Source organism: Streptomyces sp. CB01373, from assembly GCF_002803075.1.
Taxonomy (GTDB): domain Bacteria; phylum Actinomycetota; class Actinomycetes; order Streptomycetales; family Streptomycetaceae; genus Streptomyces.
In genome coordinates this window covers 1-57,671 of sequence record NZ_NNBK01000021.1, presented here as the reverse complement: position 1 = coordinate 57,671, position 57,671 = coordinate 1, and the positions used below count along the sequence as shown (strand labels likewise).

Below are 57,671 nucleotides of genomic sequence, written 5' to 3'. Positions count from 1 at the left end.
CCGGCCGCCCCGTGGCCTGTGCCCCCGCCGCCAGCAGCGACGATCCCCCGGCGAGGCCGCCGAGGTAGAGGTAGCCGGCGATGTCGACGGACTTCCAGGTCGGCCTCTTCAGGACCGGTTTGCCGTAGTAGGAGGAGAACCGGGCCTCCGGGACCATCGACTGCTCGCCGCGTCCGCGGCGACGCCGGTGCCGTCCGTGCCCGGCCGCGTCGTCGGCCGGGGCGTCCCGGCCGGGCCGCGCCCCCTTCACACCCTCACGGGTGACGTCGGACTCGCTCATCGCGGCCTCCTGACGAAAGCGGCGACGCCCAGAGCCGCGAGCGACACGGCCGCCGTCGCCGCGTGCTTCCACATCGAGGGCAGATCCCGGGTGGTGACCACCGGGTCGGGCGGCAGGCCGTACACCTCGGGCTCGTCGAGCAGCAGGAAGAACGCGCCGTCGCCGCCCACCCCGTCGTCCGGGCTCTCCCCGTACAGCCGGGCGTCGGTGACACCGGCCGAGTGGAGCTGCACCACCCGCGTGGCCGCCCGTTCACGCAGCTCGTCCAGCGGGCCGAACTGGATGGAGTCGGTGGGGCACGACTTGGCGCAGGCCGGTTCCATGCCGACGCCGAGCCGGTCGTAGCACAGGGTGCACTTCCAGACCCGGCCGTCCTCCTTGCGCTGGTCGATGACCCCGTACGGGCATGCGGGCACGCAGTAGCCGCAGCCGTTGCACACGTCCTCCTGGACCACGACGGTCCCGAACTCGGTGCGGAACAGCGCACCGGTGGGACACACGTCGAGGCAGGCCGCGTGGGTGCAGTGCTTGCACACGTCGGACGACATCAGCCAGCGCAGCTCGTGTCGCCCGTCGGGCGACACCGGGGAGATCGCGTCGGCCGGCGCGCCCGCCGGGGCCGGGTCCGGCGCGGTGGAGGGCGTGGAACCGAGCTGCCGGGCCGCCTCGAACGCGTCGAAACCGCCGCCGCCCGCCTCCGGTTCCCGACCGCCGCCCAGCGGCCTGCGCTGCTCGATGAAGGCAACGTGCCGCCAGGTGCTGGCTCCGAGCCCCTGGGTGTTGTCGTAGGACATGCCGGTCAGTTCGAGGCCGTCCTCCGGCACGGCGTTCCACTCCTTGCACGCCACCTCGCAGGCCTTGCAGCCGATGCACACGGAGGTGTCGGTGAAGAAGCCCATCCGGGGCGGGGCGTCGGCGTATCCGGACGCCTGCGCCACGTTCGGCAGCGGCCCGAACAACAGGTTTCGTGCTTCCGACGGGTCGCCGCCCGCCGCGTTCAGCGCCGTCGTGTTGCCGTCGGTCATGTCCGGACCTCCTCGCTCAGCTCAGCGGGCAGGGCGATCGCTCGTCGACCGCGCGGACCATCCGCCCGGCGCGCGCGGGCGGCCGGGTCGATGCGTGCCCGTCAGCCACCGCCACGCCGTGCCCGCCTTTCTGCCGCGTGAAGCCCGCACTACAGTGCTCATTTCGAGCCTGGCACGGGTGCCCGGACCGCGCGCGCCCAAAACCGTGCCCTCAGGACACCGCCGACCGGAGCACCGGCCCGCAGCGCGACGTACGACGTTCGATTCGACGTGACCACGGTGGCCGTACCTGAAGTCCCTGCCGTCACGCGCTCAGGGCGGCGTCCGCCGGCGCCGGTGTGCGTTGTGCCACGCGACTGCACTGCGGATCTCCGGCTCGTGCAGCCCGTACGGCGGCCGAGCTCCTCCAGCGTGGTGACCTGGGTGCCGGCGCCGAAAGCACGGACGATCTTGGCGGCCCACAGTTCCTCCGGCACGAAGTCACGGCGCCGGTACTCGTCCTGGACTGCCGCGAAGTGCGCGGCACCGCACGCGGTGACGCGGCGCAGGCCGTCGAACCAGTCGTTGGTGGGATGGACGCAGGAGGAGTCGGGAACCCAACCGCGTACGGCATCGTCCTGAGGGAAGGTCGCGCCGCACAGGTCGCACAGCTCCAGCGGCAGGGGTTCGCCGGGCCGCCGTACGCGCCTACCGCGCTTCCACATCGCATCTCACTCCCCGCTACCGTGACTCAAGGCCCCGGGGAAGAGGGGTTGCCGCGGTCACCGTACGCCGAAACGTCCCGGTTCAACCGGACAGGTGACGCTGGATCCAGTCGGCGGCGGTCCTGCGGAAGGCGCGGCGGTTGTCCGCACGCCGGAAGTCGTGGCCGTCGTCGCGCAGGACGAGCAGTTCCGCCTCCACCCCGCGTTCCCGGGCCGCTCGTACGAACTGCTCGGACTCGCCCGGCGGCACGTTGGTGTCGTGTTCGCCGTGCACCGCCAGGACCGGCACGCGCAGCGCGTCGACGCGGCTCATCGGGGACAGCGCGCGCAGCAGCTCACGGTCGCGTTCCGGATGCCCGTACTTGTGCGCGGCCGACTGGGCCAGCCACGGCTCGGTGCCCGCGAAGAACGTCGTGAGGTCCGACATCCCGCAGACCGGGACGCCGGTGCGGAACAGCTCCGGATGCCACACGAGGGACGCCATCGTCAGATAGCCGCCGTAGGAGTGGCCCATCACGGCCAGCCGGAGCGGGTCGGCCAATCCCTCCAGGAGGATGTGCGCCGCGCAGTCGGCGACGTCCTCGATCGCGGCGAACCTGCCTCTGCCCAGATCCGCGTCGACGAAGGAACGGCCGTAACCGGACGAGCCGCGCACATCGGGGGCGAACACGTCCAGTCCCCGGCCCAGCAGCTCGTGGTAGAGCGGGTCGAACACCGGGCGCTCCTGCTCCTCCGGGCCGCCGTGCAGATGCAGGACGCAGGGCGCGGGCTCCTGCGGCGCGCGGCCCGGCGCGCGGTAGTACCAGCCGCCGAGGCCCAGTCCGTCCCGGGCGACGGGACGCACCGGCACCGGCCGTACGGGACGGTGGACGCCGGGGGCGACGACGTCCTCGTCGCGCGAGGACCACGGGGTGCGCAGCGCGGCGCCCTGCGGGAGCCACCAGACCCCCGGCCGGCGCAGTGATCCCGACAGCGCCACGACGGGCGCGTCCGGGTCCGCGGTGACGGCCACACGGGTGACGACCTCGTGCGGGAGCGGTACGGCGCGGGACGGTCCGAGGGCCGTCCCGGGCACCGAGATCAGTGGGACCACCTCCAGCTCGCTGACCCCGCGCACGTTCCAGGCCAGCACGGCGCCGCGGCCGTCGCGGTCCACGGCCAGCAACTCGAGGCCGCTCCCGTCGCGTTGGGCGGCCACCGTCAGGCCGAGGCGCCGTCCCCGCCGGTCGAGGGCGACCGCGTACAGGGCGGCGTGCTCACGGTCGTGGTCGCTGCGCAGCCACACCGTACGGGCGTCCGGCGCGAACGCGCCGATCCACGGGTCACCGTCGGCCACGGGCAGCGCGCAGGTCACCCGCAGATCCCGGGTGCGCACCACCAGGGCCTCCCGCCGGGCCCGCGGTCCCCGGCGCACCAGCGCCAGCCGCCCGTCCCTGCTGATGTCGCACACGCGCAGGGTGGCGGCGTCCGGCTCGCTCGCGACCAGTGCGGGGGCGGCCGTGCCGTCCGGGTCGACCAGGTACGCCGACAGGGTCCGGGGCGTGGGTTCGGCCGGGGCCGTGCTGCCGTCGGCGGCGGAGACCGAGTCGACTCCGGTGACGCGAGTCGTCGGCGGCCCCGGCCGGGCCGGGGCGCCCAGGAGGGTGGCGCGGCCGTCGCGCGCGGTCCAGCCTTCCGGGTGGACCGTCGTGGCGGCGCCCGAGACGAGTGCGCCGGAGGAGACGGCGCCCGCGCCGGCCTCCGCCCCGGCCGGGGCCGGAAAGTACGTGGGGGCCTCGGCGACCGTCACGGCGAGCGCCGAACCGTCGCGCGTCCAGCAGCCGAGGTACGCCGAACTCCCCGGCTCGCCGCCCGCCAGGACCCGCCGCCCGGTGCCGTCGGGGCGTACGCACAACACGCGCGTGTGCTCGCTGCCGCCCGGAGCGGTGGTGTACGCGATCCACCGGCCGTCGGGCGACCAGGCGACCTCGGTCACCGGATCCGGCTCGGTGTCCAGCAGGTGCACGTCATCGCTGTCGACCGGGCCCGCCCACAACTGGGGCACCCCGCCCCGGTCGCAGATGAACGCGACGTTCCGCCCGCCGGGGTCGACGGAGGGGTACCAGCATCCGTGCGAGACGAGCACCCGCGGCACCGCGTCGAGCGGCACCGCCGCGTCCGGCACCAGCACGACCTCGGGCGCGGCCTGCGCCCCGCCGCGCGCCACCTGTCCGGGAACGGCCGGCGCCGTCGACGACGGCCCGGCGAGGCCTTCGCGCGCGTGTGGCGCCCACCCCGGCGACGGCGTGCCCACGTGACCCGCCCCGTACTCCGCGCCCGCGGTGCTTCCCTCCCCGGCGGTGCGGGGTGGGTCCACTCCGTGTTCCACCGGTTTCGTACGTGACCGCTGCGCCGCGTTCTCCGCCGCCACGGCCCGGCTGCTCCACGGGGCCGGCTCGCCGGCCCGGTCACCCCGCTCCTGGCCCGCCGAGCTCCCGGCCGGGCCGGACCCGGGGAGGTCCGGCCCGGTCCGCGTGCGGTCCGCGTCCCCGGGCGGGATCGCCCCGGGGGGCTCGCCGGTCAGTGGATTCCGTGGGTCTGCAGCCATATCTCCAGCAAAGCAACCTGCCACAGCGCGTTCGCCCCGCGCTTGGTGCGGTGGGCGTCGGGCGCGGCGAGCAACTCGTCGACGTAACTCTGGCGGAACAGGCCGCGGGCCCGCGCCTCGGGGGCGGAGAGGGCCTCGCGGACGCGGAGCAGCACCGGTGCGGCCATGTGCTTGATCGCCGGGACGGGGAAGTAGCCCTTGGGCCGGTCGACGACCTCCCGCGGCAGGACCCTGCGGCCCGCCGCCTTCAGGACGCCCTTGCCGCCGTCCGCGAGCTTGAGTCCGGGCGGGCAGGCGGCGGCCAGTTCGACCAGTTCGTGGTCGAGGAACGGCACGCGGGCCTCCAGACCCCAGTCCATGGTCATGTTGTCGACCCGCTTGACCGGGTCGTCGACCATCATCACGTGGGTGTCCAGCCGCAGATCTGCGTCCAGCGCGGTCTCGGCGCCCGGCACGGCCATGTGCGCGCGCACGAAGTCGCCGCAGACGTCGTGGCCGGGCAGCACCGAGGGGTCCAGCATGCGCGCGAGGCCTGCGTGCGGCCGGTCGAAGTACGTCTCGGCGTACGCGTCGGCCGCGCGGTGCCGGGGCACGTCCGCCATCGCCGGGTACCAGTGGTAGCCGGCGAAGACCTCGTCGGCTCCCTGGCCGCTCTGCACGACCTTGACCTCCTTGGCCACCTGCTCGGACAGCAGGTGGTAGGCGACCACGTCGTGGCTGGTCATGGGCTCGCTCATGGCCAGGACCGCACCTTCGAGGGCCTGCGAGACCCGGTCGGAGGGGACCATCAGCTGGTGGTGGTCGGTGCCGAAGTGCCGTGCCACCAGGTCGGAGTAGTGGAACTCGTCGCCCTCCTCGCCTGCCTCGGACTCGAAGCCGACGCTGAACGTGGCCAGGTCGCACTGCCCCTCGTCGGCCAGCAGCGCCACGATGAGGCTGGAGTCCAGACCGCCCGACAGGAGCACGCCCACCGGAACGTCGGCGACCATCCGGCGCCGTACGGCCGTGCGCAGCGCCTGAAGGACCGCTTCCGTCCAGTCCTCGTCGCTCAGACCGGCGTACTCGGGGCGGCGCGTGTAGTCCGGCTGCCAGTAGCGGTGGTCGCGGTACGTGCCGTCCGGCTCGACCACCCGGACGGTGGCAGGCGGCAGCTTGCGCACGCCGTTGAGGACGGTGCGGGGCGCGGGCACGGTCGCGTGCCAGCTCAGGTACTGGTGCAGTGCGGAGGGGTCGATGGACGTGTCCACGCCGCCGGCCGCCAGCAGCGCGGGCAGCGAGGAGGCGAACCGGAGCCGTCCGGGAGACTCCGCGAGGTACAGCGGCTTGATGCCCAGCCGGTCGCGGGCCAGGACCACCCGTCCGCTGTCCTGCTCGACGATCACGAAGGCGAACATGCCGGTGAAGTGCTCGACGCAGGAGGTGCCCCACTCGACGTACGCCTTCAGGATCACCTCGGTGTCGGACTCCGAGAAGAACTGATGGCCCCGCGAGGCCAGATCGCGGCGCAGCTCGCGGTAGTTGTAGACGCATCCGTTGAACACGCCGACGACGCGCGCCCGGGGGTCGGCCATCGGCTGCGCGCCGCTGTCCGTCAGATCGATGATCTTCAGCCGCCGGTGGCCGAGGGCGACGGGCCCCTGCGACCACACCCCGCGGCCGTCCGGCCCGCGGGGCGCGAGCCGGTCGGTCATCCGCTCGACCGCGGCCAGGCCCGGCTGCCGGCCGTCGAACCGGACCTCGCCGCTGAGCCCGCACATCAGCCGGACCTCCCTGCCGCGGCGGCCTCATCGGCCGCCGCGGGGGGTCTGCCGTCAGTGCCGGAGGCGCGGGGCACTCCGAGGGAGGCGGGCACGGCCGGGCAGTCGGCGGTGGCTGCGATGGCGGGTGCGGGTGACATGGCGCTGACCACTCTCCTGGGACGGTCTCGGGCGCCGCCGGTGAGGGCGGCACGCGGGTCGGGCCGGGACGAGAAGGGCCCGTCAGGTTCCGGCGCCGGCGGTCGGGCTGGGACGGGGGGCGCGGGCGGGGCGGGCCGGTGGGACCGGGCGCGGCCCGGTGGCGCCGCGGGTCTCGGCGACCATGAGGTCGATGCTGGCGAGGAGGTCCTCCTCCTCGGCCGCCCGCCGCAGCCGGTGCGCGGCACTGCCGAAGGCCAGAGCCCGGGTGAGAAGTTCGTGCACGGCCTCCCGGTCGCCGGACGCCTCCAACGCGGGACGGAGTCGTGTCGCCATGGCGCGCAGCACTTCGGGGGCGGGGGCCGGGCGCCGGGTGACCGGGTCGACCAGCGGGCCCTCCAGGCCCGAGCGGGCGGCTCGCCAGCCGGCGGCCCGCAGCCACTCGTGGTGGCCGTCGCACCGGCCGGTGTCCCCGCGGGCCAGCCGGTCGCAGGCGTCCTGGACCAGTGCCCGGAAGAGACCCGCGACCAGCACGACCGTCTCCACACGCGGGCAGGCGTCGCAGATCCGCAGTTCCAGCGTGGGCTGGTGCGCGGAGGGCCGTACGTCGTGGTAGATCATGCCGGCGTCGGCGATGACGCCCGAGCGGATCAGCTCCTCCAGGGCGGCGTCGTAGGCGGCGGCGTCGGCGTAGCAGCCGGGTGGTCCGGCGGTCGGCCAGCGCTGCCAGAGCATCGTCCGCCAGCTCGCGTAGCCGGTGTCCGCGCCGAGCCAGAACGGCGAACTGGCCGACAGCGCGAGCAGCGGCGGCAGCGACGGCGCGACCAGGCACATGGCGCGTACGGCGGTGTCCCGGTCCGGTATGTCGACGTGCACCTGCGCGCTGCAGATGAGCTGTTCGTCGGCGACCCTGCGGTAGTCGTCGGCCATGTGCCGGTAGCGGCGCCCGGCGGTGATGTTGCCGGAACCGACCCGTGCCAGTGGCACGGTGCCGGCGGCCACGGTGGCGAGGCCCAGCGAGGAGGCCGCCGTGTCCAGCAGCCGCCGCGACCGGGCCAGGTCCGCGAGGAGGGCGTCGAGGGTGTCGTGGACCGAGCTGTTGGCCTCCACGACGGACTGCTGGAGCTCGGCGGTGAAACCGGGCCTGCGCAGCCGGTCCAGTACGGCGCCGGCCCGCGGCACCAGCCGGCCGCTCTCCACGTCCAGCACGTGGAACTCTTCCTCTGCCCCGATGCGCAGCGTCACGTCACGTTCTCCCCTTGCCTGGGCGATCACCCGGCGCTCGAGCCCGGTCCCTCTGGGGACCCCGCGCCCCGGGACCCCCGAGTGCCCAGACCGGCACCTTCGCAAGCGTCCCGGCCACGGACGAAAAATCCGTGGCCGGGGGGATCAGTCCCAGAGGGGATACGTCTCCACTCGTGCGGCGCCTTCCGGGCGGGCCGCCGGGAACTCCAGGCTCAGCCGGGTGAAGTGCCGCAGTTCCGGGCGCTTCTTCCAGGAAGCCGGACCGTCCAGCCGCACGATCACCGGGTAGTCGTGGAACCGTCCGGCCGCGCAGTAGGGCTTGCAGTCGTTGACGAGGTTGAAGCCCCTGGCCGTCGCGGACTGGTCGTTCCACTGCGACCACCGCAAGGCGGACAGGACGCTGTTGCCGTCACCGCAGGCGAGGATGAACGCGCCGGGCCGCTGCCGCGGCTTCGACAGACAGTCGACCAGCACCGGCTGCCCGTTCGTCCGTTTCTCGGCGTGCGGCGAGTCCGTGTTCCCGTGCGGGGCCGCCGGTGCGGCGGAGGCCGTACCCGCGCTCGCCGCGAGCAGCCCCGCGGCGCAGAACGCGACCGCTGTCCTCATTGTGTGTCTGCCCATGTCCGCTCCTGGCCGACGACGTCCTGGGTCCTTAAAGACGCTACGGCCGAGTCGGACGACGTACCACTCGTGCGGGGCGAGGGCGTGCGCGTGTCGAGCGGGGGGTCCTCGTCCGCGCCCTGCTGGCAGGCCGCGCACAGTTCGTGGTGACCGTCATCGGTGACCACGGTTCCCCAGCCCAGGCAGGCCTCGCAGTCACGGGCCGGGCCCAGATCGGGGTGGGGAGGCGGGGTCGCGTTGTGGTCGGCTCCGTACGCCATACCGAGGCGGCTCCTTGGAAGCGGTGGTGGGGGGATGTAGACCATTTTGTCCTATTTCCTAAATCTGTCCAGACTCTTTCCTGGTTCTTGGAAATCACGAACGCACCGAGTCGACGGCGATGTTCAGATGGCGCGGGCCGCGCAGCACCGCGTTCCGCCGGTAGGGCGGCGGGTCCTCCACCAGGCGGGGGTTGTCCAGGCGGCGGGCCAGCTCGGCCAGCGCGAGCTGCGCCTCCCGCCGGGCCAGCGGCGCGCCGAAGCAGATGTGGATGCCGCTGCCGAAGCCGAGGTGCTCGATGTCCTCGCGGTCGGGATCGAACCGGTCGGGATCCGCGAACCGCTCCGGGTCCCGGTTGCCCGCGGCGAGCATCAGCCAGATCCGCGCGCCCTTGGGAATCGTGACCCCGCGCAGGTCGATGTCGGCGACACAGGTGCGCTGCGGCACCAGCTGCACCGGAGGCTCGTAACGCAGCAGTTCCTCCACGATCCTGACGGACAGTCCCGGATCCTCGCGCAGCCGGTGCAGAAACTCCGGGTGGCGCAGCAGGGTGAGCATCCCGTTGGTGATGAGGTTGACCGTCGTCTCGTGGCCCGCGATCAGCAGCAGCACCGCCGTGCTGAGCACCTCCATCATCGACATGGTCCCGTCCGTGCCGTGACTGGCCGCGAGGTCGGACAGCAGGTCGTCGCGCGGCTCCTTGGTGCGCTGCTCGACCAGACCGGCCAGGTACATGCCGAGCTGCATCCGGGCCTCCTGCGAGGCGCGCTGGAAGTCGTCGTCGGTGCGCTGCCGGGTCTCCGGGTCAAGGGCGGCGACGATCGGGTCCACCCAGGTGCGAAAGCGCGGCTCGTCCTCGCGCGGCACCCCGAGCAGCCGGCAGATCACCGTCACCGGGAAGGGATAGGCGAACTGGTCGACGAGGTCGATCTGCCGCGCGTCGCCGAAGCCGTCGATGAGCTCGGTGACGATCCCGCCGAGTTCCCCGCTCATGGAGTCGATACGGTCGGGCCGGTGCGGCGGGCCGAAGGAGCTGTTGGCGATCCGCCGCAGCCGGTCGTGCTCGGGCGGATCGAGCCTGATGAAGCTCGGCGGCAGCCCCGTGGCCTCCGGTCCCGACAGCTCGTCCGCGCCGGCGGCGATGAGGTTGGTGGCGTCCGAGCTGACCCGCGGGTCGTGGAGCAGCCCGAGGATGTCGTAGTACGAGCTGACGGCGTAGGGGCCGTCCTCCTCCTCGTGCAGCACCGGCGTCCTGCGCAGCTCCTCGTAGAGCGGATACGGGTCGGCGCGGTTGGCGTAGTCGGTGATCCGTTGCAGGAGCGGGCCGTTCGTCATGTCGGGTCCTTGGCGCGTGGAGGTCCGGAGATCCGGGATCCGGGATCCGGGAGGGGAAGCGGGGCGCCGGCTCAGTGGCGGGCCGGTGTGAAGACCAGTTGCCGGTCGGTCGGGGAGTAACCGCTGAGGGTCACGGTCGGGCCGTGCGTCGGCAGCGACGGGTCGGGAAAGTCGGCCGGCACCGGCTTGCGGCCCTCGGGCCTGCGGTCCACCGTCGGGAACTCCACCGGGAACGGCGCGCCCGTCTCGATCAGTCGCTGGTAGAACTCCAGCCACCGCGTGTTGTCGAAGCTCACGGCGGCGATCACGCGGCCCTGGTAGCCGTACACCCCGACGAACCGCCGCTCGGTCAGCGACCCCTGGGTGATCATGACCTCCTCGCCCATGGACGGTACGCCGACCGACTTGATGTTCACGCCGAACTGCGAGGACCAGAAGGCGGGCACCCACATGTGCGGACGCCGGTCGGCGCCGGCGCTGATCATGTTGTGCGCGGCCACCTCGGCCTGGGCGACGGCGTTGCCCCAGTGCTCAAGGGACAGGAACTGGTAGCCGAACAGCGGATGCGGGGAGCGGGCGACGTCGCCCGCGACGTAGATGTCGTCGGTGACGATGCCGCGGAAGTCGAAGGCCCGGCAGCCCGCGTCGCAGGCGATGCCGCGGGGTCCCGCACCCAGCCCCGAGCCCGCCAGCCAGCCGGTGTTGCGGCTCGCGCCCAGCGATACCACCACCACGTCCGTCTCGACTGAACTGCCGTCGGACAGGTGCGCGACCCGCACCCGGCCCGTGGCGTCCCCCTCCAGACCGGTCACCATGATCCCGGTGCGCAGGTCCACCCCGTTCTCCCGGTGCAGCTCCGCCGCCACCGCGCCGATCACCCCGCCGAGCGCTCCCACCAGCGGAGCGTCGGCCCGCTCCGCGACCGTGACCGCGATGCCCTGGTCGCGGCAGGCCGAGGCGATCTCCGATCCGGTGAAGCCGGCCCCGATGACCAGCACCCGCCGAGGCGGGCCCTTCATCCGCCGGTGCAGACGGACCGCGTCGTCCCGGGTGCGCAGCACGAACACCCCGTCCAGCTGGGCCTCTTCCTCCTTCGGCCAGGGCCGGGCGTGCACACCGGTCGCGATCAGCAGCCGGTCGTAGGGCACCTCCTCGCCGTCGGTCAGCCGCACCCGCCTGGCCGCCATGTCGAGACCGGCCGCCGCGACCCCGAGCCGCCAGGTCGCGTCGATGTCCCGGCGCCGGGGCAGCTCGGTGTGGTCCGGGGACGCCTTGCCGAGCAGCACCGCCTTGGACAGCGGGGGACGGTCGTACGGCTCGTAGGGCTCGTCACCGATCATGGTGAGCGATCCGGCGAACCCCTCGGCGCGCAGCGTCTCGGCAGCCCGCAGGCCCGCCAGCGAGGCACCCACGATCACGATCCGGCCCTCGAGTCTGAGCCACTCGTGGAACGCCTCAGCGGGCATCGGAGGCCCCCCGCCCGGCGCCGACGGGCTCCTCGCCCGTCCCGGGCAGTCCCTCGGCGGTGATCGCCTGCACCGGGCACGCCGCGACGGCGCGCGCGACCTTCTCCCGCTGCTCCGCGCCGGGCCGCGGGTTGTAGACCAGCGACTCCTCGCCGTGCATGGTGAACACGCCCGGCGCGAGGAACGCGCACTGCGCGTATCCCTGGCACTTGTTGAGATCGACGACAAGCCTCATTGGCGACCCGCCCTTCCGGCGGCCAGGTCCTCCGGAGCCACCCGCTCGGCGGTCACCCTCGGACGGCGGTCATCCCACGCCAGGATCGAAGCCCCGGTGCCCTGCCCGCGCGCCGGGACCCGCCGATGGGGTGACGCCGGTCGCGGGGCGAAGAGGCCACGACGGGCCGCGGCCCGTCCCGAGCTCACCCGGCCTCCGCGGCCCCGCCGGGAGCCGCCTCACCGGGCCGCCCCGGTGCCGGGTCGTGCTCGGCGACCGCCGGTCACCCAGGCGCCGACGGCGAGCACGCGAAGACGGCCGCCATCCGCGTCGCGTACCCGGTCATCAGCGGGTACGCGACGCGGATGGCGGCCGAAGTCCCGGGCGGCGGGCCCGTCCGGCCGCGCGCGGCGTCCGCGGCGGCCGCTCGGGCCCGTCTGTCACTTGAGGTAGCCGAGGATGGTCATCATTCCCGACTCGGAGTGGTACTGGTTGTGGCAGTGGAGCATCCACAGCCCCGGGTTGTCGGCGTAGAAGTCCACCACCAGCTTGTTCTGCGGCAGCACGATCGCGGTGTCCTTGCGGGGGCCGAGGCCGTCCGGGCCGACGAGGGCGAAGGTGTGGCCGTGCAGGTGCAGCGGGTGCCACATGCCGGTGCGGTTGTGGAACGTGATCCGGACCCGCTCGCCCTGGCGGACCGGATGGCGCTGCTCGACCGAGTACGGCCGGCGGTCGAAGCTCCAGTCGTACCACTTCATGTTGCCGGTCAGCTTGATATCGATCTCGCGGTCCGGCTCCTCGTCGGGGAACGTCACCGAGTCGTCGGCGGTCAGCTGGTGGGCCATCAGGAGGCGCCCGTCCAGCTCGTCGATGTGGACGGAGGGCGGGGGCAGGTCCCTCGACCTTCCGGTGTTCAGCACGGCGAGGGCGCGCGCGTCCTTGCCCTCGGCGAGCGCGACCAGCGGGAACACTCCGTCCTCGGCGGTGATGACGACGTCGTACCGCTCCGCCATGCCGATGAGCAGCGAGTCCGTCGTGATGTGATCGACCGGGTAGCCGTCCGTGTGCGTCACCGTCATCTCGTGGTCGCCCAGCGCGACCCGGTAGGCGGTGTCGGCGCTCGCGTTGATGAACCGCACCCGGATACGGTCGCCGGGACGGGCCCGGAAGACCGAGGGATCGTGCGGGACGCAGCCGTTGATCAGGTAGTACGGGTAGTCGACGTTGCCGCCCATGCCCTGCAGGATGCGGCTGAGTCCGGCCCGCAGCATGCGGTCGGGGCCGTGGGACGAGCCCTGCGGGGCCGAATGCCCGCCGTGGCCCCCGTGGCCCATGTCCATGCCGCCCATGTGCATGCCGCGGGGAACGGGACCCTTGACCTTCTGCAGCTGCGCGAGCACCTTCTCCGGAGTGGAGCCGCCCAGGCCGTCCACCCAGTCGTCCAGGACGACCACCCACTCCCTGTCGTACGACAGGGGCTCCCTGGGGTCGTCGATGATCAGTGGTGCGTACAGACCGCGGTCCAGTTGCATGCCCTCGTGCGAGTGCAGCAGGTAGGTGCCGGGGTGGGACACGACGAAGCGGTAGTTGAACTCCGAGCCGGGCCTGATGGACCTCTGGGTCAGGTCCGGCACGCCGTCCATGTCGCAGCGCAGCCGCACACCGTGCGAGTGCAGTGTCGTCCCCACCGGCAGGCGGTTGCGAAGCGTGATGTCGAGGATGTCACCCGCGGTGGCCCGGACCAGCTCGCCGGGGATCCCGTCGCCGTACGCCCAGGTCTTCACGGTCTTGCCGGACAGGTCGAACGACGTTGGGCGGGCGGTGAACCTGTACTTGCGCACCGGCCCGCGCCCGCGCCGGTGTTCGGCGGCCAGGACCTCCCGGTCGGACGGGTTCACGTACCCCTTGGGTCCCTTGGGAACGAACGGGCGGAAGCCGTCGACGGCCCCGGGGCCCCGCGCGGACCCCGAGCTCTGCCCCGAGCCCGGCGCGGATCCCGAGTGCGGGCCGGGCTCCGCGCGGGAGCCGGCCCCTGAGCAGGCGGTCAGGAGTCCCGAAGCGGCAGCCGTGACCGAGGCACTGAGCAAGGTGCGCCGCGAGTATGTGTCCATGAGTCGAATAACACACGTTTTGCGGCGATATGTGGGAGAACTGACACGGCGCGTCTGACGATCTCGGCAACCATTGCCCTGGTGGCGGGGTGATACGGGGTACGGCCCGCGCGGCGACGTGCCGCGGCCGGGCATCTGCGCTATGCTCGATCTTGAGCGCGTCACCGGAACTCCCGGTGGCCGGCTGTGCGTTGGTGGTCCAAGGAAAGACGCCCCGCTTCCTGCGGGGAGATGCAGGTGCAAGGCCTGCCCGGCGCTCGTGGACGAGCCCCACTCCCGACATGGGAGTGGGGCTTTCGTCGTGTCCGCCGAACGGGCGTTCGCGCCACCTGCCGATCCACGGCGCGCCGCGCCGCCGCTTGTGCGGGCCGCCACCGCTCGCCGCCCGGGGTCGGCGACGCGGGGGATTCCGCGGGGCGCTTGAACATTCCCGGGCCGAACTCCGTATGGGACGGGGGGAATCGCATTCCCGGCCGGCCACGACGCGTAGGAGAAGTTCGGTGAGACGCAACACGCGCAGACGACCCACGGGCCCACGGCGCGCCACCATCGGTGCGATGGCGCTCATCCTGGGCGGAGGCGGGCTGATGGTCGCCAACGTGTACGCCTCCGCCACCGAAGACACGTCGGCCGTGCAGTCCGTAGGGGACCGTAAGCAGAGCCCGGCGGCGGGAGGCGCCACGATCGACTGCCCGGACGTCGGCGCCCGGCTGACCGAGGTGCCGGAGGAGGCGAAGACGACCGTCGACGAGCAACTCGCGGCCCTGGACCAGCAGATCGCGAGCGCCTACCAGCGGATGCTGGAAGCGGTGAAGGACGGGCGTATCGACGTCGACGCCGTGGACAAGGGGATCGTGGGCCCGCTCACGCAGGAGCGGACCACGACGATCGGCGGCATCGCCGACGCGATCGAGCGTGCCGGGGAGCGGCCCGACGGGCTCAGCGACCTCGCGGCCTGCACCCTGCGCACCTCCGACACCGAGGGCGGCGACGGGCAGACCGGCCAGGACCAGAGCGGTCAGGACCAGAGCTTGCCGCAGGACGGACAGCAGGAGCCGGAGCAGGGCGCCGACGACGGGCGGTCCGGCAACGGGCCCGTGGCCGCGGACTACGCGGACATCAGCTCCGTGCAGCCCAATGCCGGCAAGCCCCGTGAGGAGGCGGACGCCTCACGCGGCACCTTCGCCTCCAGCTGCGGAGTGAACGCGGGCGGCCTGTTCAACTCGGACAACGTGATCGTCGCCCCCGGCGTCACCAACGGCGCCCACCACTTCCACGACTACATCGGCAACCAGGGCAACAGCGCCTTCGCGAGTGACGAGGACCTGGCGAAGGCCGACACGAGCTGCGCCGACAAGGGCGACAGGTCGACCTACTACTGGCCCGTGCTGCGCCTTCAGGACGGAACCCGTGAGCGGGACGCCGACGCCCCCGGCGGCGGGACCGAGGGCAACGCGGGCAAGATCGTGACGCCGAAGCAGGTGACGCTGTCCTTCGAGGGCAGCCCGCGCGGCAAGGTGACGGCGATGCCGCGCTTCCTGCGCATCATCACCGGTGACGCCAAGGCGTTCGTCAACGGCCCCGCCAACGCCAACGCCTCCTGGTCCTGCACCGGGTTCGAGGACCGGCAGCTGAAGGACAGGTACCCGCTCTGCCCCCAGGGCAGCGACGTGGTGCGCACCTTCAGGTTCCAGAGCTGCTGGGACGGCCGGAACGCCGACAGCGCCAACCACCGCACGCACGTGGCGTTCGCCGACGGCGAGGGCAACTGCCCGGAGGGATTCCGGGCGATCCCGCAACTGGTGCAGCGCATCGTCTACGGCGTCGACGCCCCGAGCCTGAACGACGGCGGTGCGACCACCCCGCTGTTCGCCGTGGACTCCTTCCCCGAGCAGCTGCACAAGCCGGGCACGGACCACGGCGACTTCATCAACGTCTTCGACGAGGACCTGATGGGCCGGATGGTCGACTGCATCAACAGCGGCCGCACGTGCGGCGCCGGGGCCGACCAGGGCGCGGAGTCCGGCGCGCAGCCGGAGAAGCCGCAGGAGCCGGAGAAGCCGCAGGACCCTCAGGAGCCTGAGGAGAAGCCGACGGAGACCTCGGGCGCGCGGCCCGGAGACGGCGCCGGCGCGGCCGGTACCGGCGGCAACGGCGGCGCGGCCGGGGCCGGCAAGGGCGGCGCAGGGGCGGAGAAGTCCGCGGAGCCCACGGGCGGCGCGGTGGAACCCAAGGCCGACACCTCCCGTCAGGCGGGGACGAGCGCCACGGGTGCCGAGACCGGTGCCGCGACCGGTGGTGAGGTGGGCTCGCCCGCCTACACCCCGGCTCCCGGCGGAGACGGCCAGGCGGCGGCCGGCGCACAGACCGGACCGCAGACCGAACCGCAGGCAGTCAGGGGCAGCCTGGCCGAGACCGGAGCCAAGCTGTGGCCCGCGGCCGCCGGTGCGGTGCTCGTGACCGCGGGCTTCGTGCTGCTGCGCCGGATCAGGCGCAGCGCCGCCTGACGACGCCACGGGCCGCGAAGGGGGCGGCGGTGGGACCGGATGACCGGTCCCACCGCCGCCCCCTTCGGTTTCGCCCGGCCTCGGTTTCACTCGGCGCGGGCGAGACCTCTTCGGGCGTTGTTGTAGATGCGCATCAGGTGCTTGGCCACGGCGCACGGAATGGCATGCGCCTGACATTGACGGCAGGTCTGCCTGTGCTGCTCGTAGTCGGAATGCGCTTGCTGCAGAGCAGCGTCCGGAGACGGCATGAGGATCCTTCGCACGGGGGGTCGGACGGCACGGGTGCGCCCGAGGTGACTGGGGACAAAGCCCGGAGCCAAAGTGGATCATGTTACTTCGGGTAGAGGGAAGCGGCGTCGGACCGCTGTGTGCGAAGGATCGGCGAGGCGCCTTACGCGCTCCTGGGGCTCTGCCGCCCGGAATGGGCCCACCAGCGGCCCTCGTGCCGGCTGACCGCGATGGGGCGGCCGAAGCACGTGGTCAGCCACGGCCCGGTCAGTACGTCCTCGACGGGTCCCTGGGCCAGGATCCGGCCTTCGCGCAGCAGCAGGGCGTGACTGACGGCGGGGGAGAGTTCCTCGAGGTGGTGGGTGACCGTCACCGTGGCGAGCCGTGGCCGTCCCTCCGCGAGCCGGTGCATGGCCTCGACCAGATCCTCGCGGGACGGCAGGTCCAGGGCGTTGAAGGGCTCGTCGAGAAGCAGCAGCGCGGGCTCGGCCATGAGGGCCCGGGCGATCAGGACGCGCGCCCGCTGCCCGCCCGAGCAGACTCCGTACGGCCGGTCGGCCAGGTCCTTGATGTCCAGCTCGGCGAGCAGTTCGTGGGCCCGCTGCCGGAGCTCCTCGTCGTACATCCGCCACAGTGGCTGCACCGTGCCCGAGTGACCGGTCAGCACGACGGTGTGGGCGTCCAGTTCACCAGGAACGCGCTGCGCGGTGGTGACGTGCCCGATGCGTGCGCGCAGTTCCCGTACGTCGACGCGGCCGAGGAGTTCGCCGAGGACCTCGACGCTGCCGGCCGTGGGGTGCATCAGGGCGCCGAGCAGCCGCAGCAGTGTGGTCTTCCCGGCGCCGTTGGCACCCAGCAGTGCCCAGTGCTCTCCCGCGCGCACCGTCCAGTCGACGTCGTCGAGGATCACCTGGTCGGTCGTGCAGCGGCGGACGCCCACCTCGCGGAGGGCGACGACGGTCCCGTGCTCCCGCGTTGTCCGCTCCGCTGTGTCCTCGGCCATGCTGGGCTCCCCTCGACCGTCGAGGCCGTCGCTCGACCGGCACCACGAACGGTAGATGCATCCGGCACCTTGTCGCCGTTCTGTCCGGCTCGTGGACGCGGCGAGGGCGCGGGTGAGGTCGCGGTGACGGCGCCGCCGTCGCCGGCTCGCCGCTCCGCGGCGGCCGGTCGCCCGTGTGACGAAGCAGACACGGCGGCCGCAGGCGTGCCCGGCCGGAAGAGGGGTATGTGCACGCCGTGAACAGGGTGGTGAAGGCGGTTGGGATGGAATCCGTCCTCCTCGGCGGCGCGGAGCCGGCGCCGGATACCGGCGTGATACGCATGGCGGCGGCCCTCGACGGCGACGGAGCGTGCATCGCCGAGGCCCGCCATCTCGCGGCCGCGTTCCTGAGCCGGGCCAGGACCGGCCACGGACTGACGGTCTCGGACCGGGCCATGGACCTGACGCAGCTGGTGGTCAGCGAACTGGTCACCAACGCCCGCAAGTACGCCTCCGGCCCCATCCTGATGGATCTGCGGATCGCCGGAGACGCCGTGGACATCGCGGTCTGGGACAGCGATCCGGTGCTGCCCGTGGCACGGGCAGCCGATCCCGGACGGGTGGGCCAGCACGGTCTGGAGATCGTGATGGCCGTGGTGGAGCGGTTCGAGGTGCGGCGCGAGCCGGTGGGCAAGCGTGTCGTCGTCCGCGTAGCGCTGCTCGACGCCGCGCGGCCGTGAGGCGGCTGCGGCCGGCGGCCCCCGCCGGGCGGCGTCAGGCCTGGAGGTCCGCCTTGTCTCCCATGACCACGACCGGGTGCTGACGCGGGTCGAGGGAGCGCAGCAGGTACCGCATCGCCGACTCGGACAGGGTCACGCACGCGGAGGTGCCGCTGCCGTGGTCCATGTGCAGCCAGATGCCGCCACCCCTTGACTGCCCTTGAGGCCGGGTGGGGTCGTTGGGCGGTGTGCCCTTGACGCGGTTGAAGTCGATGGCGATGACGTAGTCGAAGTCGTGCCAGGCGTTCTTCGTCCAGGACCGGGGCGCCTGGAACGCGGCGGACCGTGTGTACGGGAGCTTCGCCCCGGGGTTCTCGAGCACGCCGCCGGCGTCGCTCAGCGTGAACACCCCCACAGGGGTGCGCTGGTCGCCCTCGTGATGGTCCGTCGTCCAGCCCTTCCTGCCGTTGTGGGCCGGCCAGGAACCCGCCCGCTCCCAGTGCGAGCCGTGCTTGGTGAAGAAATCGACCGTCGCGTCGGGGGAGTCGGGCCCGGCTCCGTGGACGGCGACCACCTGGCGGGACCCGGACGGCACCCGATGCCACATGTGGTCACCGATGCCCGGCACCCGGCTCGGAAAGGCCCCGCGGCCCGGCGTGCGCTCCGCCGGCCCGCCGTGACCGGCCGGGCGCCGGTGGCCCGTACCGCCGCAGGCCGTCAGCGACATCGCCAGCGCCCCACCGACGGCCACCACGGCCGCTGTCCGCAACGCTCCGCCTTTTCGCATGCGCCCCATGATGGCACCACCGGGGGCCCGTGTTTCACCTGAATGGCCGTCCGTGGCTGCGTGCAGATGGCCCACTCGGTGTCTCCTTGAGTGAGAGAGGCGTCCATCGAGGGAGTGGAGCCGATCATGTATGAGATGTGTGCAGGAGCAGAGAAGCCCGGTGGGGCTCTGGTCTGGCACGTCATGGCCAAGCACACGACCACCACCCTGTGCGGACAGAAACTGGGTCAGCACGTCGACGGCGCGAGCGCACAGCGGGCTGGACACTGTTCCACCTGCATGGCGTTGTTCGGGAAGCTGATGACCGCACCACCCGCGGTCGGCTCTCCCGCCGCCACGGACCATTAGGTCCTGGCACCCGGCTCCCGTCCTCCGCCACGAGGACGGGAGCCGGGTGTTCGCGCTCCGTCCCCTTGAGGCGCGCGGGGGCGGCCGGTCAACACTCAGACCAATTTTTGGCAAGGTGTCCCAATATCGCATTCCGGCGGCGGTCGGTGGGTAACACTGACCGGCGGAGGGGGGAGACGTGCGGCGGCGCTCGGCCGGCGCGCACATCCCGGAGTGTCACGCCCGCCTTGGGGAAGGCGGCGAGGGGACCAGCGGGGGGATGCATGACGCAGTCGCTTCCGGGGCCGTGGCCTGCCCACGGGGGAGCGCGGCCGGGGCGCCCGGCGCTGCCGGTCGTGGTGGTCGGCGCCGGGCCGTACGGGCTGTCGGTCGCCGCGCACCTGCGCGGGGCGGGAGTTCCGGTGCGCGTCTTCGGTGAGGTCATGGGCAGTTGGCGGCACGCCATGGCGACCGGGATGTTCCTGAAGTCGACGCCGGACGCCGTCGACCTGTCGGCGCCGGAGCCGGGCGGGCGGCTGGCGGACTTCCTCCAGGTGCACGGTGAGCCGGAGCTGACCGAACTGACGCCCATCCCGTGCGAGGTGTTCGTACGGTACGGCCAGTGGTTCCAGAAGCAGTACGTCGGCGAGGTGGAGCCGGCCCGGGTCGCGGCCGTCGACCTGGCCACGGCCGGTACGGGGTTCGCCGTACGGCTGGACGACGGACAGGAACTCGCGGCCGCCGCCGTGGTCGTGGCCACCGGCCTGAACGGACTGGCCCACATACCCGGCGAGTTGCGCGGCCTCGTGCCCGAAGGCCCGGGGCCCGGCGCGCCGGTGTCGCACACCAGCCAGCACACCGACCTGTCCCGGTACGCCGGCCGCCGGGTCGCCGTGGTCGGCGGGGGACAGTCCGCCCTGGAGAGCGCCGCACTGCTCCACGAGTCCGGTGCCCGGGCGCAGGTGCTGGTCCGGGAGAACGGCGTGCTGTGGGGGACGACCCCGGAGCAGGCCCGGTCCTGGACGCGGCGGATCGGCAGGCCCGCCTCACCGCTGGGCACGGGCTGGATCCTGGCCGCGGTCTGCCGGGCTCCCGGCGGGGTACGGCATCTGCCGGCCGCGGCCCGGCTGCTGCTGTTCCGGCGCGCGTTGCGTCCCTCGGGCGGATGGTGGCTGCGGGACCGGGTCGAGGGCGTGGTGCCGGTGCGCACCTCGTGCCGGGTCGTACGGGCCGGGACCGACGGGTCCGTCGTGCGGCTGGACCTGGCCGGGCCGGGCGGCGTGGCGGAGGCGCTCGACGTCGACCATGTGCTGGCCGCCACCGGTTACCGCCTGGACCTGGACGCCGTTCCGTTCCTGTCGCCGGCGGTGCGTGGTGCGCTCAGGCAGGTGCCGGGTTCGAGGGCGCCGTGGCTGAGCCCGGGGTTCGAGTCGTCGGTGCCGGGTCTGTACTTCACCGGGTCGCTGGCCGCCCCGATGTTCGGGCCGATGATGCGCTTCGTCGCGGGGACCGGGTACGCGGCGGCCCGGGTCGCCCGGGACAGGGTCCGCAGGGTGGCCGGCACCGGTTGACCACGCGAGCCGTCGAGAGGGGGCCCCGGCCGAGCCTTGCCGGAGCCCCCTGGTCGGTGCGGGTCAGGCGGTGTGCAGGGTCAGTCCGTAGCGGTTGAGGATCTCGTTGACCGGCTGGAACCAGGTCTCGCCGCCGCTGGAGCAGTTGCCCCAGCCTCCGGAGGTGACGCCCTGGGCCTGGTCACCGCTGATGAAGGAGCCGCCGGAGTCGCCCGGTTCGGCGCACACGCTGGTCTTCGTCAGCTCGTGCACGGCGCCCTGGCTGTAGTTGACGGTCTCGTTGTGCGCCAGCACGGTGCCGCAGTGCCAGTGCGTCGTCGAGCCGGAGCGGCAGACCGAGGCGCCGACAGGAGCCACGGCGGAGCCGCGCACCAGCTGGTCCGGGACGGTGCCCCAGCCGAGGACGACCGGGACCGTCCACCAGCCGCTGCCGACGCTGACCCAGGCGTAGTCGTTGTCGGGGAACGAGGACCCCTGGAAGTTGCCGATGTACGAGCCGTCCCAGCCGCTCACCCCGGCGCCGGCCTGGCCGCAGTGTCCGGCGGTCACGAAGCCGCCGTACACCGAGAAGCCGATGGAGCAGCGGGCGTTGCCGGTGTAGTACGGGTCGCCGCCGACCGTGCCCGCGGCGAAGGTCTGCGGCGCCGCGGAGACTGTGCGGACGGTGACGGGGCCGGCCGCGCGGGCCTTGGAGAGGAAGCGTTGGACATCGTTGTCGGAGCGCGCGGCGCCGACGACGTCCACGACCACCGTGTTGGCCTTCGGGTCCACCCGCCAGCCGCTCACACCCTGCGGTGCGGTCGTGCCGTCGAGGCGGTCCTTGGCCGTGTCGAGCTGCCGAGCGCTGTGCCGGACGGTGCGGACCTCGGCGCCGGCGGTCCGGACGGCGCGCAGGGTCGAGTCGGAGGCGTCGGAGGTGACGGCCACGGTGAGGCGGCCGGTCCTGTCGTCGAACCACGAGCCGCCGAAGGCGGAGCCGGCGGCCGCGCGGGCCTTCGGTTCCACGGCCGTGGCGGTGCGTTCCGCCGACAGGCGCGCCTCGGCCTGCTGCGGGGAGAGTCCCAGGTCACGCTGCATCGCCTGGAGCAGGCCGGGGGAGGCGGAGGGTGCGGCGGCGGGGGTCGCCGCTCCCGCCGGCGTGGTGCCTGCCACGGCCCAGCTGCCGAGCAGGACGAGCGCGGCCACGGCCACGCGGTGGAGTTTGGTGCGTCTCACAGGGGGTGCCCTTCGTCGTTCCAACGAGGTGGGGGTGGAACACGGGGTGGAACTACCGCGACCTGAGAGCGCTCTCAATCGGGTCGGGGAGCAGCTTAGCGGGACCGACTGAACAGGTCCATGCCAATGCTGGTATTCGCGGCCGAGCCAAACGTCCTGCCGTTTGCCTAATGGGCTTAGGCATATGTTCAATGGCTTCAGGTTCTTGGTGGGCTCGGGTGGGAGGAGCGGCATGGCGCGTGCGGGGTTGACCACGGAACGCCTGGTCAGGGCGGGAGCGGAGTTGGCGGACGAGGTCGGCTTCGAGCATGTGACCGTCTCGGCGCTCGCCCGGCGGTTCGACGTCAAGGCCGCGAGCCTGTACTCGCACCTGAAGAACTCCCAGGACCTCAAGACGCGGATCGCCCTGCTCGCCCTGGAGGAACTCGCGGACCGGGCCGCCGAGGCGCTGGCCGGGCGGGCCGGGAAGGACGCCCTCGCCGCCTTCGCGAACGTCTACCGCGACTACGCCCGGGAGCACCCGGGGCGTTACGCGGCCGCGCGCCTCCGGCTTGCCCCGGAGACCGCCGCGGCGAGCGCCGGGGGCAGACACGCGCAGATGACCCGCGCGATCCTGCGCGGCTACGACCTGACCGAGCCGGACGAGACCCACGCCGTCCGGCTGCTCGGCAGCGTCTTCCACGGCTACGTCAGCCTCGAACTGGCCGGCGGCTTCGACCACAGCGCCCCGGCCCCCCAGGAAACCTGGACCTGGATCCTCGACCGCCTCGACACGATGCTGCGCACCTGGCCCCCGGCGTAGCGTCCGCGCGCGTGTGCCCGCGCTTGGCAAGCGCGCGTTCGCCTGCGGCGCCCCTGTGCCGGTCGTTCGTGCAGAGACCCGTGCGGGTCTGAGGCTCGCGCCCGCGCAGGGGGAACGGTGTCCGCGCGGCCCCTGCCCAAGCCCGCCGGGTGGCTGCGGTCCGGGCCGTCGGCCGCACCGCGGCGCCCCACGGGGTGGTCCGCGTTCCGGTCCCGCGTCCGGCCGCCGGTCCCGGTGTGCCTCTGCCGGGGTCGGCCCGGCGGACCGCTCGCCGCCAGGCGCTGCCGGCCGCGCGGCCGGCGCCGACCGGTCGGGCGCGGCCGACTGCGCTCCGCTGTTGTTCGCGGACGAGTCGTAGTCGAGTTGCCGTGAGTCGTCGATGCCTCGCGGAAATTCTCCGCGCCACGGCGGACAGCGCTTTCACCCGCCGGAATCTCCGAGATCCGAGGGTTCCCCGTGTGGTCCGGACCTGGCCCCTGCCGAACGATCAATCGTGAAAGTCGTGACGATACGGGAGGGTGGATGTTACAAATGCCGGATGGCAGCCCGTTTTACCCGTCTTCGACGTATATCGCTGCGCTCGCTGCTGGGAAAGAGCCCGCGAAGCGTCGCCGGACAGGTGTTCGTTCTACAGGTGGCGCTGGTGGCGCTGCTTGTGGCCTTCGCCGTCTTCTCCCTCGTCCTCCAGTCGCAGCGCGACATCAACGCCGAGGCCAAGCGCCGTTCCGTGGCAGTGGCGCAGACCTTCGCGCACTCCCCGGGCGTCGTGAGCGCACTGCGCACGCCCGCCCCGTCGCAGGTGCTGCAACCCCTCACGGAGGCGGGACGCAGGTCCGCGGGGGTCGACTTCATCGTCGTCATGGACACGAAGGGCATCCGCTACACCCACCCCCTGCCGGGCCGCATCGGTCAGCGTTTTGTCGGCACCATCGGGCCGTCGCTGGCCGGAAACGTCTACACCGAGAGCGTCCACGGGCCGCTCGGCGAAGAGGTACAGGCCACCGTTCCCATCAGGGACGGCGGCCGCGTCGTGGCGCTGGTCTCCGCCGGTCTCCAGGTCAAGCACGTGACCAGCCAGGTGAACCGGCAGATCCCGATCATCCTGGGCGCCGGGGCTGCGGCGCTGGGCCTGGCCACCGGCGTGACGGCCCTGGTCGGCAGGCGGCTGCGGCGGCAGACCCACAGCCTTGCCCCGGACGAGATGACCCGCATGTACGAGCACCACGACGCGGTGCTGCACTCCGTGCGCGAAGGGGTGCTCATCATCGGTGACGACGGGCGGCTGCTGCTGGCGAACGACGAGGCCAAGCGGCTGCTGGACCTGCCGTCGGAAGCCGAGGGCAGGCAGGTGACGCACCTCCCGACGCTGGAGCCCGAGACGGTCGAACTGCTCACCTCCGGCCGCGTGGCCACCGACGAGGTGCACCTCGCCGGATCCCGCCTGCTCGCCGTCAACCAGCGGCCCACCCACCGCGACGGATGCGGCCGGCGCACAGTGGTGACACTGCGCGACTCCACCGAACTCCAGGCCATCTCCGGCCGCGCCCAGGTCGCCAGGGAACGGCTCGAACTCCTCTACGACGCCGGACTGGGCATCGGCACCACCCTCGACGTGGCCCGCACGGCCGACGAACTCGCCCAGGTCGCCGTCCCCCGCTTCGCCGACTACGTCTCCGTGGACCTCGCCGAGGGCGTACTCCAGGGCGAGGAGCCCGCCACCACCGCGACGGGCCTGCGCCGCATCGCCGTACGCGGTGTCCAGGACGACTCGCCGCTCTACGAGAAGGGCCGGCTGATCGACTTCCTGCCGTCCACGCCCCAGGCACACAGCTACGGCACCGGCCATCTGGAACTGGTGACGGACCTGGCGTCGGCGCACGGCTGGCACGCCCAGGACCCGGCACGCGCCGAGGCGATCGTCGACTACGGCATCCACTCGCTGATCTCGGCCCCCATCCAGGCCCGCGGTGTCGTCCTCGGTATGGCCAACTTCTGGCGCTGCAAGGAGCGTGGCCCGTTCGACGAGGAGGAGCTGTCCCTGGCCGAGGAACTGGTCGCCCGGGCCGCCGTCAGCATCGACAACGCCCGCCGCTACGCCCGCGAGCACGCCCTCGCGGTCACCCTGCAGCGCAGCCTGCTGCCGCGGGCCCTGCCCGAGCTGACCGCGCTGGAGGTCGGCTACCGCTATCTGCCCGCCCAGTCGGGTGTCAGCGGTGACTGGTTCGACGTGATCCCGCTGCCCGGCGGACGGGTCGCCCTGGTCGTCGGGGACGTGGTCGGGCACGGCCTGCACGCCGCCGCCACCATGGGACGGCTGCGGACCGCGGTGCACAACTTCTCCACGCTCGACCTGCCCCCCGACGAGCTGCTGAGCCACCTCGACGACCTCGTCGGCCGCATCGACCAGGACGAGGCCTCCACCGGTGCCGCCGCGGCCGTCGTCGGAGCCACCTGCCTGTACGCGATCTACGATCCCGTGACCCGCCGCTGCGCCATGGCGCGCGCCGGTCATCTCGCGCCCGCGCTGATCAGTCCGGACGGCGATGTCACCTTCCCGGATCTGCCGCACGGCCCGCCGCTCGGCCTGGGCGGCATGCCGTTCCGCACGGCCGAGCTGGAGCTGCCCGAGGGCACCCAGCTCGCCCTGTACACCGACGGGCTCGTCGAGGACCGCAGGCGGGACCTCGACGTCGGCATGGAGATGCTGCGCCAGGCTCTCGCCGGCCACCCCGACCGCTCGCCGGAGCGGAGCTGCCAGGCCGTGCTTGAGGCGCTGCTGCCCGCGCGTCCCAAGGACGACGTCGCCCTGCTCATCGCCCGCACCCGCGCGCTGCCGTGCGACCGGGTCGCCGAGTGGGACGTGCCGCCCGACCCCGCCGCCGTCGCCCGGGTCCGCGTCGCGGCCGCCCGCACCCTCGACGAGTGGGGCCTGTCCGAGCTCGGCTTCGGCATGGAACTGGTGCTGAGCGAGCTCGTCACCAACGCCATCCGCTACGGAGGCGAGCCGATCCACGTCCGGCTGATCCGCGACCGCACGCTGATCTGCGAGGTGTCCGACGGCACCAGCACCTCGCCGCACCTGCGCTACGCGGCGACGACCGAGGAGGGCGGCCGGGGTCTGTTCCTGGTGTCGCAGATGACCGAGCACTGGGGCACCCGCTACTCCCCGCACGGAAAGGTGATCTGGGCGGAGTTCGCCCTGCCCGAGAACGTCCAACCCCCGGGGACGGCCTTGTCCGGGGCGGTCGCGCCCTCCACCGACGGCTGGCCCGTCGCACCACGGACACCGGTGCTCCCCGGCCAGGTGGCGGGCGACCGCGCCGGGTGACGGATGATCCCCGGCCATCGGCGCACAGCCGGCCGGCGGGTCTCCAAGCAGCGACGGCGCGGGACCGACCCCTCGTGGGCGGTCCCGCGCCGTCGCAGGAAGCGCGGACGGACGCGTCAGGCGGCGGGCTCCACCTGCGGGGCGTGCCGCGGCAGCGTCAGCACGGCCAGGAAGCCGAGGACCGCGACCGCGGCGAAGAAGTAGAAGCCCCATGGATGGCCGATGCCCGCCGTGACCAGGGCCCCGGTGATCGTCGGGCCGACGATGGAGCCGATCCGGCCGATGCCGGAGGCCGAGCCGAGAGCGGTCCCGCGCACCGCGGCCGGGTAGAAGTGCGTCACGTAGGCGTACACGAGCACCATGGCGGAGAAGACGAACACGCCGGTGAGGAAGACGACGACGTTGAGCAGGATGTCGCTGTTCATCTTGATGCTCAGGCAGCCGAGCATGACCACGGACACCGCGAACCAGCCGAGTATGGTCCCCTTGATGCCCCGCCGGTCGGCCACGAAGCCGCCGACGACCAGGCCGACGACTCCGCCGACGTTGAGTATGAGGAGCTGGGTGACGGCCGTGGGGACGGGATAGCCGGCGTCGTTCATGAGCTTGGGCAGCCAGGTGTTCAGGCCGTAGACCAGCAGCAGCCCCATGAACGAGGCGACCCAGATGCCGATGCCCGCGCGCAGGTAGGCCGGCTTGAGCAGCTCGGTGACCGGAACCCGCTGCGCTCCCGTCGCCTGCTTGGCCTGCGTGAACGCCTCCGACTCCGGCAGCCGGAACCACTGGATCGCGGCGACGACGAGGCCGGCCACGCCGAGGACGTAGAAGAGGATCTGCCAGTTGTCGGTCACCTGGAGGGCCAGCAGGGAGGTGATCACGGCACCGGTGTGGTAGCCGGTCATGGTCAGGGTGCTGGCCCGGGCACGACGGCTGGCCGGCATGTGCTCGGCCATCATCGTCAGCGACACCGGCATGCAGGCGCCGAGGCCCAGACCGGCGATGAGCCGGAGGACGGCGAACATCGTCACGGAGCCGGCCAGCGGCACCACGATGGTGAACACCGAGAACACCACCACCGAGGCGATGAGCAGCAGGCGGCGGCCCAGCCGGTCGGCCAGCGGGCCGACGCAGACGGCGCCGATGGCGACGCCGACGAGCGACAGCGTGGCGATCATGGTGGCGTCGCCCGCGGTCATGCCGAGGTGGCGGGTCTTGAGCAGGGTCGGGATGATGGCGCCGAGGACGACGAGGTCGTAGCCCTCGAGCATGACGGTGATCCAGCACAGGACCACGGTCCACGTGCCGCGTCCGGCGGTGCCGGACTGCACGGTCGTCTGGGACGAGACGGCGGATGTCATTGCGGACGTTCCCCCCTGGGGACGGGAGCGGACGGGCGGGGACGAGCGGGGTCGGAACAGGGTCAGAACGGGTAGTCGGCGATGTCGGGCCGGACGGTGAGCCACTGGGTCTCGGTGAAGGCCTCGACGTTGGCGGCGGCGCCGCCGAACCGGGACCCGGTGCCCGAGGCCTTGACCCCGCCGAAGGGGGCGTTGGGCTCGTCGCTGACGGTCTGCTCGTTGATGTGGACCTTGCCGGAGTCGATCCGGTCGGCGAGCTTCATCGCCGTGCCCACGTCGCCGAGGATCCCCACGGACAGCCCGTACTCGCAGTCGTTGACGATCCGCGCGGCCTCTTCCGGCGTCGAGAAGCCGATGACGGGCGCGACGGGCCCGAAGATCTCCTCGCGCCAGGCCGGCATGTCGGTCGTCAGCCCGCTCAGCACCGTGGCCCGGTAGCCCGCGCCGACGATCTCGCCGCCCGCGGCGAGGGTCGCGCCCGCGGCGACGCTGTCGGTGACGATGCCGTGCACCCGCTCCAGCTGGCGCCGGTCGATGAGCGGGCCGAGCGCGACGTCCTCACGGGCCGGGTCGCCGACCGGCAGGGCCGCTGCCTTCGCGGCCAGCGCCGCGGTGTACTCCTCCAGGAGCGACTCGTGGACGATGTGGCGGCCGGTCGTCATGCAGATCTGGCCCTGGTGCAGATAGGAGCCGAACGCGCCCGCGGAGGCAGCCTTCCGCACGTCCGCCCCCGGCAGTACGACCAGCGCGTTGTTCCCGCCCAGCTCCAGGTGGGCACGCTTGAGCAGGCGTCCGGCCTGCTCGCCGATCGCCCGCCCGACCGGGGTCGAGCCGGTGAAGGAGACCACCCGCACCTCGGGCGCCTCGACGACCGCCCGGCCGACCGGGCCGTCGCCCGGCAGCAGGTGCAGCACGCCGTCCGGCAGCCCCGCCTCCTCGAAGACGCGTGCGATGACGACACCGCCGCTCACCGCGGTGCGCGGGTCCGGCTTGAGCAGCACCGCGTTGCCCAGGGCCAGCGCCGGCGCCACCGAGCGCAGACCCAGGACGAGAGGGAAGTTGAAGGGCGCGATGACACTGACGACACCCGCGGGACGGCGCCGGGAGAAGGACCAGCGGGCGTCCTCGGAGGTGAGCACCTCACCCTGCGGGTGCGTCGGCAGGCCCGCGCACTCGAAGCACTCGCTCACGGCGAGCCGCGCCTCGAAGGCCGCCTTGGCCCGTACGGACCCGGCCTCGCGCACCAGCCATTCCTCGATCTCGGCGGAGTGCTCGGCCAGCAGCTCGCCCGCCCGGCGCAGCACGGCGGCCCGCCGCTGCGGGGAGGCCGCCGCCCAGTCGCGCTGCGCCTCGGCCGCGCGGGCGGACGCACGCCGTACGTCCTCGGTGGTGGCCAGGCCCGCCGTCGCGAGCTGTTCGCCGGTCGCGGGCTCGACGACCGGCTGCTCGGCCGAGGCGTCCCTCCAGCCGTCGCTGAAGAACTTCTTGCCCCAGACGTCGCTGTCCAGGAGTGCCATCGCGTTTCCTCTCTTCTTCTCGGGGCGGATCAGGACGGGGTGGTGAGCGCCGTGTCCACCTGGATCAGGCGCGGGTGGTCCGGACGTTCGGCGAGGGCCGCCCGCAGCTCCTCGGCGTCGCCGACGTGCCGGGCCGGGACGCCGTATCCCTCGGCGATGCGGGTGAAGTCCAGACCGGGGATGTCCAGACCGGGGGCGTCCGGCACGCCCAGCAGGCCGCCGAACCAGCGCAGTGCCCCGTACGTGCCGTTGCGCAGCAGTACGACGGTCAGCGGTACGCGGTGCTGTGCGGCCGTCCACAGGGCGGTGATGCCGTAGTTGGCCGAGCCGTCCCCGATGACGCCGACCACCGGCCGGCCCGGTTGGCCCATGGCGACCCCGACCGCGCCGGGCAGCCCGAACCCGAGTCCGCCGGCCGCCGGGAAGTAGTAGGAGCCGGGCCGGCGCAGGTCCATCTGGCGCCACCAGGAGGAGTTCGTCGACGTCGACTCGACCACGTACGCGGTGTCCCCGGGCAGTTCGTCGCGCAGCGCGGCGAAGACCTGCTCCGGGTGCAGCCGGGAGCCGTCACCGTCCGGCGGCCCGGGCGCGGGCCGGAAGGCGTCGGCGGGCGCCTCGGGTTCGTCGAGCAGCTTCAGGAGCAGGCCGATGACGGCTCCGGGGTCGGCGACCAGTGCCTCGCCCATCGGCGCCCGCGCGGCGGCGGAGGCGTCCTCGGTCACCTGGATCAGCCGGGTGCCCTCGGGCAGGTACCGGCCGGGCAGGTGCTCGTGGTAGCGGAACACCGGCGCGCCGAGCACCAGGACCAGGTCGTGGCCCTCGAACGCCTCGCAGACCGGCGCGATCCCGGCGGGCAGCACCCCGCGGAACAAGGGGTGCCGGTTGGGGAAGGGCAGCCGGAACTGCGAGGGGGCCGCCCACACCGGGCCGCCCAGGCGCTCGGCCAGCCGGACGGCGTCGTAGAACAGTCCCGCCGAGTCGATGTCTCCGCCCAGCACGAGCGCGGGCCGCCGGGCGGAGGCGACCTGCTCGGCCAGCCGGCGGCCCTGCTCCCCGTCGGGGACGGAAGCACGGGCGACCCGTCGGTCGAGGACCGCGAGGGCGTTGTCACCGGCGTCGGCCGCCCAGTCGTCGTAGGGGACGGACAGGTACGTCGGGCGCCGCTGGAGCTCCGCCTCGAAGACGGCCTGGGCGAGGGCGCGCGGCACGTCCTGGGCGCACGCCGGCTCGGCCGCCCAGCCGACGAGCGGCCTCATCAGCGCCGAGGCGTCCACGTTGGACAGGTTGGCCTCCGGCCCGACGGCGGAGCGCACCTGCTGGCCGGCGACCATCACGAGCGGGGTGCGGGAGGCCACGGAGTTCGTCAGCGCGCCCATCGCGTTCCCGGAGCCCGAGGCCGCGTGCAGATTGACCAGGACGGGCCGGCCGGTCGCCTGTGCGTACCCGTCGGCCATGCCGACGACGGCACCCTCGTGCAGGCCGAGGACGTAGCGGAAGCTGTCGGGGAGTCCGGCGAGGAAGGGCAGTTCGTTGGAGCCGGGGTTGCCGAACACGGTGGTGAGGCCCTGGCGCTCCAGGAACTCGTGGCAGAGGCGGCGTACGGAAGGCACGGGCGTTCCTTTCGGAGTGACGCACGCCACGCTAGGCAAGCGTTGACATGAGCACCAATAAATCTTTTACCTTCGCGATATAGAGTGCTTCGATATGAGGAACTTCGACCTCAACCTCGCCCGCGTCTTCGTACTGTTGTACGAGACCGGCAGTGTCACGGTCACCGCGGACACGCTCCACGTCACCCAGCCCACGGTCAGCTACAGCCTGGGCAAGCTGCGCCGGCACTTCGGCGACGAGCTGTTCCGGCGTACGGGACGCGGACTGACGCCGACCGCGGGCGCCCGCCGGCTGTACGAGCCGTTGCAGCGGGCCCTCGCCGACATCGACGGCACGGTCCGCCAGGCCGACGTCTTCGACCCGCGGGCCATGTCCGGCCGCTTCACGGTGGCCCTGTCCGACCTGGGCGAGGTGACCCTGCTGCCGCGCCTGATGGCCGCGGCCCGCGAGCGGGCTCCCGGGGTGTCCTTCACGGTGCGGCCGCTGGACGTGGACGAGGCGGAGCACCAGCTGCGCCGCGGCGACATCGACGCGTTCGTGGCCACCCCCGTGCTGACCTCCCACCGGACCGTGCGGATCCCGCTCTTCCACGAGCGCTACGTCGGCATGGTCGCCGCCGGCCACCCCCGCGTGCGGGGCGAGTCGGTCACCCTGGCCGAGCTCGCGGCCGAGTCCCACGCCACCGTCTTCGGACCCAGCGGCCACGTCGTCCCGCGTGCCGTGCTCGCCGCGCACGGGCTGCTCGACCGGGTGGTGGTGGACGCCACCCGCTTCTCGATGCTGCCCTACCTGCTGGAGCAGACCGACCTGATCGCCATCGTCCCCGAGTACGTCGGCGAGGTCTTCGCCTCGTCCCATCAACTACGCATGGTGCGGCTCCCGTTCCACACCGAGCCGATCGAGGTGGCGCTGTACGCGCGGCACGAGTCCTCGCGCAGCCCGTCCCAGCGGTGGCTGGTGCGGTTCATGGCCGAGGTCCTGGGGGAGCGGGTGAGCCCGGCCCAACTGCCCCCGTCCGCCATCGGGTAGGCCCGCGCCGCACGCCGTGCCGGCCGCGCCGCGCCCGGTGCCCGCCATGAGCGTGAGGCACGTAGGCCAACCGGGTGCAATCCGCCGGGTGTTACTCCGTCCAGGCGATGGCCGTCTCCGGTTCGGCGGCGTGAGGCGGAAGGATGGAAGGCGGGCCCTGCGGGAGAACCGCGTGGACCTTCGTGTACCCATCTCCCGAGAGAAAGCGTGTCACGGGCCGCATGACAGACGTCCAGCACACCACGCGGGAAACCGCCGCTCCCCGTCGTCACCTGAGGCCCGGTGCCGTGGTGGTGAACTGGGTGACGACGACCGATCACAAGACGATCGGCTCCCTGTATCTGATCACCTCCTTCGTGTTCTTCCTGCTCGGCGGCATCATGGCGCTGGTGATGCGCGCCGAACTGGCCCGCCCGGGTCTGCAAATGCTGTCGACCGACCAGTTCAACCAGATGTTCACGATGCACGGCACGATCATGCTGCTGATGTTCGCGACGCCGCTGTTCGCCGGGTTCACGAACTGGATCATGCCGCTGCAGATCGGCGCCCCGGACGTGGCCTTCCCACGGCTGAACATGTTCGCCTACTGGCTCTACCTGTTCGGCTCGCTGATCGCGGTGGCCGGCTTCCTCACCCCGCAGGGCGCCGCCGACTTCGGCTGGTTCGCCTACGCCCCGCTGAACGACGTCATCCACACACCGGGCCTCGGCGCGGACCTGTGGATCCTCGGCCTGGGCATGTCCGGCTTCGGCACCATCCTCGGCGCCGTCAACTTCATCACCACGATCATCTGCATGCGCGCACCGGGCATGACCATGTTCCGCATGCCGATCTTCACCTGGAACGTGCTGCTGACCGCGGTGCTGGTCCTGCTGGCCTTCCCGGTCCTGGCGGCCGCCCTGCTCAGCCTGGAGGTGGACCGCAAGTGGGGCGCCCATGTCTTCGAGGCGGCCAACGGCGGTTCGCTGCTGTGGCAGCACCTGTTCTGGTTCTTCGGGCACCCCGAGGTGTACATCATCGCGCTGCCGTTCTTCGGCATCGTGAGTGAGGTCATCCCGGTCTTCTCCCGCAAGCCGATCTTCGGCTACATGGGCCTGGTCGGCGCGACGATCTCGATCGCGGGTCTGTCCGTGACGGTGTGGGCGCACCACATGTTCGTCACCGGCGGTGTGCTGCTGCCGTTCTTCGCCTTCATGACCTTCCTGATCGCGGTCCCGACCGGTGTGAAGTTCTTCAACTGGGTCGGCACCATGTGGAACGGTTCGCTGTCTTTCGAGACGCCGATGCTGTGGTCGACCGGCTTCCTGGTCACCTTCCTCTTCGGTGGTCTGACCGGTGTGATCCTGGCCTCGCCGCCGCTGGACTTCCACGTCTCGGACTCGTACTTCGTGGTGGCCCACTTCCACTACGTCGTCTTCGGCACCGTGGTGTTCGCGATGTTCGCCGGCTTCCACTTCTGGTGGCCGAAGTGGACCGGCAAGATGCTCGACGAACGCCTGGGGAAGATGACCTTCTGGACGCTCTTCGTCGGCTTCCACACCACGTTCCTGGTGCAGCACTGGCTGGGCGCCGAGGGCATGCCGCGCCGGTACGCCGACTACCTGGCGAGCGACGGCTTCACCACGCTCAACGAGATCTCCACCATCGGCTCGTTCCTGCTGGGGCTGTCGATGCTGCCGTTCTTCTACAACGTCTGGAAGACGGCCAAGTACGGCGAGAAGGTCGACACCGACGACCCGTGGGGCTACGGCCGCTCCCTGGAGTGGGCCACCTCCTGCCCGCCGCCGCGGCACAACTTCGTCACCCTGCCCGTGATCCGAAGCGAGTCCCCGGCCTTCGACCTGCACCACCCGGAGGTCTCGGTCACGGACAAGCGGGAGAACCTGGGCCTGCCAGGATGACCGACGCGGCGGAGCGCCCGGACGGGCAGCCGGGCGGGCCCACCGGACTGGTCGAGCAGGTCGAGGGCTATCTGCTCTGGCAGACCCGCGTCGCCGAGGCCGAGCAGCGGGCCCGTGCCTTCACCGAGCCCATGCAGTGGCTGACCACGGCGCAGCGCGAGGAGATCGAGGAGTACTACGTCTCCGACTGTCTGCTGCGGGCCCGGGCGGACCTCCAGCGGATCGCCGAACGGTGCCGGGCGCTGCGCGGCGAGTACGAACAGCGCTACCGCCAGTTGCGGGCGCGGTGCTTCGCGTTCGTCCTCATGGCTCTCGCGGTGCTCGCCGGGGCGGCCGTCCTGGCGTTGGCCCTGGCGCGGCCCTGAGACCACGGATCCGTCCCGCCCCACCTGTGCCGAACACACTCGGGCCGCCCTCCTCGCGGGGGCGGCCCGAGCCCGTCGTACCGGCCCACCGGGCCGGCGCTCCTGATCACGGGGGCGTCACTGCGGCGGCTGGTCCTGACCCGGGTCCGGCCGGCCGAGCTGCTCCTTGAGTTTGTCCTGACCCGTGTCGACCTGGCTCCGGTACTTGCCCTGGGTCCGCTCGTCGACGTAGTCACCGCCTTTGTCGATGCCCTTGCCGGCCTGCTCCTCGTGACCTTTCAGCAGTCCCTTGAGCTTGTCCAGCATGCTCATCGCATACTCCTTAACGCCGGGGGTTCCTCCCAGCATGGCCGACGGCGGCAGGGGATGCATCCGCAGCCGGAAAGCCCCGGATCACCTGTGGAAACACCGGTCTTCCGTCAGGGCGCGCACAGGTTCTCGGCCGGCGGCACACCGTCCAGCAGCCGGCGGCCGTCCCGCTCGGTGATGTGCCAGGCCGTGCACACGGAGTCGCCCTGCGCGGAGCGCAGCAGCAGGAAGTCGTGTCCGCCGCGGTGCTCCACCCGGGCCTGCAAGGCAGGGGCGTGCTCGCCCAGCCGGTCCAGGTAGTCGGCGGCGTAGTCGTCGGAGACGGTGTCCTCGTCGAACAGCGTCTGGAGGCCGTCCGCGTCCCGGTCGGCGGCCGCCTTCTGGGCCATGTCGGCCAGCGCGGCCATGCTCGGCGCGCCGGGCGGGGCCTCTGTCGCGATCGAGTAGCACACGAAGCCCAGCCAGGTGCCCAGACCGACGATCAGCGCGATCACCGCGAGACGCGACTTGCTCGAACGCTTCGGGCGCCCTTCCGGCACTGCACTTCCTCCCGACCTGCCCTGTGTAGGGGACCACTCTCCCATGACGGAGGAGTAGCACGAGCACGAGGTCGGGGCGCAGCTCGGGCTACGAGGCCGAGAGACCCGATCACACCTCCTGTCGGTCGGCCTCGCCCAGCCATCGCGTCAGGCCCTTGCGCACCTCGTCCGGGGCGGGATCCTCGGCCGTACCAGCACGGCGGCCGCGCTCACCTGGACGCCTGGTACCCCTGTCAGCTTGCGAGCGCGGTCCGTACCAGATCGCCCACGCCTGACAGCGGGGTCATCAGCTCCGCCGGGACCTGGTAGCGGCGTCCCAGCTCAGCCGCGTCCTGGTAGGCGACTCGTACCTGGCCGTGGCCGTCGTCCCACACCAGAGCCTTGAGCGGGAGCTCGAGTGCCAGGAGCGGTCGCGCCGCCATCGCCGGCGTCCCGCCCCGCGGATTGCCGAAGATCAGCACTTGGGTGTCATTCATCGTCAGCCCGACGCTCTGGGCGCCTGCGCCGTGATCCACCACCGCGAACAGGGTCATCCCGCCGGCCTCGACGGCTCGCTTGAGCCGCTCCACGGTCTCGGCCACGGAGAACGGACTGGCCACGCTCAAGATCCCCGCTGCATCGGATCCGGAGGAGCCCGCTTCTTGCGTCGTCACCGCATTCCTCCTCAAGAGGCCCGGGCCGATGCCCGCGGAACTGGCGTGCGGCCAACCCGCTCGCGGGGTCACACAGGGGCGAGGCCGAGTTGACGCAGCATGCCGAGTTCGTCGCTGCTTCCCCAGCGTTCGACGAGCTTGCCGTCGCCGTCGAAGCGGCTGATCTGCATGCCCCGGTAGCTCACCTTCTTGCCGGTCGCCGGTCGCCCCATCAGTGAACCCAGATGCGTGCCCGTGATGGTGTAGGCGAAGGCCAACTCGTCGTCGGTGACCACCAGATGCTCCACCTCGACGTGCAAGTCGGGAAAGGCTGTTCGCAACTCGCCGAACATGGCCTTGTACCCTTCGGGCCCCGGCGCCTGTCCTGGGGCGGGATCATGATCGATCGAGTCGGGGGCGACGATCCCGGCCAGGTCGTCGAGGTTGCCGGTGACGACGGCCTCTCCGAAAGCAGCCTGTGCGGCGATGTTCTCCTGCTGAGACATGGGCACTCCTCGGGCGCGTGCCCGCCGCGGCCTGTCCGTCAGCTGCGAAGTCCACGCACCTACGGCATACCGGGACCGTACACCAGCCATACGCGCCAAGCATGTCCACGCGGGTGCACGACGCGGCCCCGCCGCGGGACTAAGCCCCGGGCGTCCACTCGCCGGCCTTGTACAGGGCCCGCGACGTGGTGATCAGTTCCCGCCGCTCCCGCGCGGAGCCCACCATCGGCTGGGAGCCGTTGAGCGGCACCTGGGCGCTCTCCGGCAGGAACCTCACGGTCACCAGGCCGATCGCGCCGGCCAGCATGAGGTAGTGGGCGGGCATCATGTCGTTGCCCGTGACGTTGACCAGGGCCTCGGTCACCAGAGGGGGGGTGCCGCCGAACGCGGCGACGGCGAAGTTGAAGCCGATGCCCATGGCCGCGTAACGCACCGCGGTCGGGAAGAGCGCGGGCAGGGTGGCGGCGCTCGGCGCGGCGAAGCAGGCCAGCAGCGTGGACAGGATCAGCACACCGCAGACCGGTGCCCAGGTCCCCTGCGTCTTGATCAGCAGGAACGCGGGGACCGCGAGGACGATCATCGCGGCGGCCGCGACCCCGTAGACCGGGCGCCGTCCGACGTGGTCGCTGAGCCGGCCGATGAAGGTGATCAGCAGCACGATCCACACCATGCCCAGCAGCACCAGCAGGTCGGCGGAGCCGCTGGAGCGGTGCAGGGTCTCGGTCTGGTAGGTGGGCAGGAAGCCGGTGACCATGTAGTTGGTGACGTTGTAGAGCAGCACCAGGCCCATGCAGATCAGCAGGGCGCCCCAGTGGTTCCTGACGACGGACCGCAGTTCGCTGCCCGCCGACTTCCGGGCCAGGCTCCGCTCGTGCTCGTCGAGCTGCTGCTGGAAGGCGGGCGACTCCTCCAGCCGCAGCCGCATGTACAGGCCGATCACACCGAGCGGTCCGGCGATCAGGAACGGGACCCGCCAGCCCCAGGCGATCATCTGGGAGTCCGTGAGGAGCAGGTTCAGCGCGGTGACCAGGGCGGAGCCCAGCGCGTAGCCGACGAAGGTGCCGAAGTCGAGCCAACTGGAGAGGAAGCCGCGGCGTCGGTCGGGGGAGTACTCGGCGACGAAGGTGGTGGCGCCGCCGTACTCGCCGCCGGTGGAGAGGCCCTGGACCATCCGGGCGAGCAGCAGGAGGGTCGGGGCGGCGATGCCGAGGGTTTTGCAGCCGGGGATCAGGCCGATGGCGAACGTGCCCACCGCCATCATGATCATCGTGGTGGCGAGCACCTTCTGCCGGCCGATCCGGTCCCCGAGCGGGCCGAACACGAGGCCGGGGACCGGCGCCGACGCGACCTGCGACCGGGATCCGCACGGGCACGACTCGCTTCCCGCGCACGGGGGAAGATGAGACCGCGAGCGGACAGCGGACGCACGAGCGACGCGGAGGAGCGTGGGTGCCATGCAGCACGAGCGAGCGGGCAAGCCGGCCGGACCCGAGGACCTGATCGACGTCGCCCGCCTGGTGACGGCGTACTACGCGCTGCACCCCGATCCGGCCGAGGCCGGACAGCGCGTGGCGTTCGGGACCTCCGGACACCGTGGATCGTCCCTGACGACGGCGTTCAACGAGGACCACATCGCCGCGACCAGCCAGGCCATCTGCGAGTACCGCGCACGGCAGGGCACCGACGGCCCCCTCTTCCTGGGCGCGGACACCCACGCCCTGTCCGAACCCGCGCGGGTCACCGCGCTGGAGGTCTTCGCCGCCAACGACGTCACCGTCCTCATCGACACGGCGGACGGCTACACCCCCACCCCCGCCGTCTCCCACGCGATCCTGACGCACAACCGCTCCCGCACCTCGGGCCTCGCCGACGGTGTCGTGGTGACCCCGTCGCACAACCCGCCCGGCGACGGCGGCTTCAAGTACAACCCGCCCAGCGGCGGCCCCGCGGGCTCGGAGGCGACCTCCTGGATCCAGGACCGCGCCAACGAGATCATCGCGGGCGGACTGAAGGACGTACGGCGCCTCCCGTACCCCCGCGCGCTCACCGCGCCCTCCACCGGCCGCCACGACTTCCTCGGCGCCTACGTCACCGATCTGCCGAGCGTGCTGGACCTCGACGCGGTCCGGGACGCAGGCGTGCGGATCGGCGCCGACCCGCTGGGCGGAGCCTCCGTCGCCTACTGGGGCCGCATCGCCGAGCAGCACCGTCTCGACCTCACCGTCGTCAACCCGCTCACCGACCCCACCTGGCGCTTCATGACGCTGGACTGGGACGGCAAGATCCGCATGGACTGCTCATCGCCGTACGCGATGGCATCGCTCATCGGGCAGCGCGACCGCTTCCGGATCGCCACGGGCAACGACGCCGACGCCGACCGGCACGGCATCGTCACCCCGGACGCCGGACTGATGAACCCCAACCACTACCTCGCCGTGGCCATCTCCTACCTCTACGCCCATCGCACCCAATGGCCCGCCGAGGCGGGTGTGGGCAAGACCCTGGTCTCCTCCGGCATGATCGACCGGGTCGCCGCGGACCTCGGCCGCCGACTGGTCGAAGTGCCCGTGGGTTTCAAGTGGTTCGTGGACGGACTGATCGACTCCTCGCTCGGCTTCGGCGGCGAGGAGTCCGCCGGGGCGTCGTTCCTGCGCCGGGACGGCTCGGTGTGGACCACCGACAAGGACGGCATCGTCCTGGCCCTGCTCGCCTCCGAGATCACCGCCGTCACCGACCGGACGCCATCCCAGCACTACGCGGAACTCACCGCCCGCTTCGGCGAACCCGCCTACGCCCGCCTCGACGCACCGGCCACCCGCGAGGAGAAGGCCCGTCTGGCGAAGCTGTCCCCGGCCCAGGTCACCGCCGACACCCTCGCCGGGGAACCCGTCACCGCCGTCCTCACCGAGGCGCCGGGCAACGGCGCGCCCATCGGCGGCATCAAGGTGACCACCGAGAACGCCTGGTTCGCGGCCCGCCCCTCGGGCACCGAGGACGTCTACAAGATCTACGCCGAGTCGTTCCGGGGCCCCGGCCACCTCTCCCAGGTCCAGGACGAGGCCGAACGCGTCGTCCACGCGGCACTCGGCGGGTGACCCCGGCACCACGACAGCGGCGGGAGCGCGGGAGAGAATCGGGATGAGTGGCCCGGCTCACATGGCAAGGCGAGGGCATGGCCGACACCATGGTCCTTTCACCGGCAGGCCGAAGGGATAGAGCATGTTCCGCAAGGTGCTGGTCGCCAACCGCGGCGAGATCGCGATCCGCGCGTTCCGCGCCGGCTACGAACTGGGCGCGCGAACCGTCGCCGTCTTCCCCCACGAGGACCGCAATTCGCTGCACCGGCTGAAAGCCGACGAGGCCTACCAGATCGGCCAGCCGGGCCACCCGGTCCGCGCCTACCTCTCCGTCGAGGAGATCGTCCGCGCGGCTCGCCGGGCGGGCGCGGACGCCGTCTACCCCGGCTACGGGTTCCTGTCCGAGAATCCCGAACTCGCCCGCGCCTGCCAGGAGTCGGGCATCACCTTCATCGGACCGGACGCCCACACGCTGGAACTGACGGGGAACAAGGCCCGCGCGGTCGCGGCCGCCCGCGCGGCCGGCGTGCCCGTGCTCGGCTCCTGCGCGCCCTCCACCGACGTCGACGAACTCGTCCGCGCCGCCGAGGACATCGGCTTCCCCGTGTTCGTCAAGGCGGTCGCGGGCGGGGGCGGGCGCGGCATGCGCCGGGTGGAGGACCCCGCCGCGCTGCGCGAGTCCATCGAGGCGGCGTCCCGGGAGGCGGCGTCCGCGTTCGGCGACCCCACCGTCTTCCTGGAGAAGGCCGTCGTCGAGCCGCGCCACATCGAGGTGCAGATCCTCGCCGACGGCCAGGGTGACGTCATCCACCTGTTCGAGCGCGACTGCTCGCTCCAGCGCCGCCACCAGAAGGTGATCGAGATCGCGCCCGCGCCGAACCTCGACCCGGCGCTGCGCGAGCGGATCTGCGCCGACGCGGTGCGCTTCGCCCGGGAGATCGGCTACCGCAACGCGGGCACCGTGGAGTTCCTGCTCGACCGCGAGGGCAACCACGTCTTCATCGAGATGAACCCGCGCATCCAGGTCGAGCACACGGTGACCGAGGAGGTCACCGACGTCGACCTGGTCCAGGCCCAGATCCGCATCGCCGCCGGCGAGACCCTGGCCGACCTCGGGCTCTCCCAGGACACCGTCACCCTGCGCGGCGCCGCCCTGCAGTGCCGCATCACCACCGAGGACCCGGCCAACGGCTTCCGCCCGGACACCGGACGCATCAGCGCCTACCGCTCCCCGGGCGGCTCCGGCATCCGCCTGGACGGCGGAACCACCCACGCCGGTACCGAGATCAGCGCGCACTTCGACTCGATGCTCGTCAAACTTACCTGCCGCGGACGGGACTTCAAGGCCGCGATCGGCCGGGCCCGGCGCGCCGTGGCCGAGTTCCGCATCCGCGGCGTCGCCACGAACATCCCGTTCCTGCAGGCCGTACTCGACGACCCCGACTTCCAGGCCGGGCGGGTCACCACGTCGTTCATCGAGCAGCGCCCGCACCTGCTGACCGCCCGTTCCTCCGCCGACCGCGGCACCAAGCTGCTCACCTACCTCGCCGACGTCACCGTGAACAAGCCGCACGGGGAACGGCCCGAGGTGATCGACCCGGTCACCAAGCTGCCGCCGCTGCCCGCGGGCGAGCCGCCGGCCGGCTCCCGGCAGAAGCTGGTCGAACTCGGCCCCGACGGTTTCGCCCGCCTCCTGCGCGAGTCGCCGACCATCGGCGTCACCGACACCACCTTCCGCGACGCGCACCAGTCGCTGCTCGCCACCCGCGTGCGCACCAAGGACCTGCTCGCCGCCGCCCCGGCGGTGGCGCGCACCCTGCCGCAGCTGCTGTCCCTGGAGTGCTGGGGCGGTGCCACCTACGACGTCGCCCTGCGCTTCCTCGCCGAGGACCCCTGGGAGCGTCTGGCCGCCCTGCGGGAGGCGGTGCCCAACATCTGCCTCCAGATGCTGCTGCGCGGCCGCAACACCGTGGGCTACACGCCGTACCCGACCGAGGTGACCGACGCCTTCGTCCAGGAGGCCGCCGCCACCGGCATCGACATCTTCCGCGTCTTCGACGCCCTCAACGACGTGGGACAGATGCGGCCGGCCATCGACGCCGTACGCGAGACCGGGACGGCGGTCGCCGAGGTCGCCCTGTGCTACACCGGGGACCTGTCCGACCCCTCCGAGCGCCTGTACACCCTGGACTACTACCTGCGCCTGGCCGAGCAGATCGTGGCTGCCGGAGCGCACGTCCTGGCCGTGAAGGACATGGCCGGGCTGCTGCGGGCGCCCGCCGCCGCGAGGCTGGTGTCCGCGCTGCGCCGAGAGTTCGACCTGCCGGTCCACCTGCACACCCACGACACCGCGGGCGGTCAGCTCGCCACCTATCTCGCCGCCGTCCAGGCCGGCGCGGACGCCGTGGACGGCGCGGTCGCCTCCATGGCCGGCACCACCTCCCAGCCGTCGCTGTCGGCGATCGTCGCCGCCACCGACCACTCCGACCGGCCCACCGGCCTCGACCTGAAGGCGGTCGGCGACCTGGAGCCGTACTGGGAGAGCGTCCGCAAGATCTACGCTCCGTTCGAGGCGGGACTGGCCTCGCCGACCGGACGCGTCTACCTCCACGAGATCCCCGGCGGTCAGCTGTCCAACCTGCGCACCCAGGCGGTCGCGCTGGGTCTCGGCGACCGCTTCGAGGACATCGAGGCGATGTACGCCGCCGCCGACCGCATCCTGGGCCGCCTGGTCAAGGTCACGCCCTCGTCCAAGGTGGTCGGCGACCTCGCCCTGCACCTGGTCGGCGCCGGTGTGGCGCCGGAGGACTTCGAGGAGGCGCCGGACCGGTTCGACATCCCCGACTCCGTGATCGGCTTCCTGCGCGGTGAGCTGGGCACGCCGCCCGGCGGCTGGCCGGAGCCGTTCCGCACCAAGGCGCTCAACGGCCGCGCGCAGGCCAAGCCCGTCACCGAGCTCACCGCCGAGGACCGCTCCGGCCTGGAGAAGTCCCGCCGCTCCACCCTCAACCGGCTGCTGTTCCCCGGCCCGACCCGGGAGTTCGAGGCCCACCGCCAGGCCTACGGCGACACCAGCGTGCTGGACAGCAAGGACTTCTTCTACGGGCTGCGCCCCGCCGACGAGTACGCCGTCGACCTGGAGCCCGGTGTGCGGCTCCTCATCGAGCTCCAGGCCATCGGCGAGGCGGACGAACGCGGTATGCGCACCGTGATGTCCACGCTGAACGGCCAGCTCCGCCCGATCCAGGTGCGCGACGCCACGGCGGCCTCCGACGTCCCCGTGACGGAGAAGGCCGACCGGGCCAACCCCGGCCATCTGGCCGCACCGTTCGCCGGCGTGGTGACCCTCGCGGTCGACGAGGGCGACGAGGTGGCGGCCGGAGCGACCGTGGCCACCATCGAGGCCATGAAGATGGAGGCCGCCATCACCGCCCCCAGGTCCGGCCGAGTGACCAGGCTGGCCATCAACCACATCCAGCAGGTGGAGGGCGGCGACCTCCTCGTCGAGGTGAGCTGAGCCGACCCCCTGCACGGCGCACCACCGCCCGGCGGGTGGTGCGCCGTCCGGCTGCCGTGGCTGACCTCGCCTACGGGCCGACCGGTATCGGGCGTCTGCGCCGGGGAGTGTCCGTGTGGGTGTCCGTATGGGACGTCTGGGGGACGCGGGCGGGGCGGGGCGTGGTGCGCGGGTGGGTGCCGGCGCGGTTCAGCCACGTCTGGTAGGCCGGGGACTGGTGGGCCGCCTCCCAGTAGGACTCCTCCAACTCGGCGTAGGCCAGGTCGAGTTCGGACTCGGTGCGGGCCGCGAGCAGGAGTCGCACTCCGATGGGGTCGCCCTGCAAGGGGCGGATGGCGAGTTCGGAGCGGGGGCGTGCGGTGGGCTGGCTGACCGTCACCACCTCGCCGGTGGCCGCCAGGGAGTACGCGGTGAGGTAGTCGCCGTGCAGCATGTCGGAGTCGAGCCCCGCCTCGCGCAGCACGCGGCACAGGGCGTCCCATTCGCCGTCGACCGTGGAGTCCACCATCCAGCGGTCGCCCGCGAGGTCGGCGAGCCGCACCTCGGGCAGCGCGGCGGCCGGATGGTCGGCGGCGAGGGAGACGAACTGCGGTTCACGTTCGACCAGTACGCGCACACAGAGCCCGGCCGGGATCCGCAGTGGGCTGCCCTCGACCTCGTGCACGAAGGCCATGTCCAGCCGCCCGGCGGCGACCAGGCCCAGCAGGCAGTTCGCCGACGCGTCCATCTGGAGGGTGGGTTCGGTTCGCGGCGCGCGGGTGCGCAGCCGGCGTAGCCAGCCCGGCAGGGCCCGGCTCGCCGTGGCGCCGATGCGGAGCCGCGCGCCGCCGGCGGCCCGGGCCGCGGCCGCCCGCGCCTCGGTGACGAGGGAGGTGAGTTCGGCGACGAGGGGTCTGGCCCGGCTCAGTACCGCGTGACCCAGCGGTGTGGGACGGCAGCCCGCACGGGTGCGCAGGAAGAGCTGACCGCCGAGCGCGTGCTCGATACGGCGCAGTTGGGTGCTCAACGAGGGCTGAGCCACACCGAGTTGCCGAGCCGCCCGGTGCAGGCTGCCGTGGTCGGCGATGGCGCACAGCACACGCAGGTGCCTCACCTCGAGCTCCATGGGAGGGAGCGTAGGGGCGCGTGTGACGCCGCACCAGACGTTCAAATGCCAACGGACCCAGCGGAATCGTACGAGTCGGCCCCGATAGCCCCGCGCTATCCCCGGTTGCCATCATCCGCCGGCCCGTTGGTGTGCCCGAAACTCCTGCGTGACCGGTCGTTCACCACCCCACACGAACGAGTAGGAGCCCCCCCACATGAAGGCGTCCCGTACGTCCTCCACGTCCGCGAAGACCTCCCGGCGGCTGCTGGCCCTCGCGCTCGGCCTCGGCCTGGCCTCCGCCGCCCTGGGCACCGCTACCCCGGCGAGTGCCGAGACCGCCCGCTCCGCGCCGTCCGCCTCCGCCGCGTACGCCCAGTACGCCGGCTCCGCGGAGAGCGCCGCCAACAACAAGGCGTTCTTCGAAGCGGTGCTGAAGTCCGTCGCCGAGAAGCAGGCCGCCCACCCGACCCTCCAGTCGGTGACTGTCTACTACAACGCCTCCCAGGCGCCGAGCTTCGCCTCGCAGATATCCAATGCGGCCTCCATATGGAACAGCTCGGTGTCCAACGTCAAGCTTCAGGCGACGTCGGGCAGCGCCGACTTCGCGTACTACGAGGGCAACGACTCGCGGGGCTCCTACGCCTCCACGAACGGCCACGGCAAGGGCTACGTCTTCCTCGACTACGCGCAGAACCGGCAGTACGACTCGATCCGGGTCACCGCCCACGAGACCGGCCACGTGCTGGGCCTGCCGGACCACTACAGCGGCCCCTGCAGCGAGCTGATGTCGGGCGGCGGCCCCGGCACGTCCTGCACCAACCGCTACCCCGACGCCAACGAGCGCGCCCGCGTCAACCAGCTGTGGGCCAACGGTCTCGCGAAGGCCCTGAAGGAGCTGGACAAGGCCAACTGACGTTCCGCCCCCCACTGGTGCGGGCCGCCCACCCCACAGGGCGGCCCGCACCGCCGCGTCCTCGAAACCTTTCGGTCACAACTGGGCTGCGGCTGGCTGAAAAACGCCGCTGAGCCTCCCCAAGTCTCAAGCACCCTGTGATCATCCCGCTTGATGCAGGCGCAGGAGCCGCACGAATCACCAGGGATGTATCCATGCGTAGACGCCGCCGTGACCAGCCCGGAGGCCCATCGGAGTCACCGACCGCCTCGGATGCGATCGCAATCAGCGTTCGGGAAATGGCCACTCTTGTGGAGATTTTCGAGTACGCCCATGCTCAAATTGCCGAATTAAGCTCCGCGGACGAAAAAACAATAGCCAGTGCCAGTGGATCCGCGCTGATACCGGCGCTGTACGCACGAGCCGGACTGGCCTCGAGCCAGCTCCGCGACGATCTCCCCCTGCTCACCGGCGAGCTTCGCCTGCTCGAGGCCGCGGTGATCAACCTCGAATCATATGAGGGCAGCGAAGTGATGCTGTGTACCGGCTACGAACTGCTGGACAGCTTCACGCAGCGCAGGAGAAACGTCCACCCTCTGCGCCTCGTGCACGGAATCCTGTCGTTCGTTTATGAAGCGCGGGGTGCCGTTGGCGGGACCGGATCGACGGTCCTGGGTGGTGACGGCCCGGTCCCGTGCGCCTAGGACGCTTCAACTGACCGTCACGATCCCATCACAGAGCCGACACGGGATCCACCATTTTCGGTCACCGGGCAGATGATGTTGTTTCGATCTCATCCTCATCACTTGTCCAAGGGGGATCATGCGCATCCGTGTCACCGCCGTCGCGGCCGCAGTCTTCGGTTGTCTCGCCCTGACCGGCTGCCTCGGCGGCTCCGGCACCGCCGAGCGCGACAGCACCGACAACACCGAGTCCGCCGCCACCCTGGGCGACCCCGACTCGACTGGCTACATCACCGAACGGACCACCACCCCCTGGCCGTTCACGGTCGCCTCCGGCAACCTCGCCTGCGCCGGCCAGGCCGTCACCTTCATCACCGCCGAAGGCACCTACGGTCTCAACAGCCGCGCCCGGCAGAAGCACCCCGGGCCCGACCCCATCTGGGCCGGCGACCCCAACAACCCCGGCAAGAACATCTCCCTGGAGGCGGTCATCGACCGCGGCCTGGAGCTCTGCAAGTAGTCCGGCCCCGCCTTCCGCCCCGGGCGCCCCACCCCTGGCGCCCGTGGCGGTGGCCCCGGGCTCGCCGGCCCATGCGGTGCGGGCCGGCCGGGCTCCGGACGGATCACCCCACGACGACCGTGGCCCCGGCCCGGGTGAGCGCGGTGCGCAGGTCGGCCGGGCAGGGCTGGTCCGTGATGAGGGTGTCGAAGCCGTCCAGCTCGCACACGCGGTGGGCGGCCGTGCGGCCGAACTTGCTGGAGTCGGCCAGTACATAGCGGTGCGAGGCGCCGGCGAGCATGGCCCGCTTGGTGGCGACCTCGTCGAGATGGAAGTCGGTGAGCCCGTAGGGGGCTATCCCGCCGGAACCGAGGAAGACGGCGTCCGCGCGCAGGTTGCCGAAGAACTCCACCGCCTGGGCGTTGGAGCAGGCGAGGTCGCCCGCCCTCAGCCGCCCGCCGCTGACGAGGACCTCCACCCGGGGCCGTGTGCTGACCTCCGCGGCCACGAGCAGGGACGGGGTGGCGATGACGCCGGCGTGGTCGGCGGGCAGTGCGCGGGCCACCTCCAGAGCGGTGGTGCCCACGTCGATGACGACGGTCTGATTCGGCTCGATCAGCGCCGCCGCCGCCCGGCCGATGGTCTCCTTCTCCGCGGCGAGGCTGCCGCTGCGTTCACTGAAGGGCGCCTCCTCGCCGACCGGCGCCTGGGTGCTGGTGGCGCCGCCATGCACCCGGGACAGCTCGCCGCGGCGTTCGAGCAGGGCGAGGTCCCTGCGGACCGTTTCGTGGGAGACGCCGAGCAGCGTGGTCAGGTCGTCGGTGGTGACGAACTTCAGCCGGGCGATCTCGGCGACGATTCTGCGGTGACGCTCGGCGGCGAGCACGTCCCACCTCCCTGGGTGATGACCGTTTCTGTGGATCTGTGACTGCATTCTACGGTCGGCCGGTGCCGGGCCGGACCGGCACCCTCGTTTCCGAACCGGCGTCCTCGTTGTCGTACATGGTGAACGACTCTTGACGGTAGACGGGCAAGGGTCCACACTTTCAGCAACGCGCGGTCAGTAATCCACAGAAACGGTCAGATGGGTGGGTTGCCGAGACCGCTTCGGCCACGGCCCTGCGCACCCCCGCAGGCCCCGCCGCCCCCTCGGCGGACAGGCCCCGGCAGACCCCGCGCGGGGCGTCCCCGCACAGCCGACCGAGTTCGGTTGCTCACGTTCACTGGCTCTCGCACTCCACGGCGGGGCACTGTTAAACAGGGAAAGAGTCATGGCACACGCAGAATCAGGTCCCCAGAGATCAGGAACAGGCGCCCCGGGCGCGGGTGAGCCCAAGCAGATGGCGCGGGAACTCGGCTGGTACGCCTCGTTCTCCGTGGCCTTCGGGTTCGTCTCCATCGCCACCGGCATCTTCACCACCTACGGCTCGGTGCTCGCGACCTCCGGCCCGCGCGGCATCTGGGCCTGGCCGATCTCCGTGATCGGCCAGCTCTCCATCGCCCTGGTCTTCGGCGCCCTCGCCGCGCGCATCCCGATCAGCGGCTACTCGTACCAATGGGTGTCACGGATCGTGGGCCCGGTATGGGGCTGGATCATGGGATGGATCTCGTTCGCCTTCCTGGGCGTGGTCCTGATCGCCGTCGACTACACGATCGCCTCCACCATCCTTCCTGAGCTGTTCCGCTACGTCGGCACCACGCAGAACGCCTGGGTGATCACCGCCGGCGTCGTACTGCTCCAGGCACTCCTCGTCGCCGCCTCCACCCGCACCACCCACCGGGTCAACAACGTGGCCGTCACCGTGCAGCTCGTCGGCATGATCGCGCTGACCGTGCTGCTGTTCGCGGTGGGCGCCTTCACCGGCAAGCTCGACTTCGGGCACCTCTTCGACACCGGAACCGTCCCCGCGAGCGGCTACTACGGCCTGGGTGGCGGCACCACGGCCGGACCGTTCGCCCTGGCGTTCCTGCTCGGCGCGTTCACCATCGTCGGCTTCGAGTCGGCGGCCAACCTGGCCGAGGAGACCAAGAACCCGGCCCGGGTCATCCCCAAGGCCATGGTCCAGGCCGTGCTCTCGCTGGGCGTGCTCGGCTTCCTGTTCCTGGTCGCGGTCACCGCGGCGGCCGGCCGGATCGACGGTGTCGGCGCCTCGGCGACTCCCGTGGCCACCGTCATCACCGCCGTGCTCGGCTCGGTCGTCGGCAAGATCCTGCTGGTCCTGGTCGTCGTGTCGATCTTCTCCTGTGGACTGGTGATCACCCTGAGCGGCACCCGCCTGGTCTACGCGATGTCCCGCGACGAGCGCTTCCCCGGCTGGCGGCTGCTCAAGCGCCTGGACCGGCGCACCGCCACACCCCTGAACGCCTCGGTGTTCATGATGCTCATCGCGCAGATCATCCTCGCGGTCTTCTCCCGCTCCACCGACGCGCTCTTCCAGCTGTTCTCCGCCGGAACCCTGCTGCCCGCCCTCATCTACGCCGGCACCGTCGCGATGTACGCCATCAAGCGCCGCTCCCTGCCCGCGTCCCAGGGCTTCTCGCTGGGCCGCTGGGAAGTGCCGGTGCTGGTCGTCGCGGGCGTCTGGCTGGTGTACGAGCTGCTGATCTTCCGGGATGCCTCCTTCCGTGCCCCGTGGACCTACGTCCTCGTGCTGTTCGCGATCGGTGCCGTCTACTTCACCGGTCTGCTGATCCGGCGCGGCCGGGACGGGCTGACCATGCCGGACATGGCCGACGTCGACCGCGCCCTGGACACCGCCGACGGCACGCCCTCGGACACCGTCACGGAAGGGAGCGCACGGTGACCGCGATCCTCGCCATCGACCAGGGCACCTCGGGCACGAAGGCCATCGTCGTCGACCCCGAGGAAGGCACCGTCGCCATCGCCGAGGAGACCGTCCGGCCCACCTACCTCGACGGCGGAGGGGTCGAGCAGAACCCGCACGAACTGCTCGACTCCGTCCTCAACGCCGGCCGCCGCGCGGTGAGCGCGGCCGGCCGTCCGATCGCCTGCGTGGCCCTCGCCAACCAGGGCGAGACGGTCCTGGCCTGGGACCCGGCCACCGGGACCCCCCTGACCCAGGCGCTCGTGTGGCAGGACCGGCGCGCGGAAAGCGTCTGCGGTGAACTGGCCGAGCACGCCGAGAGCATCGCCCGGCGCACCGGCCTCGTCCTCGACCCGTACTTCTCCGCACCCAAGATGGCCTGGCTGCGGCGCAACCTCACCCGCGAGGGCGTGGTGACGACCACCGACACCTGGCTGGTGCACCACCTCACGGGGGAGTTCGTCACCGATGCCTCCACCGCCAGCCGCTCACTCGTCCTCGACCTGGACACCGCCGCCTGGGACGGGGAACTCCTGGACCTGTTCGGCCTCGGCGACGAGCGGCTGCCCCGCATCGCCGCCTGCGACGAGGTCGTCGGCACCACCAGGGCCTTCGGCCAGGAGGTGCCGGTGGCCGGTCTGATCGTCGACCAGCAGGCGGCTCTGGTCGCGGAGCGCTGCCTGGAGCCGGGCACCGCGAAATGCACGTACGGCACCGGCGCGTTCCTGCTGGCGAACACCGGCCTCGACCCGGTGCGCTCCAGCGCCGGACTGACCACCTCGGTGGCCTGGCGGGCGGCCGGACGGACGCCGTACTGCGTGGACGGGCAGGTCTACACCGTCGCCTCGGCGGTGCGCTGGCTCCAGGACCTCGGCCTCATCCAGTCCGCGACCGACCTGGACACCCTGGCGGCGGCCGACGCCGGGAACGTGCTGTGCGTGCCCGCGTTCGCCGGCCTCGCCGCGCCCTGGTGGGCCCCGGAGGCCACCGCCTCCTTCACCGGCATGACCCTGGCCACCCGGCGCGAACACCTCGTCCTCGCCCTGCTCCAGGGCATCGCAGCGCAGGTCGCCGAGCTGGGCACCCTGGTCGCCGAGGATCTCGGCAGGCCCCTGACCCGGCTGCGCGCGGACGGCGGACTGACCAACTCCGCCGTCCTCATGCAGGCCCAGGCCGACATCGCGCAGATGCCGGTCGACATCTACCCCCACGCCCACGCCACCCCCCTGGGGGCGGCCGCCCTGGCCCGCTGCGCCCTCGATCCGGCGCTCGGACTCGAAGAAGCCGTCGGCGACTGGCAGCCGACCACCGTCTACGAACCCCGCTGGTCCGCCGACCGGGCCGAGGAGTTCCGTACCGCATGGGCGCGGGCCGCGACGTCCCGTGCCACCGAAGGAGACCATTCATGACCGCCACCCCGCACCGCCCCCACGACGACGTCTTCGACGTCGCGGTGATCGGCGGAGGCATCGTCGGCGCGGCGATCGCACGCGAACTGTCCGGCCACGACGTCCGTGTCGCGCTGCTCGACGCCCGCGACGACGTCGGCGACGCCACCAGCAAGGCGAACACCGCGATCCTGCACACCGGCTTCGACGCCAAGCCCGGCACACTCGAATCCCGCCTGGTCGCCCGCGGCTACCACCTGCTCAGCGCCTACGCCGAAGCCACCGGCATCCCCGTCGAACACACCGGTGCCGTCCTGGTGGCCTGGACCGACGAGGAACTCCAGGCGCTGCCCGGCCTGAAGGAGAAGGCCGAGGCCAACGGCTACACGCACTGCCGGATCATCGACGCCGACGAGGTCTACGGACTGGTCCCCGACCTCGGTGAGGGGGCGCTGGGCGGGCTGACCGTGCCCGACGAGTCCATCATCTGCACCTGGACCACGAACCTCGCCCTGGCCACCGACGCCCGGCAGCGCGGCACCACGATCCTGCTCCAACACGCCGTGACCGGCGTCGACGAAGGCGACGAGGTCACCACCCTGCACACGCCCGCCGGCGACGTACGGGCCCGCTGGGTGGTGAACGCCGCCGGTCTCGGCGCGGACCGCATCGACCGCCTCTTCGGCCACGAGCGCTTCACCGTCACCCCCCGCCGCGGCGAGCTGTTCGTCTTCGACAAGCTCGCCCGCCCCATGGTGAACAAGATCGTCCTCCCGGTGCCCACCTCACGCGGCAAGGGCGTACTGATCTCCCCGACGATCTACGGCAACGTCATGCTCGGCCCCACCGCCGAGGACCTCACCGACCGCACGGACACCGCCACCTCCGAGGACGGCTTCGACTTCCTGCTCACCAAGGGCGAACGCCTCATGCCGCGCCTGCTGGCCGAAGAGGTCACCGCCAGCTACGCCGGGCTGCGCGCCGCCATCGACCACTCCGACTACCTCATCGAGGCCGCCCCTGAGCAGCGCTACCTCCTCGTCGGCGGGATCCGCTCCACCGGCCTGACCGCAGGCATCGCCATCGCCGAACACGCCCGCACCCTGCTGGAGGAGGCCGGCCTGGACCTGCGCCCGCGCGCCGAACTGCCCGAGCCGCCACGCATGCCCAACATCGGCGAAGCCGGCACGCGCCCCTACCAGGACGCCGACCTCATCGCCCGCGACCCCGCCTACGGCACCGTCGTCTGTTTCTGCGAACGGGTCACCGAGGGCGAGATCCGCGACGCCTGCCACGCCCCGGTACCCGCACGCAACCTGGAGGGACTGCGCCGCCGCACCCGCGCGATGAACGGCCGCTGCCAGGGCTTCTTCTGCGGCGCGGCCGTAGCCGCCCTGCGCGAGAAGCACCACACCCACGACGGCTGCCGCAGCCAGCACAAGGACAACCGATGACCCACCAGCCGCCCCTGACCACGCCCGACGTCCTCATCATCGGCGCCGGACCCGCGGGCCTGACCGCAGCGGCCGAACTGGCCGGACGCCGGGCCGGCCGCGTCCTCGTCGTCGACCGGGAGCAGGACGCCGGCGGCATCCCCCGGCACAGCGACCACACCGGCTACGGCCTGCGCGACCTGCGCCGCGTGATGACCGGCCCCGCCTACGCCCGCCACCTCGTGCGGCAGGCCACCGGGGCCGGAGCGGAGATCCGCACCCGCACCATGGTCACCGGCTGGGCCGACGAACACACCGTCGACGTCACCAGCCCCGACGGCCGCTACCGGATCCGGCCGCGCGCCATCGTGCTGGCCACCGGCGCCCGCGAACGGCCCCGCACGGCACGCCGCATCCCCGGCGACCGCCCCCACGGCGTCTACACCACAGGCCAGTTGCAGAACCTCGTCCACCTGCACCACCAGCCCGTCGGCAAGCGGGCCGTCATCGTCGGCGGCGAACTCGTCAGCTGGTCCGCGGCCGTCACCCTGCGCGAGGCCGGCTGCACCCCCGCCCTCATGGTCAGCCAGTACCCGAAGGCGGAGTCCTACGCCGCCTTCAACGCGGCCGGACGCACCGTGCTGCGCGTCCCCGTCGCCACCCGCACCCGCGTCACCCGCGTCATCGGCAAGGGACGCTGCCAGGCCGTGGAGATCGAGCACCTCGACACCGGCCGGCGCCGTACCGTCGCCTGCGACACCGTCGTCTTCACCGGCGACTGGATCCCCGACCACGAACTCGCCCGCTCCGCCGGCATCACCCTCGACGAAGGCACCCTCGGCCCGCTCACCGACACCGCGCTGCGCACCAGCCGCCCCGGTGTCTTCGCCGCGGGCAATCTGCTGCACCCCGTGGACACCGCCGACGTCGCCGCCCTGGACGGCAGGCACGTCGCCCGGCAGGTCGTCCACCACCTCAACGGCGAGGACCGGCCGGCCGAGGGCGTCCGCCTGATCGCCGACGCCCCCTTCCGCTGGGTCGCCCCGCAGATCCTGCGGCCGGGCGACCCCGCACCCGCCCGGGGGCGCCTGCTGCTGTGGACCGACGAGTTCGTCCGCCTCCCCAAGGTGACCGTCCGTCAGGACGGACGGACCCTTGCCCGCCGCACCCTCGCCTGGCCGGCCGCTCCCGGCCGCGTCTTCCGGGTCCCGGCCGGTCTGCTCGACGGCGTCTCGCCCACCGGCGGCCCGGTCCACATCGGTCTCGGCTGATCCCGGCACGCCCGGTCGCGGGCACCGCGATGCCCTTGTGTCGAATGTCGCTCTCTCCCGGGTGAACCGTTTGCTGCTGACAAGAGTGAGCAAGCGGTCCCATGGACGTCCGCGTGCCCAGGACGCCCGGGAGAGAGGAGACCCAGATGGTGGACAAGGAAGACGGCGCCGCCCCGGCGGATGCCGATCCCGAGGCTCTCAAACGCCACCGGACACTGTTCAGGGCCGTCAGGCGGCGCCGGAACCCTCCACTGCGGCGCACGGACATCACCGTCACCGACGAGGCGGCCGTGCAGCGGGCGGTGAAAGCCGCCTCGCTCGGCAACGCCATGGAATGGTTCGACTTCGGCATCTACAGCTACCTGGCGGTCACCATCGGGCACGTGTTCTTCCCGTCCGGGAACGGCACCGTCCAGTTGCTGTCGTCGTTCGCGACCTTCGCGGTGTCCTTCCTTGTACGTCCCCTGGGCGGCATGGTCTTCGGCCCCATGGGGGACAGGATCGGCCGCAAGAAGGTCCTCGCCCTGACCATGATCATGATGGCGATCGGCACGTTCGCCATCGGCCTGATCCCCTCCTACGCCTCGATCGGCTTCTGGGCCCCCTTCCTGCTGATCCTCTTCCGGCTGGTGCAGGGCTTCTCGACGGGTGGTGAGTACGGAGGCGCGTCCACGTTCATCGCCGAGTACGCGCCCGACCGACGGCGAGGCTTCTTCGGCAGCTTCCTCGAACTCGGCACGCTGGCCGGCTACATCGGCGCGGCCGGCCTGGTGACGCTCCTGACCGCGCTGCTCGGCAACGCCGGCATGGACTCCTGGGGGTGGCGCGTACCGTTCCTCGTCGCCGGCCCGATCGGGCTGATCGGCCTGTACCTGCGGCTGCGACTGGACGAGACGCCCGCGTTCCGGAAGCTGGAGGACGACTCCGTGCACCGGGCGTCCGAGGCGGCCTCCACGGTGGAGGCGACCGCCAGGGGAGACCTGGCGAAGATCTTCCGGAACCACTGGCCGACGCTCGTCCTGTGCGTCTGCCTGGTCGGCGCGTACAACATCACCGACTACATGCTGCTCTCGTACATGCCCACCTACCTCTCGGACCGGATGGGGTACTCCGAGACGCACGGCCTGCTGATCCTCATCGGCACCATGGTGGTGCTGATGCTGCTGATCAACCAGGTCGGCAAGCTGTCCGACCGGCTCGGCCGGAAACCCGTCCTGATGACCGGCATGCTCGGCTTCCTGCTCCTCTCCGTCCCGGCCTTCCTGCTGGTCGAGCAGGGCAGCCTGGCCGCCGTGTCCGCGGGGATGCTGATGCTCGGACTGTCGCTGGTGTGCCTGCTCGGGACGATGTCCGCGGCGCTGCCCGCCCTGTTCCCCACCCAGGTGCGCTACGGCTCCCTTTCCATCGGCTACAACCTCTCCGCCTCCCTCTTCGGCGGGACGACCCCCCTGGTGATCACCGCCCTGATCTCGGTCACCGGCAGCGACCTGATGCCCGCCTACTACTCCATGGCCGCGGCACTCGTCGGCGTGATCTCGGTGGCCTGCATGAAGGAGACGGCACGCCGGCCCCTGGAGGGCTCCCCACCGGCCGTCGCGACCCCGGAGGAGGCCGCGGAGCTGGTGGAGGGTCAGGCCCCGCTGCCCAGGTTCTGACGCTGCCCAGGTTCTGACGGGCCGGCACGAGAGCGCGGGCGGGCGGGCGGCGGGACCCGGCCCGGCGGGTCCGGGTCCCTGCACGTACGATCAACGGGCCCGTCCCGTCGCAAGGAGCGCCAGCCCGTGACCTCCGTCGTCGCGCCGTCCACCGCTGCCGGACTGCCGGCCCCGCGGCGGCTGACCCGCACCGAGGACGGACTGCGGCTGCCCACGCTGGTGTGGCGCGCCGGCCCGGGATGGCGGATGGTCAGCAACGCCGTGCTCGGTGGCGGCATCGGAGAGCGCCGCTGGGTCCTCAACGCACAGGTGGCCCACGGCTACCGGCGCACCGACCCCGAACGCCACCTCGCCGAGATCGCCGAGGCGGCCGGCCTCGACGGCGTGGGAGTGGGCCTGATGACCGCCGCCGACGTCACGGCTCACGGCAGCGCGGAGGACGGCGGGGCCACCGCGGTCGCCACCGCCGGCGTCCGGGTGCGCGGATGGGCCGCCTCCCCTGAACCGGGGGCGGACGGCCGTGGCACGCCCGGCACGATCAACGTCGTCGCCGCGCTCCCGGTCACCTTGTCGGACGCCGCACTGGTCAACGCGGTGGTCACCGCGACCGAGGCCAAGGTGCAGGCGCTGCTGGAGGCGGGCTACGACTGCTCGGGCACCCCCACCGACGCTGTGTGCGTGGCCGCCCGCATCCCGAGCGACGACGAAGAACTCCATACCTTCGCCGGCCCGCGCTCGCTCTGGGGCGCCCGCCTGGCACGCGCCATTCACGGGGCGGTGCGCGCGGCCCTGCCCGTCCCCGGGGAGTGAGGAACGCCCCTGACGGCGCCGCTGCAACCATCGGCTGTGACGGGTTGGGTGGCCGGAGCCAGTGCGCCTCGGGAAGCTGCAGCGCGAGCGTCTCCCGGTAAGGCGAGCACGTGCCTGACCGGAGCCCAGCAGTGGACACCGAGGCGCACTGTGATCACAGTTGGTGCGACACCTCCCAGTGGGCTGCGGGAAGAACCTTGGTGTAGTACTGGTTCGGGGTGTTTCCCGTAGCGCTGCCGAGTCGCGGGTCCTTGCGGAGGATTTCGCTGTAGCCCTTGAAGACCGCCATTGACATGTGGAGGCAGTTGTTGGTGGCGACGTTGTAGCCGCGCTTCTTCACCGCGCCATACCAGGACTGGGCCCTCTTCGCGTCACCGTCCTTGGTGTTCACGCACCGATAGCGCGTGTAGTACCGCGCGTTCTCGTGGTCCTTGTCACGCACGGACGTGAAGTACGCGTGGGCCTTCTCCCACGTGCCGCCCTTGATCCAGCCGGCGATCGGTGCGTCGTTGGTGCTGCCGAACGAGCCGTAGACCCAGTGGTTCGCCTCCCCGCGAACCTTGACGGCGAAGGCGGCGTGCCCCGCTCCGTAGGCCCCCTCGGGGGCCTCGAACATGCACGCGCGCCCCAGCGGAGCGGCCTGTGCCCCCACCGGGGCGGTCACCGCGCCCACGGTCAGAAGAGTGAGCGCGCCGACCACCGGCGCCGCGATCCGGGCCATCGGCTTCCTGACGATCCTCATGTCACTGGTCCCTTCGTGTAGGTGACGAACCTGTCCCCGAACGCCCTCTCGAAGCGGGCGAACGGTTCGATACCCGCACTTTTGCCGCTGGCTTGATGACCCGCCACACTTCTGCCTGCCGGTCAATGACCGGTCATCAAGAAAGCCGGATCGAGGAGCGATTGAGTGGCCAGTAACCAAGGTCGGCAGGAGAGCCCGATCGACCCCGAGGGCGGCCCCCTGGCGCTGTTCGCCCTTGAACTCCGTCAACTGCGAGAGCGGTGCGGCCGTCCGACCTACCGGCAGTTGGCGACATGGTCGGCGAAGGTGGGCAGCCCGTACTCGGACACCACTTTTTCCACCGCGGCCAGGGGCCACACCCCTCCCTCCCGCGAGGTCGTTCTGGCCTTCGTGCGGGCATGTCTGGCCTATGCCAGGACCGGCCGGCAGCAGACGGCCCGCGCGGTCGGTGAATGGACCGCGCGCTGGGAGGCGTTGGAGGCCGAACTCAACGCTGGAGCAGTCGCCCAGCCGCCTTCGGACCTTTTCGCCCCATCCGAGGCGGCCCCTTCGGCCCCTCCGCCGCTCAGGCCGGTGGCAACGGAAGACCAAACGGCGGAACCGCTCGAACCGCCGTCGGCCACGCCTGCCGTCCCCCGGACCCCGAGCCGCCGTGGGAAGCAGGTGCTGGCTACCGTCGTCGGCCTCGTGGCTCTCTGCGGGCTTGTGCTCGTTGCACGTCACATCGCCGCGCCCGGCTCGGCGGTCGCGGACTCGGAATACACGGTCGAGGCATCCGTCGCCACTCAGCCGACTTCCGCCGGCCTGGGCGGCAACAACCGGTGCGGCCGGCCCCGCTACGTGGACGGTGTGGCATGGACTCCATGCACCCGTGCCGACGGCGCTAGGCTCGTCTTCGCCGTGCAGATGACCAACACCGGGCCGGACCCGGTCACCGTCAAGGCCAAGCTCGCCTACGTCCGAGCCGCGGTCGCCCACACCTGTCCGGGTGTCTGGGGCAGAGGGGTGGAACTCACCGTGGCACCCGGCAAGACAGTGGTCAGCCCCCTGGCGGAGTGCACGGTGGCCAAATTGCCGGCCACCGCGTTCCAGGCCAAGGCCTGGGTGATCACGTCCAGCGACTACTCCTGGGGATACCGGGAGATGTCCCAGACCATCCATGTCCAACCAGACGGCCGGACAGCGCTCTGGGCCGACGAGTCTTGATCGCCGAGCGATCAGGGCGGCGACGGCCCGAGCGGTCCGGTCCGCCCCTCTCCCTCGGTATCTCTGCTGCGCACACCCATGACAGCCAGGGACTGGAACCGTCCTAAAGACTGAGCGGGAGTGAGTCCTGTTGCCAGGACCCGTGCTCAGCCGCGTGCCCCGAACGGTGTTGGGCACACTGGTCTCCCGCTTTCGCTCTCACGTCCGGTGCAGCGGGTCGTGCCCGTTGTCCGGGGACGGAGGGGCGGGTTTCCTCACGCCCCGGGACGCCTGGTCGGGCCTGGACGGTCCGATGCCCCGCACGATCGCTCTGGTCGTGCGGGGGTGGTGCCGTCCGTCGCCGGACCGGGTGCCCTCACGGAACCAGCGATACGCGGTCTGCGGATGCACGCCCTGCGTCCTCGCCCATTCCGTCAGATTCACACTCTGACAACGGCACTCACCCAAACATCGTTACGCTCACTTACCCGACCTACTGCTCGTTTCACAATGAGTTGAGCCTCAGGCCTTGCACTCAGTGATCTTGGTCGGCAGGGTGTCCGCGTGCGCTTTGATCTTGTTCCGGATGACCTGTGGGAGCATGTGGCTCCGCTGCTGCCGCCTGCGCCCGAA

General features: G+C 71.9%; 45 protein-coding genes and 3 pseudogenes (1 of these 48 running past the window's edge). 22 read left to right on the top strand and 26 right to left on the bottom strand.

What is annotated here, in order from left to right; genetic code table 11:
• The 11 genes from nrfD to CG719_RS29820 form a co-directional block, all read right to left on the bottom strand.
• Positions 1-280, bottom strand: partial view of an NrfD/PsrC family molybdoenzyme membrane anchor subunit gene (gene nrfD, locus CG719_RS29875; protein WP_199836835.1) — the beginning only. It extends 752 nt beyond the left edge of the window; the window shows 280 of its 1,032 coding nt (coding positions 1-280); the start codon lies at positions 278-280; its stop codon lies off the left edge, out of view.
• On the bottom strand, positions 277-1,305 hold the full coding sequence (locus CG719_RS29870) for a 4Fe-4S dicluster domain-containing protein (RefSeq protein ID WP_100571834.1): 1,029 nt from the start codon (positions 1,303-1,305) through the stop codon (positions 277-279). Before CG719_RS29870 ends, nrfD begins: the two co-directional genes overlap by 4 nt.
• Positions 1,306-1,463: 158 nt before the next feature.
• Positions 1,464-2,009 carry a hypothetical protein gene (locus tag CG719_RS29865; protein ID WP_324839019.1) on the bottom strand — a complete coding sequence of 182 codons (546 nt, stop codon included), beginning with the start codon at positions 2,007-2,009 and terminating at the stop codon, positions 1,464-1,466.
• Positions 2,010-2,091: 82 nt separating this feature from the next.
• Positions 2,092-4,596, bottom strand: coding sequence for a prolyl oligopeptidase family serine peptidase (locus CG719_RS29860; RefSeq protein WP_100571833.1), 2,505 nt, complete (start codon positions 4,594-4,596; stop codon positions 2,092-2,094).
• Positions 4,569-6,353, bottom strand: a complete 1,785-nt coding sequence (locus CG719_RS29855) for an N-acetylglutaminylglutamine amidotransferase (RefSeq protein WP_100571832.1) — start codon at positions 6,351-6,353, stop codon at positions 4,569-4,571. Before CG719_RS29855 ends, CG719_RS29860 begins: the two co-directional genes overlap by 28 nt.
• 222 nt (positions 6,354-6,575) lie before the next feature.
• The gene (locus tag CG719_RS29850) at positions 6,576-7,736 is read right to left on the bottom strand and encodes a carboxylate-amine ligase (protein ID WP_100571831.1); all 1,161 of its coding nucleotides are present in this window, start codon (positions 7,734-7,736) and stop codon (positions 6,576-6,578) included.
• Between the two features lie 144 nt (positions 7,737-7,880).
• Complete coding sequence (locus tag CG719_RS29845; protein WP_100571830.1) at positions 7,881-8,357, bottom strand: hypothetical protein; 477 nt, start codon at positions 8,355-8,357, stop codon at positions 7,881-7,883.
• Positions 8,358-8,711: 354 nt separating this feature from the next.
• Positions 8,712-9,950, bottom strand: coding sequence for a cytochrome P450 (locus CG719_RS29835; RefSeq protein ID WP_100571828.1), 1,239 nt, complete (start codon positions 9,948-9,950; stop codon positions 8,712-8,714).
• A 71-nt stretch (positions 9,951-10,021) separates the two neighbouring features.
• Positions 10,022-11,416 carry an NAD(P)/FAD-dependent oxidoreductase gene (locus CG719_RS29830; RefSeq protein WP_100571827.1) on the bottom strand — a complete coding sequence of 465 codons (1,395 nt, stop codon included), beginning with the start codon at positions 11,414-11,416 and terminating at the stop codon, positions 10,022-10,024.
• Complete coding sequence (locus CG719_RS29825; RefSeq protein ID WP_100571826.1) at positions 11,406-11,651, bottom strand: ferredoxin; 246 nt, start codon at positions 11,649-11,651, stop codon at positions 11,406-11,408. The genes CG719_RS29830 and CG719_RS29825 overlap by 11 nt, the downstream gene beginning before the upstream one ends.
• Before the next feature lie 419 nt (positions 11,652-12,070).
• On the bottom strand, positions 12,071-13,741 hold the full coding sequence (locus CG719_RS29820) for a multicopper oxidase family protein (RefSeq protein ID WP_100571825.1): 1,671 nt from the start codon (positions 13,739-13,741) through the stop codon (positions 12,071-12,073).
• Positions 13,742-14,298: 557 nt separating this feature from the next.
• On the opposite strand from CG719_RS29820, the gene CG719_RS29815 reads away from it, so the two are divergent.
• Positions 14,299-16,248 (top strand): DUF1996 domain-containing protein, encoded by a 1,950-nt coding sequence (locus tag CG719_RS29815; protein ID WP_234375817.1) that lies wholly within the window; start codon positions 14,299-14,301, stop codon positions 16,246-16,248.
• 391 nt (positions 16,249-16,639) lie between these two features.
• On the opposite strand, the gene CG719_RS29810 is transcribed toward CG719_RS29815, so the two are convergent.
• Positions 16,640-17,479: an ABC transporter ATP-binding protein gene (locus CG719_RS29810; protein ID WP_100571823.1), complete on the bottom strand. Its 840-nt coding sequence runs from the start codon at positions 17,477-17,479 to the stop codon at positions 16,640-16,642.
• Positions 17,480-17,742: 263 nt separating this feature from the next.
• Here CG719_RS29810 and CG719_RS29805 point away from each other — a divergent pair, with 263 nt between their 5' ends.
• Entirely contained in the window at positions 17,743-18,198 is a 456-nt protein-coding gene (locus CG719_RS29805) for an ATP-binding protein (protein WP_107488241.1), read from the top strand.
• Positions 18,199-18,232: 34 nt separating this feature from the next.
• On the opposite strand, the gene CG719_RS29800 is transcribed toward CG719_RS29805, so the two are convergent.
• Positions 18,233-18,964: a L,D-transpeptidase family protein gene (locus CG719_RS29800; protein WP_100571822.1), complete on the bottom strand. Its 732-nt coding sequence runs from the start codon at positions 18,962-18,964 to the stop codon at positions 18,233-18,235.
• A 135-nt stretch (positions 18,965-19,099) separates the two neighbouring features.
• Here CG719_RS29800 and CG719_RS29795 point away from each other — a divergent pair, with 135 nt between their 5' ends.
• Positions 19,100-19,312 (top strand): hypothetical protein, encoded by a 213-nt coding sequence (locus CG719_RS29795; protein ID WP_234375816.1) that lies wholly within the window; start codon positions 19,100-19,102, stop codon positions 19,310-19,312.
• Positions 19,313-19,575: 263 nt separating this feature from the next.
• Positions 19,576-20,862, top strand: coding sequence for an FAD-dependent oxidoreductase (locus CG719_RS29790; protein ID WP_100571821.1), 1,287 nt, complete (start codon positions 19,576-19,578; stop codon positions 20,860-20,862).
• 63 nt (positions 20,863-20,925) lie between these two features.
• Here CG719_RS29790 and CG719_RS29785 read toward each other — a convergent pair whose 3' ends face one another.
• Positions 20,926-22,077: a S1 family peptidase gene (locus CG719_RS29785; RefSeq protein ID WP_100571820.1), complete on the bottom strand. Its 1,152-nt coding sequence runs from the start codon at positions 22,075-22,077 to the stop codon at positions 20,926-20,928.
• Between the two features lie 232 nt (positions 22,078-22,309).
• Between CG719_RS29785 and CG719_RS29780 the strand changes: the two genes are divergently transcribed.
• Complete coding sequence (locus CG719_RS29780; RefSeq protein ID WP_100571819.1) at positions 22,310-22,879, top strand: TetR/AcrR family transcriptional regulator; 570 nt, start codon at positions 22,310-22,312, stop codon at positions 22,877-22,879.
• A 538-nt stretch (positions 22,880-23,417) separates the two neighbouring features.
• On the top strand, positions 23,418-26,207 hold the full coding sequence (locus CG719_RS29775; protein WP_100571818.1) for a SpoIIE family protein phosphatase: 2,790 nt from the start codon (positions 23,418-23,420) through the stop codon (positions 26,205-26,207).
• 116 nt (positions 26,208-26,323) lie between these two features.
• Here CG719_RS29775 and CG719_RS29770 read toward each other — a convergent pair whose 3' ends face one another.
• The 3 genes from CG719_RS29770 to mdlC form a co-directional block, all read right to left on the bottom strand.
• The gene (locus CG719_RS29770) at positions 26,324-27,565 is read right to left on the bottom strand and encodes an MFS transporter (RefSeq protein ID WP_100571817.1); all 1,242 of its coding nucleotides are present in this window, start codon (positions 27,563-27,565) and stop codon (positions 26,324-26,326) included.
• A gap of 62 nt (positions 27,566-27,627) precedes the next feature.
• Positions 27,628-29,082 carry a benzaldehyde dehydrogenase gene (locus CG719_RS29765; protein ID WP_100571816.1) on the bottom strand — a complete coding sequence of 485 codons (1,455 nt, stop codon included), beginning with the start codon at positions 29,080-29,082 and terminating at the stop codon, positions 27,628-27,630.
• 29 nt (positions 29,083-29,111) lie between these two features.
• Positions 29,112-30,692 (bottom strand): benzoylformate decarboxylase, encoded by a 1,581-nt coding sequence (gene mdlC, locus CG719_RS29760; RefSeq protein ID WP_100571815.1) that lies wholly within the window; start codon positions 30,690-30,692, stop codon positions 29,112-29,114.
• A 94-nt stretch (positions 30,693-30,786) separates the two neighbouring features.
• Between mdlC and CG719_RS29755 the strand changes: the two genes are divergently transcribed.
• The 3 genes from CG719_RS29755 (at position 30,787) to CG719_RS29745 (ending at position 33,988) form a co-directional block, all read left to right on the top strand.
• Positions 30,787-31,722 carry a LysR family transcriptional regulator gene (locus CG719_RS29755; RefSeq protein ID WP_100571814.1) on the top strand — a complete coding sequence of 312 codons (936 nt, stop codon included), beginning with the start codon at positions 30,787-30,789 and terminating at the stop codon, positions 31,720-31,722.
• A 221-nt stretch (positions 31,723-31,943) separates the two neighbouring features.
• Positions 31,944-33,623: an aa3-type cytochrome oxidase subunit I gene (gene ctaD / locus CG719_RS29750; protein WP_100571813.1), complete on the top strand. Its 1,680-nt coding sequence runs from the start codon at positions 31,944-31,946 to the stop codon at positions 33,621-33,623.
• Positions 33,620-33,988: a cytochrome C oxidase subunit I gene (locus tag CG719_RS29745; protein ID WP_100571812.1), complete on the top strand. Its 369-nt coding sequence runs from the start codon at positions 33,620-33,622 to the stop codon at positions 33,986-33,988. The genes ctaD and CG719_RS29745 overlap by 4 nt, the downstream gene beginning before the upstream one ends.
• Positions 33,989-34,105: 117 nt before the next feature.
• Here CG719_RS29745 and CG719_RS29740 read toward each other — a convergent pair whose 3' ends face one another.
• The 5 genes and pseudogenes from CG719_RS29740 to CG719_RS29720 form a co-directional block, all read right to left on the bottom strand.
• Positions 34,106-34,300 (bottom strand): antitoxin, encoded by a 195-nt coding sequence (locus tag CG719_RS29740; protein WP_100571811.1) that lies wholly within the window; start codon positions 34,298-34,300, stop codon positions 34,106-34,108.
• A 107-nt stretch (positions 34,301-34,407) separates the two neighbouring features.
• On the bottom strand, positions 34,408-34,836 hold the full coding sequence (locus CG719_RS29735; RefSeq protein WP_100571810.1) for a hypothetical protein: 429 nt from the start codon (positions 34,834-34,836) through the stop codon (positions 34,408-34,410).
• Positions 34,837-35,069: 233 nt separating this feature from the next.
• Positions 35,070-35,489 carry a DUF302 domain-containing protein gene (locus tag CG719_RS29730; protein WP_199836834.1) on the bottom strand — a complete coding sequence of 140 codons (420 nt, stop codon included), beginning with the start codon at positions 35,487-35,489 and terminating at the stop codon, positions 35,070-35,072.
• Between the two features lie 68 nt (positions 35,490-35,557).
• Positions 35,558-35,974 carry an ester cyclase gene (locus CG719_RS29725; protein ID WP_100571808.1) on the bottom strand — a complete coding sequence of 139 codons (417 nt, stop codon included), beginning with the start codon at positions 35,972-35,974 and terminating at the stop codon, positions 35,558-35,560.
• Between the two features lie 139 nt (positions 35,975-36,113).
• A pseudogene (locus tag CG719_RS29720) lies at positions 36,114-37,310 on the bottom strand (MFS transporter); the annotation flags it as partial.
• A gap of 118 nt (positions 37,311-37,428) precedes the next feature.
• On the opposite strand from CG719_RS29720, the gene pgm reads away from it, so the two are divergent.
• Together pgm and CG719_RS29710 are read left to right on the top strand one after the other, a co-directional pair.
• On the top strand, positions 37,429-39,069 hold the full coding sequence (gene pgm, locus CG719_RS29715; RefSeq protein WP_100571807.1) for a phosphoglucomutase (alpha-D-glucose-1,6-bisphosphate-dependent): 1,641 nt from the start codon (positions 37,429-37,431) through the stop codon (positions 39,067-39,069).
• A 124-nt stretch (positions 39,070-39,193) separates the two neighbouring features.
• Positions 39,194-42,568: a pyruvate carboxylase gene (locus tag CG719_RS29710; RefSeq protein ID WP_100571806.1), complete on the top strand. Its 3,375-nt coding sequence runs from the start codon at positions 39,194-39,196 to the stop codon at positions 42,566-42,568.
• 70 nt (positions 42,569-42,638) lie between these two features.
• On the opposite strand, the gene CG719_RS29705 is transcribed toward CG719_RS29710, so the two are convergent.
• Positions 42,639-43,673, bottom strand: coding sequence for a LysR family transcriptional regulator (locus CG719_RS29705; protein WP_100571805.1), 1,035 nt, complete (start codon positions 43,671-43,673; stop codon positions 42,639-42,641).
• Positions 43,674-43,869: 196 nt separating this feature from the next.
• Between CG719_RS29705 and snpA the strand changes: the two genes are divergently transcribed.
• The 3 genes from snpA to CG719_RS29690 all read left to right on the top strand — a co-directional run bounded on the left by snpA (position 43,870) and on the right by CG719_RS29690 (position 45,750).
• Positions 43,870-44,568 carry a snapalysin gene (gene snpA, locus CG719_RS29700; RefSeq protein WP_100571804.1) on the top strand — a complete coding sequence of 233 codons (699 nt, stop codon included), beginning with the start codon at positions 43,870-43,872 and terminating at the stop codon, positions 44,566-44,568.
• 278 nt (positions 44,569-44,846) lie between these two features.
• On the top strand, positions 44,847-45,251 hold the full coding sequence (locus CG719_RS29695; RefSeq protein WP_100571803.1) for a hypothetical protein: 405 nt from the start codon (positions 44,847-44,849) through the stop codon (positions 45,249-45,251).
• 118 nt (positions 45,252-45,369) lie between these two features.
• Positions 45,370-45,750, top strand: a complete 381-nt coding sequence (locus CG719_RS29690; RefSeq protein WP_100571802.1) for a DUF2511 domain-containing protein — start codon at positions 45,370-45,372, stop codon at positions 45,748-45,750.
• Between the two features lie 103 nt (positions 45,751-45,853).
• On the opposite strand, the gene CG719_RS29685 is transcribed toward CG719_RS29690, so the two are convergent.
• Entirely contained in the window at positions 45,854-46,615 is a 762-nt protein-coding gene (locus tag CG719_RS29685) for a DeoR/GlpR family DNA-binding transcription regulator (RefSeq protein WP_100571801.1), read from the bottom strand.
• Positions 46,616-47,000: 385 nt separating this feature from the next.
• Between CG719_RS29685 and CG719_RS29680 the strand changes: the two genes are divergently transcribed.
• From CG719_RS29680 to CG719_RS29655, 6 genes are all read left to right on the top strand, one after another.
• Entirely contained in the window at positions 47,001-48,533 is a 1,533-nt protein-coding gene (locus CG719_RS29680) for an APC family permease (RefSeq protein WP_199836833.1), read from the top strand.
• Complete coding sequence (locus CG719_RS29675; protein ID WP_100571799.1) at positions 48,530-49,963, top strand: FGGY family carbohydrate kinase; 1,434 nt, start codon at positions 48,530-48,532, stop codon at positions 49,961-49,963. The genes CG719_RS29680 and CG719_RS29675 overlap by 4 nt, the downstream gene beginning before the upstream one ends.
• Positions 49,960-51,396: an NAD(P)/FAD-dependent oxidoreductase gene (locus CG719_RS29670; protein ID WP_100571798.1), complete on the top strand. Its 1,437-nt coding sequence runs from the start codon at positions 49,960-49,962 to the stop codon at positions 51,394-51,396. Before CG719_RS29675 ends, CG719_RS29670 begins: the two co-directional genes overlap by 4 nt.
• The gene (locus tag CG719_RS29665) at positions 51,393-52,646 is read left to right on the top strand and encodes an NAD(P)/FAD-dependent oxidoreductase (protein ID WP_199836832.1); all 1,254 of its coding nucleotides are present in this window, start codon (positions 51,393-51,395) and stop codon (positions 52,644-52,646) included. The genes CG719_RS29670 and CG719_RS29665 overlap by 4 nt, the downstream gene beginning before the upstream one ends.
• A gap of 146 nt (positions 52,647-52,792) precedes the next feature.
• Positions 52,793-54,301, top strand: a complete 1,509-nt coding sequence (proP, locus tag CG719_RS29660; protein ID WP_100571797.1) for a glycine betaine/L-proline transporter ProP — start codon at positions 52,793-52,795, stop codon at positions 54,299-54,301.
• 126 nt (positions 54,302-54,427) lie between these two features.
• Positions 54,428-55,111, top strand: a complete 684-nt coding sequence (locus CG719_RS29655) for an adenosylcobinamide amidohydrolase (RefSeq protein WP_199836831.1) — start codon at positions 54,428-54,430, stop codon at positions 55,109-55,111.
• Positions 55,112-55,265: 154 nt separating this feature from the next.
• Here the strand turns inward: CG719_RS29655 and CG719_RS29650 are convergent, their stop codons facing one another.
• Positions 55,266-55,853 (bottom strand): hypothetical protein, encoded by a 588-nt coding sequence (locus CG719_RS29650; protein WP_159024978.1) that lies wholly within the window; start codon positions 55,851-55,853, stop codon positions 55,266-55,268.
• Positions 55,854-56,018: 165 nt separating this feature from the next.
• Here CG719_RS29650 and CG719_RS37605 point away from each other — a divergent pair.
• Together CG719_RS37605 and CG719_RS36810 are read left to right on the top strand one after the other, a co-directional pair.
• A pseudogene (locus tag CG719_RS37605) lies at positions 56,019-56,243 on the top strand (hypothetical protein); the annotation flags it as partial.
• A gap of 510 nt (positions 56,244-56,753) precedes the next feature.
• Complete coding sequence (locus CG719_RS36810; protein WP_234375815.1) at positions 56,754-57,059, top strand: hypothetical protein; 306 nt, start codon at positions 56,754-56,756, stop codon at positions 57,057-57,059.
• 103 nt (positions 57,060-57,162) lie between these two features.
• Here the strand turns inward: CG719_RS36810 and CG719_RS36805 are convergent.
• A pseudogene (locus CG719_RS36805) lies at positions 57,163-57,414 on the bottom strand (IS200/IS605 family accessory protein TnpB-related protein); the annotation flags it as partial.
• Between the last annotated feature and the right edge of the window lie 257 nt (positions 57,415-57,671).

Coding starts and splice junctions, on each gene's coding strand:
- CG719_RS29870 (WP_100571834.1), bottom strand. CDS start 1,305: ATGACCGACGGCAACACGACGGCGCTGAACGCGGCGGGCGGCGACCCG.
- CG719_RS29865 (WP_324839019.1), bottom strand. CDS start 2,009: ATGTGGAAGCGCGGTAGGCGCGTACGGCGGCCCGGCGAACCCCTGCCG.
- CG719_RS29860 (WP_100571833.1), bottom strand. CDS start 4,596: ATGGCTGCAGACCCACGGAATCCACTGACCGGCGAGCCCCCCGGGGCG.
- CG719_RS29855 (WP_100571832.1), bottom strand. CDS start 6,353: ATGTGCGGGCTCAGCGGCGAGGTCCGGTTCGACGGCCGGCAGCCGGGC.
- CG719_RS29845 (WP_100571830.1), bottom strand. CDS start 8,357: ATGGGCAGACACACAATGAGGACAGCGGTCGCGTTCTGCGCCGCGGGG.
- CG719_RS29835 (WP_100571828.1), bottom strand. CDS start 9,950: ATGACGAACGGCCCGCTCCTGCAACGGATCACCGACTACGCCAACCGC.
- CG719_RS29830 (WP_100571827.1), bottom strand. CDS start 11,416: ATGCCCGCTGAGGCGTTCCACGAGTGGCTCAGACTCGAGGGCCGGATC.
- CG719_RS29825 (WP_100571826.1), bottom strand. CDS start 11,651: ATGAGGCTTGTCGTCGATCTCAACAAGTGCCAGGGATACGCGCAGTGC.
- CG719_RS29820 (WP_100571825.1), bottom strand. CDS start 13,741: ATGGACACATACTCGCGGCGCACCTTGCTCAGTGCCTCGGTCACGGCT.
- CG719_RS29815 (WP_234375817.1), top strand. CDS start 14,299: ATGGCGCTCATCCTGGGCGGAGGCGGGCTGATGGTCGCCAACGTGTAC.
- CG719_RS29810 (WP_100571823.1), bottom strand. CDS start 17,479: ATGGCCGAGGACACAGCGGAGCGGACAACGCGGGAGCACGGGACCGTC.
- CG719_RS29805 (WP_107488241.1), top strand. CDS start 17,743: ATGGAATCCGTCCTCCTCGGCGGCGCGGAGCCGGCGCCGGATACCGGC.
- CG719_RS29800 (WP_100571822.1), bottom strand. CDS start 18,964: ATGCGAAAAGGCGGAGCGTTGCGGACAGCGGCCGTGGTGGCCGTCGGT.
- CG719_RS29795 (WP_234375816.1), top strand. CDS start 19,100: ATGTGTGCAGGAGCAGAGAAGCCCGGTGGGGCTCTGGTCTGGCACGTC.
- CG719_RS29790 (WP_100571821.1), top strand. CDS start 19,576: ATGACGCAGTCGCTTCCGGGGCCGTGGCCTGCCCACGGGGGAGCGCGG.
- CG719_RS29780 (WP_100571819.1), top strand. CDS start 22,310: ATGGCGCGTGCGGGGTTGACCACGGAACGCCTGGTCAGGGCGGGAGCG.
- CG719_RS29775 (WP_100571818.1), top strand. CDS start 23,418: ATGGCAGCCCGTTTTACCCGTCTTCGACGTATATCGCTGCGCTCGCTG.
- CG719_RS29770 (WP_100571817.1), bottom strand. CDS start 27,565: ATGACATCCGCCGTCTCGTCCCAGACGACCGTGCAGTCCGGCACCGCC.
- CG719_RS29765 (WP_100571816.1), bottom strand. CDS start 29,082: ATGGCACTCCTGGACAGCGACGTCTGGGGCAAGAAGTTCTTCAGCGAC.
- CG719_RS29755 (WP_100571814.1), top strand. CDS start 30,787: ATGAGGAACTTCGACCTCAACCTCGCCCGCGTCTTCGTACTGTTGTAC.
- ctaD (WP_100571813.1), top strand. CDS start 31,944: ATGACAGACGTCCAGCACACCACGCGGGAAACCGCCGCTCCCCGTCGT.
- CG719_RS29745 (WP_100571812.1), top strand. CDS start 33,620: ATGACCGACGCGGCGGAGCGCCCGGACGGGCAGCCGGGCGGGCCCACC.
- CG719_RS29740 (WP_100571811.1), bottom strand. CDS start 34,300: ATGAGCATGCTGGACAAGCTCAAGGGACTGCTGAAAGGTCACGAGGAG.
- CG719_RS29725 (WP_100571808.1), bottom strand. CDS start 35,974: ATGTCTCAGCAGGAGAACATCGCCGCACAGGCTGCTTTCGGAGAGGCC.
- pgm (WP_100571807.1), top strand. CDS start 37,429: ATGCAGCACGAGCGAGCGGGCAAGCCGGCCGGACCCGAGGACCTGATC.
- CG719_RS29710 (WP_100571806.1), top strand. CDS start 39,194: ATGTTCCGCAAGGTGCTGGTCGCCAACCGCGGCGAGATCGCGATCCGC.
- CG719_RS29705 (WP_100571805.1), bottom strand. CDS start 43,673: ATGGAGCTCGAGGTGAGGCACCTGCGTGTGCTGTGCGCCATCGCCGAC.
- snpA (WP_100571804.1), top strand. CDS start 43,870: ATGAAGGCGTCCCGTACGTCCTCCACGTCCGCGAAGACCTCCCGGCGG.
- CG719_RS29695 (WP_100571803.1), top strand. CDS start 44,847: ATGGCCACTCTTGTGGAGATTTTCGAGTACGCCCATGCTCAAATTGCC.
- CG719_RS29690 (WP_100571802.1), top strand. CDS start 45,370: ATGCGCATCCGTGTCACCGCCGTCGCGGCCGCAGTCTTCGGTTGTCTC.
- CG719_RS29680 (WP_199836833.1), top strand. CDS start 47,001: ATGGCACACGCAGAATCAGGTCCCCAGAGATCAGGAACAGGCGCCCCG.
- CG719_RS29670 (WP_100571798.1), top strand. CDS start 49,960: ATGACCGCCACCCCGCACCGCCCCCACGACGACGTCTTCGACGTCGCG.
- CG719_RS29665 (WP_199836832.1), top strand. CDS start 51,393: ATGACCCACCAGCCGCCCCTGACCACGCCCGACGTCCTCATCATCGGC.
- proP (WP_100571797.1), top strand. CDS start 52,793: ATGGTGGACAAGGAAGACGGCGCCGCCCCGGCGGATGCCGATCCCGAG.
- CG719_RS29650 (WP_159024978.1), bottom strand. CDS start 55,853: ATGAGGATCGTCAGGAAGCCGATGGCCCGGATCGCGGCGCCGGTGGTC.